This window comes from Pseudogemmobacter sp. TB195, from assembly GCF_058313095.1.
The window spans coordinates 223,093-269,249 of record NZ_JBZEGG010000002.1; the positions used below are offsets into that span (position 1 = coordinate 223,093).

At 64.2% G+C, this 46,157-nt stretch carries 38 protein-coding genes and 1 tRNA gene (1 of these 39 running past the window's edge); 10 read left to right on the plus strand and 29 right to left on the minus strand.

Annotation, left to right across the window (positions count from 1 at the left end; all coding sequences use genetic code 11):
• From AC4FS3_RS04095 to AC4FS3_RS04120, 6 genes are all read right to left on the minus strand, one after another.
• Positions 1-256, minus strand: partial view of a (2Fe-2S)-binding protein gene (locus tag AC4FS3_RS04095; protein ID WP_198835542.1) — the 5' portion only. The gene continues 2 nt to the left of window position 1, outside the view; 256 of the gene's 258 nt are visible here — the first part of the coding sequence; it begins with the start codon at positions 254-256; its stop codon straddles the left edge of the window (only 1 of its three bases is visible, at position 1).
• A gap of 18 nt (positions 257-274) precedes the next feature.
• Positions 275-1,540, minus strand: a complete 1,266-nt coding sequence (locus AC4FS3_RS04100) for an imelysin family protein (RefSeq protein ID WP_491019540.1) — start codon at positions 1,538-1,540, stop codon at positions 275-277.
• Between the two features lie 453 nt (positions 1,541-1,993).
• On the minus strand, positions 1,994-3,577 hold the full coding sequence (locus AC4FS3_RS04105; RefSeq protein ID WP_491019501.1) for an ABC-F family ATP-binding cassette domain-containing protein: 1,584 nt from the start codon (positions 3,575-3,577) through the stop codon (positions 1,994-1,996).
• 217 nt (positions 3,578-3,794) lie between these two features.
• On the minus strand, positions 3,795-4,349 hold the full coding sequence (locus AC4FS3_RS04110; protein ID WP_491019502.1) for a hypothetical protein: 555 nt from the start codon (positions 4,347-4,349) through the stop codon (positions 3,795-3,797).
• Between the two features lie 109 nt (positions 4,350-4,458).
• Complete coding sequence (locus AC4FS3_RS04115; protein WP_491019503.1) at positions 4,459-6,387, minus strand: acyl-CoA synthetase; 1,929 nt, start codon at positions 6,385-6,387, stop codon at positions 4,459-4,461.
• 158 nt (positions 6,388-6,545) lie between these two features.
• A complete protein-coding gene (locus AC4FS3_RS04120) occupies positions 6,546-8,360 on the minus strand; it encodes an ABC transporter transmembrane domain-containing protein (protein ID WP_491019504.1) in 1,815 nt (604 codons plus the stop codon).
• Positions 8,361-8,716: 356 nt separating this feature from the next.
• Here AC4FS3_RS04120 and AC4FS3_RS04125 point away from each other — a divergent pair, with 356 nt between their 5' ends.
• The 6 genes from AC4FS3_RS04125 to AC4FS3_RS04150 all read left to right on the plus strand — a co-directional run bounded on the left by AC4FS3_RS04125 (position 8,717) and on the right by AC4FS3_RS04150 (position 13,643).
• A complete protein-coding gene (locus AC4FS3_RS04125; RefSeq protein WP_491019505.1) occupies positions 8,717-9,595 on the plus strand; it encodes an alpha/beta fold hydrolase in 879 nt (292 codons plus the stop codon).
• Positions 9,592-10,551 carry a threonine ammonia-lyase gene (locus AC4FS3_RS04130; RefSeq protein WP_491019506.1) on the plus strand — a complete coding sequence of 320 codons (960 nt, stop codon included), beginning with the start codon at positions 9,592-9,594 and terminating at the stop codon, positions 10,549-10,551. Before AC4FS3_RS04125 ends, AC4FS3_RS04130 begins: the two co-directional genes overlap by 4 nt.
• 63 nt (positions 10,552-10,614) lie before the next feature.
• Positions 10,615-11,400, plus strand: a complete 786-nt coding sequence (pcaD, locus tag AC4FS3_RS04135) for a 3-oxoadipate enol-lactonase (protein ID WP_491019507.1) — start codon at positions 10,615-10,617, stop codon at positions 11,398-11,400.
• Positions 11,393-12,088 carry an alpha/beta fold hydrolase gene (locus AC4FS3_RS04140; protein WP_491019508.1) on the plus strand — a complete coding sequence of 232 codons (696 nt, stop codon included), beginning with the start codon at positions 11,393-11,395 and terminating at the stop codon, positions 12,086-12,088. Before pcaD ends, AC4FS3_RS04140 begins: the two co-directional genes overlap by 8 nt.
• Positions 12,089-12,220: 132 nt before the next feature.
• Positions 12,221-13,456: a mandelate racemase/muconate lactonizing enzyme family protein gene (locus tag AC4FS3_RS04145; protein WP_491019509.1), complete on the plus strand. Its 1,236-nt coding sequence runs from the start codon at positions 12,221-12,223 to the stop codon at positions 13,454-13,456.
• 112 nt (positions 13,457-13,568) lie between these two features.
• Positions 13,569-13,643: transfer RNA gene (locus AC4FS3_RS04150), tRNA-Gly, on the plus strand.
• A 164-nt stretch (positions 13,644-13,807) separates the two neighbouring features.
• Here the strand turns inward: AC4FS3_RS04150 and AC4FS3_RS04155 are convergent.
• From AC4FS3_RS04155 to AC4FS3_RS04165, 3 genes are all read right to left on the minus strand, one after another.
• Entirely contained in the window at positions 13,808-14,461 is a 654-nt protein-coding gene (locus AC4FS3_RS04155; RefSeq protein ID WP_491019541.1) for a methionine ABC transporter permease, read from the minus strand.
• A gap of 19 nt (positions 14,462-14,480) precedes the next feature.
• The gene (locus AC4FS3_RS04160) at positions 14,481-15,542 is read right to left on the minus strand and encodes a methionine ABC transporter ATP-binding protein (RefSeq protein WP_491019510.1); all 1,062 of its coding nucleotides are present in this window, start codon (positions 15,540-15,542) and stop codon (positions 14,481-14,483) included.
• Between the two features lie 76 nt (positions 15,543-15,618).
• Positions 15,619-16,428 (minus strand): MetQ/NlpA family ABC transporter substrate-binding protein, encoded by an 810-nt coding sequence (locus AC4FS3_RS04165; protein WP_491019511.1) that lies wholly within the window; start codon positions 16,426-16,428, stop codon positions 15,619-15,621.
• A gap of 278 nt (positions 16,429-16,706) precedes the next feature.
• On the opposite strand from AC4FS3_RS04165, the gene AC4FS3_RS04170 reads away from it, so the two are divergent.
• Complete coding sequence (locus AC4FS3_RS04170; RefSeq protein ID WP_491019512.1) at positions 16,707-17,060, plus strand: DMT family protein; 354 nt, start codon at positions 16,707-16,709, stop codon at positions 17,058-17,060.
• A 93-nt stretch (positions 17,061-17,153) separates the two neighbouring features.
• On the opposite strand, the gene AC4FS3_RS04175 is transcribed toward AC4FS3_RS04170, so the two are convergent.
• The 20 genes from AC4FS3_RS04175 to AC4FS3_RS04270 form a co-directional block, all read right to left on the minus strand.
• Positions 17,154-20,183: an Rne/Rng family ribonuclease gene (locus AC4FS3_RS04175; RefSeq protein WP_491019513.1), complete on the minus strand. Its 3,030-nt coding sequence runs from the start codon at positions 20,181-20,183 to the stop codon at positions 17,154-17,156.
• Positions 20,184-20,753: 570 nt separating this feature from the next.
• Positions 20,754-22,082 carry a sigma-54-dependent transcriptional regulator gene (locus AC4FS3_RS04180; RefSeq protein WP_092901798.1) on the minus strand — a complete coding sequence of 443 codons (1,329 nt, stop codon included), beginning with the start codon at positions 22,080-22,082 and terminating at the stop codon, positions 20,754-20,756.
• Positions 22,083-22,089: 7 nt separating this feature from the next.
• Positions 22,090-23,865 (minus strand): sensor histidine kinase, encoded by a 1,776-nt coding sequence (locus AC4FS3_RS04185; RefSeq protein WP_491019514.1) that lies wholly within the window; start codon positions 23,863-23,865, stop codon positions 22,090-22,092.
• Positions 23,866-23,911: 46 nt separating this feature from the next.
• Positions 23,912-24,580, minus strand: coding sequence for a phosphoribosylformylglycinamidine synthase subunit PurQ (purQ, locus tag AC4FS3_RS04190; RefSeq protein WP_491019515.1), 669 nt, complete (start codon positions 24,578-24,580; stop codon positions 23,912-23,914).
• Positions 24,581-24,939: 359 nt separating this feature from the next.
• Positions 24,940-26,583 carry a DNA repair protein RecN gene (recN, locus tag AC4FS3_RS04195; RefSeq protein WP_491019516.1) on the minus strand — a complete coding sequence of 548 codons (1,644 nt, stop codon included), beginning with the start codon at positions 26,581-26,583 and terminating at the stop codon, positions 24,940-24,942.
• A gap of 65 nt (positions 26,584-26,648) precedes the next feature.
• Entirely contained in the window at positions 26,649-27,509 is an 861-nt protein-coding gene (locus AC4FS3_RS04200) for an outer membrane protein assembly factor BamD (protein WP_198838888.1), read from the minus strand.
• A 247-nt stretch (positions 27,510-27,756) separates the two neighbouring features.
• Complete coding sequence (lpxC, locus tag AC4FS3_RS04205) at positions 27,757-28,701, minus strand: UDP-3-O-acyl-N-acetylglucosamine deacetylase (protein WP_491019517.1); 945 nt, start codon at positions 28,699-28,701, stop codon at positions 27,757-27,759.
• 243 nt (positions 28,702-28,944) lie between these two features.
• Positions 28,945-30,747 carry a cell division protein FtsZ gene (gene ftsZ / locus AC4FS3_RS04210; RefSeq protein WP_491019518.1) on the minus strand — a complete coding sequence of 601 codons (1,803 nt, stop codon included), beginning with the start codon at positions 30,745-30,747 and terminating at the stop codon, positions 28,945-28,947.
• 260 nt (positions 30,748-31,007) lie between these two features.
• Positions 31,008-32,342 carry a cell division protein FtsA gene (gene ftsA, locus AC4FS3_RS04215; protein WP_283178358.1) on the minus strand — a complete coding sequence of 445 codons (1,335 nt, stop codon included), beginning with the start codon at positions 32,340-32,342 and terminating at the stop codon, positions 31,008-31,010.
• Positions 32,339-33,304 carry a cell division protein FtsQ/DivIB gene (locus AC4FS3_RS04220; protein WP_491019519.1) on the minus strand — a complete coding sequence of 322 codons (966 nt, stop codon included), beginning with the start codon at positions 33,302-33,304 and terminating at the stop codon, positions 32,339-32,341. Before AC4FS3_RS04220 ends, ftsA begins: the two co-directional genes overlap by 4 nt.
• Positions 33,292-34,209 carry a D-alanine--D-alanine ligase gene (locus tag AC4FS3_RS04225; RefSeq protein WP_491019520.1) on the minus strand — a complete coding sequence of 306 codons (918 nt, stop codon included), beginning with the start codon at positions 34,207-34,209 and terminating at the stop codon, positions 33,292-33,294. The genes AC4FS3_RS04220 and AC4FS3_RS04225 overlap by 13 nt, the downstream gene beginning before the upstream one ends.
• 102 nt (positions 34,210-34,311) lie before the next feature.
• Complete coding sequence (gene murB / locus AC4FS3_RS04230) at positions 34,312-35,244, minus strand: UDP-N-acetylmuramate dehydrogenase (RefSeq protein ID WP_491019521.1); 933 nt, start codon at positions 35,242-35,244, stop codon at positions 34,312-34,314.
• 67 nt (positions 35,245-35,311) lie between these two features.
• Positions 35,312-35,689, minus strand: coding sequence for a hypothetical protein (locus tag AC4FS3_RS04235; RefSeq protein WP_491019522.1), 378 nt, complete (start codon positions 35,687-35,689; stop codon positions 35,312-35,314).
• A gap of 68 nt (positions 35,690-35,757) precedes the next feature.
• On the minus strand, positions 35,758-36,003 hold the full coding sequence (locus AC4FS3_RS04240; protein WP_491019523.1) for a DUF2484 family protein: 246 nt from the start codon (positions 36,001-36,003) through the stop codon (positions 35,758-35,760).
• Between the two features lie 67 nt (positions 36,004-36,070).
• Positions 36,071-36,427 carry a hypothetical protein gene (locus AC4FS3_RS04245; RefSeq protein WP_491019524.1) on the minus strand — a complete coding sequence of 119 codons (357 nt, stop codon included), beginning with the start codon at positions 36,425-36,427 and terminating at the stop codon, positions 36,071-36,073.
• Positions 36,411-37,838, minus strand: a complete 1,428-nt coding sequence (gene murC / locus AC4FS3_RS04250; RefSeq protein WP_198838896.1) for a UDP-N-acetylmuramate--L-alanine ligase — start codon at positions 37,836-37,838, stop codon at positions 36,411-36,413. The genes AC4FS3_RS04245 and murC overlap by 17 nt, the downstream gene beginning before the upstream one ends.
• Positions 37,835-38,926 carry a UDP-N-acetylglucosamine--N-acetylmuramyl-(pentapeptide) pyrophosphoryl-undecaprenol N-acetylglucosamine transferase gene (locus tag AC4FS3_RS04255; protein WP_491019525.1) on the minus strand — a complete coding sequence of 364 codons (1,092 nt, stop codon included), beginning with the start codon at positions 38,924-38,926 and terminating at the stop codon, positions 37,835-37,837. Before AC4FS3_RS04255 ends, murC begins: the two co-directional genes overlap by 4 nt.
• On the minus strand, positions 38,926-40,089 hold the full coding sequence (locus AC4FS3_RS04260; protein WP_283178365.1) for a peptidoglycan glycosyltransferase FtsW: 1,164 nt from the start codon (positions 40,087-40,089) through the stop codon (positions 38,926-38,928). Before AC4FS3_RS04260 ends, AC4FS3_RS04255 begins: the two co-directional genes overlap by 1 nt.
• Positions 40,090-40,297: 208 nt before the next feature.
• Complete coding sequence (locus tag AC4FS3_RS04265; protein ID WP_491019526.1) at positions 40,298-41,371, minus strand: glycosyltransferase family 2 protein; 1,074 nt, start codon at positions 41,369-41,371, stop codon at positions 40,298-40,300.
• Positions 41,372-41,432: 61 nt separating this feature from the next.
• Positions 41,433-41,996, minus strand: a complete 564-nt coding sequence (locus tag AC4FS3_RS04270) for a cytochrome b (RefSeq protein WP_491019527.1) — start codon at positions 41,994-41,996, stop codon at positions 41,433-41,435.
• Between the two features lie 222 nt (positions 41,997-42,218).
• Here AC4FS3_RS04270 and AC4FS3_RS04275 point away from each other — a divergent pair, with 222 nt between their 5' ends.
• From AC4FS3_RS04275 to AC4FS3_RS04285, 3 genes are all read left to right on the plus strand, one after another.
• A complete protein-coding gene (locus AC4FS3_RS04275; protein ID WP_491019528.1) occupies positions 42,219-43,937 on the plus strand; it encodes a (2,3-dihydroxybenzoyl)adenylate synthase in 1,719 nt (572 codons plus the stop codon).
• The gene (locus AC4FS3_RS04280; RefSeq protein WP_491019529.1) at positions 43,934-44,185 is read left to right on the plus strand and encodes a phosphopantetheine-binding protein; all 252 of its coding nucleotides are present in this window, start codon (positions 43,934-43,936) and stop codon (positions 44,183-44,185) included. The genes AC4FS3_RS04275 and AC4FS3_RS04280 overlap by 4 nt, the downstream gene beginning before the upstream one ends.
• A gap of 1 nt (position 44,186) precedes the next feature.
• A partial coding sequence (locus AC4FS3_RS04285) for a condensation domain-containing protein (RefSeq protein WP_491019530.1) occupies positions 44,187-46,157 on the plus strand: 1,971 nt, incomplete at its 3' end.

Genomic DNA, 46,157 nt, shown 5'->3' on the forward strand with positions numbered 1-46,157 from the left:
AGCCGAGGCGGCGCGCGCGCATCGGTTTCAGCATTGGAACTGCCGGTCTCGCCGGATCTCCGGCCACACCAAAGCTCTCGCAGCTGCGCATCGTATCAAGGAAGACCGGCATGCAACCGCCACAATCCGCCTTCTTACCAAGCGCGTGATAGACCTTGCCCGGAGTGATGATGGTCGAAGGATCCGCCGCCCGCATCCAGTCCACGGCGGCGCGGATCTCATGGTCGGAGATGCTCATGCAATGACAGACGATCATGGCGGCGGTTCTCTCAGCTTACTGGAAGACGGCGTTGGGGTTGTCGAGGCTGTCGGACCCCTCGAAATCGATCTTCGACAGGCCCAGCACGGAAACTGCGCGTTCGATCGAGGCGGTCTGGGTCACCAGCGCATTGACCGCGCCCATGATCAGTTTCTCGCCCTTTTCATTGCCGGCCTCCAGCATCTGGTCATAGGCGAAGCCCTCCTCGGCGGCGGTTTTGATCGCATTCAGCGCCGCGACCGAGCTGTCCAGTTCGGCCTTCAGCTGGGTATCGACGGCCGCATCCCTCGCTGCCACCAGTTCCGACACTGACGGGCCGGTCAGTTTCGTGCCATCAATGCGGGTATATTCGCCGAGATAGACATTCCTGATGCCCAGCCCATCATAATAATGGCTGTTATGGGTATTGTCGGAGAAGCAGTCATGCTCTTCTTCCGGATCCGAGAGCATCAGGCCAAGCTTCATCCGCTCACCCGCCAGTTCACCATATGACAGTGAGCCCATGCCGGTCAGGATCGCCATAAGCCCGGCCGACGGGTCCTGGACAACCGCTTTGCGCGCCTCGCCCTCAGCCCCCCAGTCACCGGTCATCTCTTCGAGATCCGAGACCAGAAGGTCGGAGGCCGCGATCAGATAGGCGGCGCGGCGGTCGCAATTGCCGCCGGTGCAGGCGTCACCCGTGGCATAATCGGTCCAGGGGCGGTTGCCCGCGCCCGGGCCGGTGCCGTTCAGATCCTGGCCCCAGAGCAGGAATTCAATTGCGTGATAGCCCGAGGCGACATTGGCCTCGATCCCGTCGGCCTCCTGCAACACATCTGCGATCAGCGCGGGCGTGATGGTGGTGGCGTCGATCTCATTGCCGGACAAAGTGAATTTCGGATTCGCGATCACATTCAGCGTGGCCAGCGGGTTCTCCTCGCTCTCGCCGTAGCTGGCGGCGTCGACATAATCGATCAGCCCCTCATCCAGCGGCCAGGCGTTCACCTTGCCTTCCCAGTCATCAACCAGCGCATTTCCGAAGCGGAAGGCCTCGGTCTGCTGATAGGGCACGCGCGCGGCAAGCCAGGCGCTGCGCGCCGCATCCAGCGTTTCCTGCGACGGCTGCGCCACCAAGTTGCCAAGTGATTCCCGCAGCACCCGCGCGGTGGCGAGGCTGTCGCCGTAAGAGGCTTCGGCTATATCGGCATAATGTGCCACCACGCCGGCAGGGTCTGCCGCGAGCGCCGGCGCCGCGAGCGTGGTGCTCAGCAAAGCCGCGAGAACAAGGCGGGAATTTTTCACAAGACGCGGATTTTTCAAGACTTAACTCCGGCGGGATGAGGGAAACCGGCCAGCATGTCAGCGCAGGGTGCGACACGTGGTGCCACGCAGAACGAGCGGGCGGACCTGGCAGGGAAGCTGAACGAACCGGTCATATGGCCTCGCGACGGCAAAGGGATGGATTGGAACCATTGCCTGGCTGCCGGAATGGATGACAAGTTTTATCAGAAAAGTAAAGCCGAGAGTTTTAGTTGGTTAGGATCCGCTGGCCTATCAGCCAGTCTGGCGCGACGGCCGCGTGACCTCCGATGCAACACGGTCTGGCACCCAAACCTGCGCCGCCCGAGCTTTGAACAGCAAACCCTGGGTCCCCCTGCCCGCCCCCCGGTTAAACGCTCTCTCAAGGCTCCGCTGAGAGACGCCAGCCGCCGGCTTCAGAGATCACCCGAGCGGCTGCGATGCGGGACGAAACGGTCATACCACAAGATGAATCGCTCTGTCCCAGGCGAGCGATTCAAGGAATTCCGTGTCGTGGCTGATCACCAACACCGCACCATCATAAGCGGCCAGCGCGGCCTCCAATGCGGCGATCCCGTCCAGATCGAGGTGATTGGTCGGTTCGTCCAGGATCAGCAACATCGGCGGCGGCGTTGCGCCAAGGGCGCAGGCCAGTCCGGCGCGAAGGCGCTCGCCGCCACTCAATTCGCGCGTATAACGCAAGGCATCCGAAGCACGGAACCCAAACCGGGCCAGTGCGGCATGGGCCTTATGGGTATCCGCCACGGGGTTCAGGTGCAGGAAGTTATCGCGAAGGCTGCGGGCGGGATCGAGCAATCCGACATGCTGATCCAGCAGCGCGAAGGGCACCATCACCTCCACCCGCCCGGATTGCGGTATGATCTGACTGGTGATGATCTTTAGCAGAGTGGTCTTACCGCTGCCATTCGGCCCGGCAATGACGATCCGTTCGGGGCCGGTGACGGTCAGCGACAGATCGCGGATCACAGGGCGGGCAGGGTCATATCCGCCGGTCACCCCGTCCAGTGTCAGCACCGTCTTGCCGGGGGCAAGGCCGGTCGGAGGAATGTCCATACGGAGCGGTTGCAGGATTTCGACCTTTTCGCGCGCGGCGGACATTGCCTCATCCGCCGCTTCGCGCCGGGCATCCCTCAGACGCGCGCCGGCGCCGCCCGAGGCTTCCGCCCGCCCCCTGGCGAAATCCAGCAGGATTTTTGGCTGTTCCCCTCTGGCGCGCGCCCGATGCCCGGCACTGTCCTTGCGCGCCTTACGCTCGGCCGCCTGCTGCGCGCGACGCGCAGCATCCGAGAGGGCTTTTTCCGCATCGGCAAGATCACGGGACGCAGCATTCAGCTCCGCATCCTTCCGCTGCCGGAAGGCACTGTAATTCCCGCCATATCGGGTTGCCCCAAGCGAGGTCAGTTCGACGATGGCGTCCATTTCTTCCAGAAGTTCGCGATCATGGCTGACGATAATCGCCCCGCCCGTCCATCCCCGAAGGAGGTCGATCACCGCCCTGCGCCCATCACGGTCAAGATTGTTGGTCGGCTCATCCAGAAACAGGAAATCCGGCTCTGCAAGGATCAGGGCGGCAAGGGCGGCGCGACTGCGCTGTCCACCGGAAAGTGTCGCAAGCGGTGTATGCGCCGCGGCGGAGAGGCCACAGCGCAAAAGCGCGGCCTCGATCCGGGCTGGCAATGTCCAGTCCGCATCCGCCAGTTCATCGGCCTGTGCAAGCCCCGCCTCGGCCCGGTCCAGCAAATCAAGCGCGGGCCGGATACCGAACAGATCGGCAATGGTGTCGTCAGGATGCTCCATCGCCTCCTGTCGCATCATCGCTTTGGCACCGGAAATCCGCACCTGACCGGAAGCGGGTGGTAAATCACCAGAAATCAGGCGCAGAAGCGTGCTCTTGCCGGAGCCATTGCGTCCAACGACGCCGGTCCGTTCGGGGCCGAAGGCCAGGCTGAGATCAGTGAAAAGCGGTGTTCCGTCAGGCGTGGACCAAGACAGATGGGACAGAAAAACGGATGCGGGCATGGGTCTGAAGTTCTCGTAGCGAAACCGGGAGGGTGGTGGCGGCGAGGTTCAGACGCATAGGGACAGCTTCTCCGGAAGGTATATGACTGACAGGTAAGGGTCGCACGGCAATTTTACAAGCCAGAGACAAAGGGGGCTTTCGGCGCAAACCGGACCGCCGCCCCTTCGGACCGGGACAGCAGCCTGCCTTGCTAGCGCCGCTCTCCCTGTAGCTGCATTACTGGAACGGGTTGGACGGTGCCGGTGGCGCGCTTTTGCCGGTGATCGCATCGCCGCATTCAAGCAGGGACGTGATCGAGGCTTTCGACCCCGCGAGCGAGTAATTCTGCACCTCTTTGCCGTCTTTTGAGCGCAGGAACAGCTTGTTGCCTCCGGCGATCTCCATCACGAAACTCACCGCCGCATCGCTGTCGGGCAGGTTGAAGCTTACCGAATTCTGCTTGAGGCTGGCGGCGGTCAGATCCCAGCCCTCGCGCTTGTCGATCTGGACCCGCAGATCCGCGACCTGGCCTTCGGTGCCGAAATCCCAGGAGGTGGAAAAGAACTGCAGCTGGATCATCGCATCCTGAAAAATCCAGATCGCAAAGCTTTCCTTGTCGTCGCCGACAACGGCACGACAGCCGACCTCACCATCATCCCAGCCATGGATATCCACCTTCCAGTGCTTGTGCTGGAACAGGATCTCGCTGGAATAGGCCAGCGCCGGCACAACCTGAGCCAGCGCAAGCAAAGCGGAAAGCGCGATACCGGAAACACCCCTGGCCAGTTTCATTCTGTGATGTCCTTCAACTGTCGTTCAACTGCCGTTCACAAGGGCGAGAGTGCTGCGAAAGCCGGGAATCATCAAATGAAAACTCCTGTCATAAAGCCGGGAAACCCCGTCAGTCGGCCCATTCCCAGGGGCTGGTAAAGCCGCCAAGCACCGCGTCGACCTGCGCCTCGGTAGCACCGTCCACTTTATCGACCCGGGCGACGAGGCCGCGTTTCTTGTCCTCGATCACCGATGTGACCCGCACCGCGAGCCCCGCCTTATCGAGGGCTGCGTTGAAACAGCGGATGATCGCCAGCCTTCGCAGATCGGGCTTAAAGACCTTGCCGACAGCGGTTTTCGGCAATTCGGGCAGGATCTCGATATATTTCGGCACTGCCGCGCGCTCGGAGATATGGCTTTCGGCATAAGTCATCAGCTCAGGCACCGTCACCGTGGCCCCTTTGACCAGCTCGACATAGGCTGCGGGCAATTCCCCCGCATGTAAGTCAGGCTGGCCGATGGCGCCGACAATGGCGACTGCCGGATGGCCGCTCAGCGCCTCTTCGATCACTGCCGGGTCGATATTATGGCCGCCCCGAATGATCAGATCCTTGGCGCGGCCGGTGATGAAGAGATAGCCGTCGCCGTCGATCCGGCCCAGATCGCCGGTGCGCAGGAACCGACCTTCGGCGAAGAGATCCCTGTTCTTGTCGTCCTCGGTATAGGTCGAGCCCTCATAGACCCCAGGCGAGCCGACGCAGATCTCGCCGACCTCATCGGTGCCGGCCTCGGTAAAGCCGCCCTCTCCGTCGCGATTCAGGATCCGAACATGGCTATAGGGAAAGATAAGCCCGACCGAGCCATTTTTCTTTACGCCTGCCGGTGGGTTCACCGCCACGAGACAGGTGCATTCGGTCAGGCCATAGCCCTCGACAATCTCGACGCCGGTTTCCTTTTTGAACCGGTTATACAGCTCTATCGGCAAGGGCGCCGACCCCGAGAACCCGGCGCGCAGGCTTGAGATATCGGCATTGACCGGGCGCTGCATCAGCGCGGCCAGGGCGGTCGGCACGGTGATCAGATAGGTGCAGCGGTAGCGCGCGATCAGCTTCCAGAGATTGTCGAAAACCCCCTCGCCCCGGTATCCGGCCGGCGTGGGGAACACGACCTGCGCGCCCGATGAGATCATCGACATCAGGATCGGATAGACGGCAAACACATGGAACAGGGGCAGCGGACACATGACCACATCGGTCTCGCGGAACAAAAGCGTGCCGCCGATCCAGCCGTTATAGATCATTCCCGAGACTTTGTGCTGCGCGACCTTGGGCATGCCCGTGGTACCGCCGGTGTGGAAATAGGCAGCAACACGGTCGGCGGGATTATCCGGGAAGGTCAGCCGGTCGCCGGGCTGACGCGCCAGCGCGGTGTGGAAGCTTTGCACATCCGCTGTATGCGCGACCGGGCTTTTCGGGCGGACCAGCGGCACGATGAATTTCTTCACCCCGGTCAGATAGGTGAGGAGATCAATTTCCAGCACATGTTTCACATTCGGGGCATGGCGCACGGCCTCGGCCACCTTTTGCGCGATATCGGTTTTGGGAAAGGCACGCAGCGTCACCACCACCTTCGCCTTCGTCTCACGCAGGATCGAGGAAATCTGCGACGGCTCCAGCAGCGGGTTGATCGGATTGGCGATCCCCGCAACCATGCCGCCCAAAAGCGTCACCGCCGTCTCGAGTGTATTGGGCAGCACATAGGCCACGACATCGCTCGGCCCGACCCCGAGCGCGCGAAAGAGATTCGCCGCCCGCGTCACCTGGTCATGCAGCCCGGCCCAGGTCAGGGTCGCATTTGCCGCACCGGGATCCGAGAGCAGCTGATAGCTGATTGCCGGACGCGCGCCATGGGCGGTTTTCACCCGGCTCAGCGCCTCATAGATGGTGCGGGGAACATCGCGGTCCGCCCAGGGCATCTCGGCTTCCAGCGCCCTGAAATCGTCTTTCGTGGCGTAGACCTTCTGCCCTGCAGCTGCAGCGCCTGTCGCGGTTCCTGCCATGCCGTTCTCCCCTTCTGCGCCCCGTCTCCCGCGCGGCTCATCACCGGAATGTGGCAACGGGGGCGAGGCTTGCCAACCTTTTTCGCCGCTTTTCAACGCAAGGTCAAAGCAACAGCCGGGTCAGGCATGGCGGAATACCTGACCTGCCACCTCACCTGTCAGGCCGCCAGCCCGTCGGTGAACTGCAGTTTTGCCAGCCGCGCATAAAGCCCGCCTTCGCGCACCAGCGCGTCATGCGTGCCTTCGGCCACGATCCGCCCCCCCTCGAAGACGAGGATCCGGTCAGCGCTTTTGACGGTGGCAAGGCGATGCGCCACAACCAGCGTGCTGCGCCCTTCCGACAGGCGGCTGAACGCGGTCTGGACCGCATGTTCCGATTCCGAATCCAGCGCGGAAGTCGCCTCATCCAGCAGCAGGACCGGCGCATCGCGCAGGATCGCCCGCGCGATGGAAATGCGCTGGCGCTGGCCGCCTGACAGCATCACGCCGCGCTCGCCCAGCCGGCTGTCATAGCCGCCGGGAAGCCCCATGATGAAATCATGCGCCTGCGCGGTGTGGGCCGCAGCCTCGACCTCGGCATCGGTCGCATCGGGGCGGCCAAAGCGGATATTGTCGCGCGCCGTCATCGCGAAGATCACCGGATCCTGCGGCACCAGCGCAATTTCACGGCGGAAATTTTCGCGCGACAGGCTGTCCAGCGCGATCCCGTCCAGCGTGATGCGCCCGGATTGCGGGTCATAGAACCGTTCGATCAGTTGCAAAACGGTGGATTTCCCGGCCCCTGAGGGGCCTACCAGCGCCACGGTCTCGCCCGGATTCACTGTGAAGGACACCCCGTCCAGCGCCAGCTGGCCCGGGCGTGTCGGATAAGAGAAGCCGACAGTCTCGAAGGCAATCGCACCTTTCACCGGGCGCGGCAGCGCCAGGGGCGTCGCAGGATCGCGGATCTCATCTTCGGTGTTCAAAAGCTCGACCAGCCGCTCGGTCGCGCCGGCGGCGCGCTGCAATTCGCCCCAGATTTCCGACAGCGAGCCGACCGAGCCCGCCACCAGCACCGCATAGATCACGAACTGGATCAGTTCTCCAACACTCATCGTACCGCCACGCACATCGCGCGCACCGATCCAGAGCACGCCGACAATCCCTGCGAATACAAGGAAAATCACGATCACCGTCATCACCGCGCGGGTGCCGATCCGGGTCTTTGCCGAAATGAAGCTCTCTTCCGTCACCCGGGCAAATCTGGCGCGCGTCGCCTCTTCATGGGTAAAGGCCTGGACGGTCTGAATGGCGCCAAGCGCCTCAGACGCCATGCCCGAGCTTTCCGCGATCCAGTCCTGGTTCTCGCGCGACAGCCGCCGCAGACGCCGCCCCATCACCACGATCGGCACCACCACGGCGGGCACGATCAGCAAGACCAGCCCGGTGAGCTTGGCCGAAGTCAGCAGCAGCATCGCCATGCCACCGATCAGCATCAGGAGATTGCGCAGCGCGACCGAAACCGACGAGCCGATCACCGACAGGATCAGCGTGGTATCGGTGGTGATGCGCGAAACCACCTCGCCGGTCATGGTCTTCTCGAAGAACGACGGCGAAAGGCAGGTCACCCGGGCAAACACCGCCTTGCGGATATCGGCGACAACCCGCTCTCCCAGCCGGGTCACGACATAGTAGCGCAGCCCCGTCCCCAGAGCGAGCAGCGCCGCGATCAGCAGAAAGGCCGAGAAATAAGTGTCCAGAAGTTCGAGGTGATTGCCAAAGCCATCAACCACCCGGCGCACCGCCAGCGGCAGCACAAGCGTGACCCCCGCCGTCAGCACCAGTGCAAACAGCGCCAGCAGCAGCATAAGACGGTAAGGCCGCAGGAAAGGTCGCAAGCCCCCAAGCGCCGAAACTTTGCGCGACGCACGCTCCTCGCCATTGGCGGCTGAGTTTGTGGCAGCCGCACGGGCATTTGCTGGCTTACGGGCCATGGGGGCTCCTGTGGCTGGTCGGGCGGTGTCAGGCCGGTGACCCCGGATCCCCGGGGCGGGCGCAAACCGCCCCGGCTGGGGTTTCGGCAAGGAGTGCGATGAGAAAATGGCGACAGGTGTAGCAACGGTTTGGGGGGATTTACGGCTGAACCCCCCGCGCGGCAAGCGGCGTGATGCCGCGCTTGCGGTTTTTGCGCGGCCCCGGGCCCGTGAAAGCCCGGCATTCCAGGTCAAACCCGAACCGCCCCCCTTCCCCCTGCGCCCCGCAGCGGGCAATCTGGGCCGAGGCCACCGGCCTCTGCCGCCCTATATCCCTGCCCCATCCGCAGCCAATGCAGACCCAGGAAGGAGATGCCATGCCAGACCAGGACAGGCTCAGTGCCGAAGATCCGACGGGCGAGACCCTGTTCTTCACCAGCCCCGACGGCGCCCGGCTGGCCTACTGCCTTGACGGGCCAGAGGATGGCCTGCCGGTCCTGTGCCTCGCCGGTCTGACCCGCACGAAAGAGGATTTCATCCCCGCGCTGCCGGCACTGGCAGGCTGCCGCGTGATCCGGATGGATTACCGCGGCCGCGGCGAGAGCGATTTCACCGGCGCCGCAACCTATACAATCGCGCAGGAAGGCGCCGATGCGCTGGCGCTGCTGGATCATCTGGGGGTCGGGCGCGCGGCGCTTCTTGGCACCTCGCGCGGCGGGCTGATCGGCATGGTGCTGGCCCAGCTGGTACGGGAGCGGCTGATCGGGCTTTGCCTCAACGATATCGGCCCCGAAATCGCGCCCGCAGGGCTGTCGGGCATCGCGGCCCGTATCGGCCGTACTCCCCAGGCCCGCAGCCTTGCCGAAGTGGCGCTGCAAATGGCCGCCAACAGCCCGGGCTTTACCGGGCTCAGCGCAACGGACTGGCTCGCTTACGCGGCGCGGCTGTTTCGCGAAGTGCCCGGCGGACTGGCCCTGCGCTACGACCCGGCGCTGCGCGACGCGTTTCTCGCGGGCTATGACCCGACCCAGCCGCTCCCCGATCTCTGGCCGCAATGGGAGGCAAGCCGGGGCCTGCCGGTCGCGCTGATCCGGGGCGCGAATTCCGACCTGCTTTCGCCTGCGACAGTTGCGCGGATGCTGCGGATCCGGCCCGATCTCGCTGTCACTGAAATCCCCGGGCGCGGCCATGTGCCCTTTCTCGATGAGCCAGAGGCGCTTGCCGCATTGACCGCCTGGACCGGAGCCCTTGCATGAACATCACCATGATCGAAACCGCAGCCACGCGCCTGCGGGGCCATGTGCTGCGCACGCCGCTGCTGAACGCGCCGCTCCTGGACCGGATCGCCGGCCGCCAGGTGTTTGTGAAAGCGGAATCGCTCCAGGTCACCGGCAGTTTCAAGGCGCGCGGCGGCTGGGCGGCGGTCTCGGCCTTGCCGCCAGGAACGCCGGGCGTGATCGCGATGTCCTCGGGCAATCACGCCCAGGGCGTGGCGCGCGCGGCCTCGGGCCATGGGATCGCGAGCGTGATCCTGATGCCCGAGGATGCGCCGCAGGTGAAGATCGCCAATACCCGCGCCTGGGGGGGCGAGGTCGTGCTTTATAACCGCGCGACCGAGGATCGCGATGCCATCGCCACCCGGATCGCGACAGAGCGCGGCTATGCCCTGATCCCGCCTTATGACCATGCCGAGGTGATCGCAGGTCAGGGTACCGTCGGGCTGGAGATCGCAGAACAGGCGCAGGAGGCCGGCCTGGCCCGCGCCGATGTGCTGGTGCCCTGCGGCGGCGGCGGGCTGTCCTCAGGTGTTGCGCTGGCTTTGGAGGCACGCGCGCCCGGACTGCGCCTGCGCACCGCCGAGCCCGAGGGCTTTGACGATATGGCGCGCTCGCTTGCCGCCGGCGAACGGCTGCGCAACCCTGCCCTGACCGGATCGGTCTGCGATGCGATCCTGACGCCCATACCCGGAAAAATGACCTTCCCGCTCCTCTCCGCCCTGGCCGGTCCGGGGCTTGTGGTCAGTGATTCAGAGGCGCTGGAGGCCGTGACGCTCGCCTTCCGCCATGTGCGTCTGGTGCTGGAACCCGGCGGCGCAGTGGCGCTTGCGGCGGCGCTCTTCCGCCCTGATCTGCCTGATCAGGTGATCTGTATCGCCTCGGGTGGCAATGTGTCAGAAGACCTGTTCCGCAAATGCCTCACAAAGGCCTCGTGACAAGATCGAACATTTTCTGCCGACGACCGCCGGATTTCCGGAAAATAATTACAGATATCGAACATGCCCCTCATCTACCTGCCCGATCTGCGTCTCAATGCCAGCCTCACCGGCCCCGAGGACGGCCCGCCTCTGGTGCTGCTCCACGCGCTTGGCCTCAGCAATGAGATCTGGCAACCGCTGATCGACCGCCTGCCCCGGCACCGCATTCTAAGTTTCGATCTGCGCGGCCATGGCGCCAGCGACTGCCCGCCCGCGCCCTATAAGATGGGCGCGCTGATCCAGGACACTGAACGGCTGATCGGGCATTTCGGTCTGAAAGACTGCGTGGTGATCGGCCTTTCGATCGGGGGCCTGATCGCCCAGGGCCTGGCGGTGAAACGGCTCGATCTCGTGCGGGGCCTCGTGCTGTCGAACACCGCCGCCCGTATCGGTATCGCCTCGCAATGGCAGGACCGTATCGCGCTGGTGCGCCGCGCAGGGCTCGCCGCCCTGCATGACGCCACGATGGAACGCTGGCTGGGCCGCAACTGGCGCGAAAGCCCGGCCCTTGCCGGTCTCAGCACCCGCTTCCTCGCGACATCCCCTGAGGGCTGGGCCGGCTGCGCCAGCGCCATTGCCGGCACCGATTTCTACGAGACCACCGCGACACTGCGGCTCCCGACCCTGGTGATCGCCGGCAGCCATGATGGCTCCACCCCCGTCGATCTGGTGCGCGAGACCGCCGATCTGATCCCCGGTCACCAGTTCCGTCTGATCCGGGGCGCCGGCCATATTCCCCTGGCCGAAAAGCCCGATGACTATGCCGATGCGATCCGCGATTTCCTGACCCGGATCGGGCATGGCTGACTTTCTGCTGGTCCACGGCTCGGGCTTTGGTGCCTGGTGCTGGCCCTGGCTGACCGAAGCCCTGGCCGGTTACGGCCACAGCGCCCGCGCAATCGACCTGCCGCGCGGCCCAGGGACCAGCCTCAGTGACCAGGCGCGGGCGATCTGCGACAGCCTCACCGGACCCACTCTCCTCGTCGGCCATTCCGCCGGCGGCTTTCCGATCACCGCCGCGGCCGAAACCGATCCGGCCAAAATCCAGGCCCTCATCTGGCTCTGCGCCTATATCCCCGGGAACGGCAGTTCCGTCGCCTCACGCCGCCGCAGCCAGAGCGAACAACCACTGCGCCCCGCCCTCAGAATCGATCACGGCACCGGCAGCTACAGCTTCGCCCCCGAAAGCCTGACGCCCCTGTTCTTCCACGACTGCCCGCCAGAGACCCAGGCTCTTGCCGCCCGCCATATGGCGCCCGAATCCATTGCACCGCAGGAAACTCCGATCCGTCTTACCACACGCTCACGGAACCTGCCGCGCTTCGCCATCACCTGCGAAGACGACCGCGCCATCCCACCCGCCTTCCAGCACACCATGGCCGGTGCTGTCCCGCCCGATCACCGTTTCTCCCTCGCCTGCGGTCATGCCCCCTTCTTCGCCAGACCGAAAGAGACCGCCGACCTCCTGCACCGGATCACCGCCCTCATCCCCTGATCCCGACGCCCCCTCGTCGCAAACCATCAAACCTCCTGAAGAAATCCCTGCTACCTTCCTCCTGATCCAGATACTCCACGGGGGTACGGGGGTGTAAACCCGCCGGCGCTCCCCAACCAGGAGACACCAGTGATGATCCTGCAAGACCTGGAAATTTTCGTCGTCGCCCCGCCCGCCCCCGGCTGGGGCGGCCGCTACTGGATCTTTCCGAAACTCACCACGCGCTGCGGCATCACCGGATATGGCGAATGCTACGCCTCGAGCGTCGGTCCCAAAGCGATGAAGGCCGTCATCGAAGACGTCTTCACCCGCCATATGCAGGGCGAAAACCCCGAAAATATCGAGCTGATGTATCGCCGCGCCTATTCCTCGGGCTTCACACAGCGCCCCGATCTCACCGTCATGGGCGCCTTTTCAGGGCTTGAGATCGCCTGCTGGGACATTATCGGCAAGGCGCGCAACCGCCCGGTCTGGGCGCTGAATGGCGGGCGGATGAATGATCGCCTGCGCTCTTACACCTATATCTACCCCGGTCCAGGCCAGGACCCGACCGAATTCTGGGCCAGCCCAGACCAGCAGGCCGAGGCGGCTTTGCACTATGTCGACCAGGGCTTCACCGCGCTGAAATTCGACCCCGCCGGCCCCTACACTATCCGCGGCGGCCACCAACCGGCACTCAGCGACATCTCGCGCTCGGTCGCCTTTTGCAAAACCATCCGCGAAGCGGTCGGCGACCGCGCTGACCTGCTGTTCGGAACCCATGGCCAGTTCACCACCGAAGGCGCCATCCGCCTTGGCCGCGAGCTCGAGCCCTGGAACCCGCTCTGGTATGAAGAACCGATCCCGCCCGACAATCTTCTGGAATTCGCCGAGGTCGCGAAACAGGTCCGCATTCCGCTTGCCACCGGCGAGCGGCTGACCACCAAGACCGAATTCGCCACGCTTTTGCGTGCCGGCGGTGTGCGGATCCTGCAACCGGCGCTTGGCCGGCTTGGCGGCATATCCGAGGGCCGCAAAGTCGCGGCCATTGCCGAGGTCTATAATGCCGAAATCGCGCCGCATCTCTATGCCGGGCCTGTGGAATGGGCTGCGAATATCCATCTTGGCGTCACCATTCCCAATCTTTTGCTGGTCGAGACCATCGAGACCGGCGGCGCCTTCCATCAGCGCCTGATCAAAAACACCATCCGCTGGGAAAATGGCTATATCCTGCCCCCCGAAGGCCCCGGCCTCGGCATTGATTTCGACGAGGATCTTGCCCGCGCCCATCCCTATAGCGGCGAGAAACTTCATCTCCAGATGCAGGAGGCGCCCTGTTCCTATCAGGCCGAGAACCGGTTCGAAGGCGGCGCGCCCTCCGAGGTTTAACCTGCCTTCGCAACGGCTTAGCCACTGTTTTTGCGCAAGGTAACAGATTTTTACATTTCCCCTCTTGCGCCCTGGCGCAGGCGGGGTTAGATCACCGCCATCCGGACCGGTTGCGGGCGTAGCTCAGGGGTAGAGCATAACCTTGCCAAGGTTAGGGTCGGGCGTTCGAATCGCCTCGCCCGCTCCAGTCCAGGATCATCCCTTAAGATGTGATGTGAGAAAGCGGCCAAAGGCCGCTGTTTTCATTTATATATCCGCGCCATGTCAATCTGACGCACCGGTCATCTGCAGTCATCTGCAAGCGCCATTGCTGATGCGCTGTGCAAAGCGCATCAGCCTGTATGCTTTCACTCAGCGGTGGTCGATGCGCCGTGCCAGCGCATCTCCGGCCCATTGCATGATCGACACCATCACAATCAGGATGATCACGACTGCGACCATAATCACCGTCTCGAACCGCTGATAACCATAGCGGATCGCGATATCGCCAAGCCCGCCGGCCCCCACCGCCCCCGCCATCGCAGAGGCGCCGATCAGCGTCACCATGGTCACAGTAAAGCCCGAAACGATACCCGGCAGCGCCTCGGGGATCAGCACATCGCGCAGGATCGTCATCCGCGTCGCCCCCATCGCGCGGGCGGCGTCGATCAAAGCGCGGTCGACCTCGCGCAGGGACACTTCGGCCACACGTGCGAAATAGGGCGCCGCCGCCAGCGTCAGCGGCACAATCGCCGCGCTGATCCCGATGGCCGTGCCCACGATCAGCCGCGTCAGCGGGATCGCCGCCACCAGCAGGATGATGAACGGCACCGACCGCAGCGCATTGACCAGCCAGCCAAGGCTCCGGTTGATCAGCAGGTTCTGAAAGATACCGCCCTTGTCGGTCGTCACGAGGATCAGGGCCAGCGGCAGGCCGATCACGAAAGACAGCGCGCCAGAGACGCCGGTCATCACCACCGTCTCCCACATCCCCTTGACCAGAAGGTCGAACATCGGCCGCGTCATCGCCCAGCCCAGCAGCGTCTCAAACAGTTGCGGGGACATAGCCGAGCACCTCAATTGCGGTCGTTTCCGGTTTCAGCTTTGCCACCACTGCGGCCAGCTTGTCCTGATCATTGGTCCCAAGTGCGAGAAAAAGCCTGCCATAAGGCTCGCCCTGAACATCATTCAAGCCGCCATGCAGCAGCCGCGCGGGCTGTCCCGTGATCGCCTCGACCCCGGCCAGAAGCGGGCGGCGGGCATCGGGCCCGTAGACATCAACGCGGATCAGCGCCTGATCCCCTTCGGGCGCGATCTGCGCCACCAGATCCGCCGGCAAGACCGGCGAGAGGCCACGCAAAAGGCTGCGGGTGGTGTCGGTCTGAGGACTGGCGAGCACCCTGGCCACCGGGCCTTCCTCGACGATCCGGCCCGCATCCAGCACGAGGACACGATGGGCGATCTGACGCACCACCTCCATCTCATGGGTGATCATCAGGATCGTCAGGCCGAGCTGGCGGTTCACATCTTTCAAAAGCGTCAGGATCTGTTGCGTGGTCTCGGGGTCGAGCGCCGAGGTCGCCTCATCCGACAAAAGCAAAAGCGGCTCGGGCGCCAGGGCCCGCGCGATGCCGATCCGCTGTTTCTGCCCGCCCGAAAGCTGCGCCGGATAGGTATTCGCCTTCTCGGCAAGCCCGACCAGATCCAGCAATTCCATAACCCGTTTCATCCGGGCGGCGCGGGCCACGCCGGCGATCTTCAGGGGCAGCGCGACATTCTCGGCCACGGTCTTCGCGGATAACAGATTGAAATGCTGGAAAATCATCCCGATCCGGCGGCGCACCGGGTTCAGCGCCTGTTCCGACAGCGTCGAGATATCGGTGCCGTCGATCACAACGCGCCCCGCCTGCGGCCGGTCAAGCCCGTTCAGGCAGCGGATCAGCGTCGACTTCCCCGCGCCGGAGCGCCCGATCAGCCCGACGATCTCGCCCCGTGCCAGCGTCAGCGATATATCATCCAGCGCCGGCCGGTCATTGAACCGCCTGACCACATGATCCAGCTGCACCGCCGGTACATCCGCGCCGGCCACTTTCCCCGCCTGCCCCATCGGCACCGCTCCTTCAATCAGTCAGGGCGCCCGGAGCTGATCCGGGCGCCCTGATCGGTGTCACTTAACCCAAATCTTACCAGGCGGGAACTGCCGCGCCTTTGTAAGCATCGGCATAAGCCGCTTTGACCGCGTCGGACTGGAAGGCTTCGCGCAGTTTCGCAACCCATTCCGCATCTTTGTCAGCGGTGCGGATCGCGATGAAATTGGTATAGGGGTTGTTCACACCCGATTCCTCGGCGATCCGGTTGTCGAGCAGGTCAGCCTTGGCCGCCCAGTCGGTATTGACCACCGCCGCGTCAAGGTCATCAATCGCGCGCCCGACCACACCGGCATCCAGCTCGCGCAGGTCGAGGTTTTTCGGGTTCTCGGTCACATCGATCACCGTCGCCAGAATACCGGCTTCCGGGTTGACCTTGATCAGGCCCAGCTGCTCCAGCACCTTGAGCGCGCGGCCGCCATTCGACGGGTCATTCGGCACGCCGATCACTGCGCCGTCCGGCAGCTCTGCCAGCGAGGCATGTTTCTTCGAATAGACGCCGATCGGGAAGATCGCGGTGTCGATCTCCGGGATGATCTCATAGCCATGTGCGGCGATCTGCGCTTCGAGATAGGGCAGATGCTGGAAGGCATTGGCGTCGATCTCATTGCGGGCCAGCGCCTCATTCGGCTGGGTGTAATCGTTGAAGATCACCGTCGAGATATCGAGGCCCAGCGGCTTCGCCTGTTCCGCGACCACGGCCCAGACCGCTTCATCCTCGCCCCCCATGATCCCGACCTTCAGCGCGGCATTGTCCGCGAAAGCCGCCGGAGAAAGCGCGGGGGACATAAGAGCGGCAGCGGCAAGCGTAAGGGCCGCACGGCGGGACAGGGAAAAGAACGACATGGGGTCAGCCTTCAGAAAATGAAACACGGCGCGAAAAGCCCGCCGCGAGCTGAACGGAATATCATTCCTGCCGCAAAAAGGTGCAACCCCTGCGAAGAGAACATTGTTTTGATCTGAGCCGCATTCGCAAGACAGAGTTGTCGCTTTCCCGCTTGCCGCAGGAGTTTTCGCCAGCCCGCGATTTTGCCCGCCGAAGGCCCGCGCGAATCCCCCCTTCCGATGCCGCGGGCCGCGCAATAGGCTCAGGCGGAACCTCCTCCGCATCTCCGGTGTCAGACATGCTCAATCTTCCCGTTCCCCTGGTGACGGTCCTTTTGCTGATCGCCTCGAATATCTTCATGACCTACGCCTGGTATGGCCATCTGAAAGACGGCGCCTCAATGCCGATGTTCAAGGTCGTGCTGATCTCCTGGGGCGTCGCCTTCTTTGAATATTGCCTGATGGTTCCGGCGAACCGCATTGGCTACACCTATTTCAACGCAGCCCAGCTCAAGACCATCCAGGAGGTGATTACCCTCGCGGTTTTTGCGGCGTTTTCGGTGCTCTATCTCAAGGAATCCCTTGGCTGGAACCATCTGATCGGCTTCAGCCTGATCGCTCTTGGCGCGTTCTTCATCTTCCAGAAATGGTGACGCCCCCCCCCCGCAGATAAAGACTTCATGGCAAAGACCGGGCGGCAAAGAAAAAGGGGGCCTCGCGGCCCCCTTTTTTAATCTCTGCGCGGATCAGCGGCCCTGCGACCACCAGCCCTTTTTGCGCGGGCGGTCATCATCGCCATCCGCGTCATCGGCCAGACCGGACTGACCCGCATCAGCGACCGGGGCCTCACCCGCATCCGCCACACCGGCAATGCCAGGATCTGCTGCCATCCTCGCCGGGACCGGCGCCGGAGAAGCCTCAGCCGGGCCACCTGCGGGCGCCTCGGGCGCGGCTTTCGCCGGTGCGGCCTCAACCGCTGCAACCTGAGCCCCCGCAACGTCAACCACTGCGACCTCGGCCTCATCGGCTTTCTTCGACCGCGAACGGCTGCTTGCGGCTTTCGGCTTCGCCGCTCCGCGGCTGCGCGCGGGCTTCTTCGCGGCGGCCGGCTCAGAAGCGACAGCCTCAGGCGCGGCTTCTTCCCCGACAACCGCTGTGCTGGCTTTCGCCCGGCTGCGGCGCTTTGGTGCCGGGGCGGTGGCAGGAGCCTCTGCCTCAGACGCCACAGCTTCGCCAGCCACGACCGGATCAGTCACAGCGGTTTCAGCCACAACCGTGTCGGACACAGCCTTATCAGCCACACCCACCACAGTCTCTGCCGCATCGGCCGCCGCTGCAGCTGCCTTTGCCGCCGCAGATTTCGACCGCGACCGCGTCGCCCGCTTCGGTTTCGCCAGTGCTTCGGCTTCCGGCGCCACTGCCTCGCTCACGTCACCGGCTGCAACCTCTGCATCGGTGCCGTCTGCGTCATCCTCATCTGCACCTTCTTCATCCGACTCGTCGCCCGCATCAGAGCTGCCCTCGGCGCCCTGACCATCACGGCCACCCCGACGACGGCGACGACGACGGCGCTTCTTCTTGCCGCCCCCTTCTCCGCCTTCCGCCGCAGGCTCGGCCCGGACTGGCGCCGCAACCGCAACTGCCTCTTCCGCGACCTCTTCTTCCTCGTCCAGGATCTCGTCGACCAGATCCTCATCTTCTTCCTCGACCAGATCGCCCATCAACCCGGCATGGCCAGAGATGACCTGGCTCGGCTCGGGCAGGCTGCGGGTCGCGGTCTTGAACTTCTCCAGCTCGAAATCGGGCGAGACGAGCGCCGGATCGGCCTCCATCCGCACCGCCATACCGTAGCGGGATTCGATCAGCCCGATATGTTCGCGCTTATGGTTAAAGAGGTAGTTGACGATGCCAATCGGCGCCTTCAGCAGCACCTCTTTCGAGCGCTTGCGCGTGCCCTCTTCTTCCAGCGCGCGCAGGATGGTCAGGGCCATGCTGTCATCCGAACGGATCAGCCCGGTGCCATGGCAATGCGAGCAGGGCTGCGTGGTCGATTCCAGCATCCCCGGACGCAGCCGCTGGCGCGACATTTCCATCAGGCCAAAGCCCGAGATCCGGCCAACCTGGATCCGCGCACGGTCGGTTTTCAGCCGGTCTTTCAGCCGCTTCTCGACCGAGGCGTTGTTGCGACGCTCTTCCATGTCGATGAAGTCGATCACGATCAGCCCGGCCAGATCGCGCAGACGCAGCTGGCGGGCGACCTCGTCACAGGCCTCAAGGTTGGTCTTGAGCGCGGTATCCTCGATGGATCCCTCTTTCGTCGCGCGGCCCGAGTTCACGTCGATGGCGACCAGCGCCTCGGTGATGCCGATGACGATGTAGCCGCCGGATTTCAGCTGCACGACCGGATTGAACATGCCGCCGAGATAGCTCTCGACCTGGAAGCGCGCGAAAAGCGGCATCGGCTCGTTATAGAGCTTCACCTGTTTCGCATGCGCCGGCATGATCATCCGCATGAAGTCTTTGGCGGAACGGTAGCCAGCCTCACCCTCAACCAGCACCTCGTCGATCTCGCGGCTATAGAGATCGCGGATGGTGCGCTTGATCAGATCGCCTTCCTCATAGATCGCGGCGGGCGCAACCGAGCGCAAAGTCAGATCGCGGATCTGTTCCCAGAGCCGCATCAGATATTCATAATCGCGCCGGATTTCCGGCTTGGTGCGCTTGGCCCCGGCGGTGCGGATGATCAGGCCCGCGCCTTCCGGCACCTCCAGCTCGCCCGCGATTTCCTTCAGCTTCTTACGGTCGGCCGCCTGGGTGATCTTGCGCGAGATGCCACCGCCACGCGCAGTATTCGGCATCAGCACGCAGTAACGCCCTGCAAGCGAGAGATAGGTGGTCAGAGCAGCACCCTTGTTGCCGCGCTCTTCCTTGACGACCTGGACCAGCATGATCTGCCGGACCTTGACCACTTCCTGGATCTTGTATTTGCGCAGGCGCGACCGGCGCGGGGCGGCGATCTCTTCCGAGACATCCTCTTCCGCAATGGTCTCGATCTCATCTGCACTGGCAGCGGCGTGATGGTCATGATCGCCATGATCATGGTCGCTGTGATCATGATCTTCATGACCATCCGCAGCCGCGTCATCGCCACGGGCCTCGTCGCCCGCATCGTCTTCGCCCGCATCAGCTTCACCGGCATCACTTTCACCGGCATCACCTTCACCGGCAGCCTGTTCGACCGCAGCCTGTTCGGACGGCGCGACACCATCGGTCCCGGTCGAGGCCAGGCCCTCAGCAACCGCAAGAGCGGAAGCGCCCTCCTCGCCCTCACCGGCCGAGAGATCGATCACATCCATCTCGCTGTGCGAGGCCGCAGCCTCACCTGCCACCGGCGCCGAAACGCTGGGATCGGCGGGCGCGCGTTCAGCCCGCGGTGCCGGCTTGCGGCGGCGGGCACGACGATTGTCCTCTTCCTCTTCCTCACGCGCCATAGCGCGTTCTTCGGCGAGGAGCGCCTGGCGGTCCGCAACCGGGATCTGATAGTAATCCGGATGGATCTCGGCAAAAGCGAGGAAGCCGTGGCGGTTTCCACCATAATCCACAAAGGCCGCCTGGAGCGAAGGCTCCACCCGCGTCACCTTGGCGAGGTAGATATTCCCCGCGAGCTGGCGCTTGTTTATTGTTTCAAAGTCAAATTCTTCAACTTTGTTTCCGTCCACCACAACAACCCGGGTCTCCTCGGGATGGGTGGCGTCGATAAGCATCTTCTTAGCCATGTTTTTCCATTGCGCCCCGGTGGCATAAAGACCCCCGGCGGCCCTGAGACAGGGCCGGAGAGCAGATCATACGGTTCGGGGCGGCTTGTCTGAGCGCGGACGGCGGGCGCGAACGGGCTCAGCCGGCAACAGGTGCCGGTATCGCCAATCGTTACACTGCTCACGCGCCTCATCGCGGTTACGTCCTGGGGGTTCAGGCCCCCACCTTACTGGCCAGACAGGCACTTCATGGGGAAGCGCTGGTCCATCTGGCAATGTGCACAGCCTTACGGCCGATCCGGCTCCCGGTCATGAGGCGGCGCGGAACGCCGCGCCATGCCCCGCAAAGGGGAGAGAATTTCTTTGACCGTTACAAAACGGCCATAGCGGGCAACTTACGATCAAAGCTGACTGAAGGGCAATGAAAATCTCTCGCCCGGCATATGACACCTGCCCAAAGAGAGGGGGCAGAGCCCCCGTCGCGCGTGCCTGGCGCCTCCCCCAGGGGTATTTAAATCAAGAGGAAGTTTGCATTCCCCAGATCCAAATACCTCCGCCAGAGGCATCCGCAGCCGGTAAAGCGCGCGGCGTTCAGGTATAATCCGAACGCTGCAGGTTATACTTCGCCATTTTCTCATTCAGCGTGCGGCGCGGCAGGCACAGCTCTTCCATCACGGCCACGATCGAGCCCTTATGGCGGCGCATCGTATTGTCGATCAGCATCCGCTCAAACGCTTCAACATATTCCTTCAGCGGCTTGCCTTCGGTGGTCATCGCCGGCCCCGAGGCTTCGTTATCGGCCATCAGCAGGGATGCAATCGAGCCGGAGCCGCGACGGTTCTGCAAGACCGCGCGTTCCGCGATATTCACCAGCTGGCGCACATTGCCCGGCCAGGGCGCCTGCAACAGCTGCGCGGCCTCCTGCGCGGTGACCTGGGGCGCGTCGCAGCCATATTCTTCGGAAAACTGCTCCGAAAGCCGGGTGAAGAGCTGAAGGATATCCTCGCCGCGCGCCCGCAAAGGCGGCAATACGATGGTCATTGCGCCCAGCCGGTAGAAGAGATCGGGGCGCAAAGCCTGTTCCAGCGTCAGATCCTGCGCCTGCTGGTTGCGGATCGCGATGATGCGGGTTTCGGGCGGCAGGCCCTGATCATTGATAAAGGTCAGAAGCCGCGCCTGCAGCCCCTGGCTCAGTGCCTCGATATCTTCCAGCAGCAATGTGCCGCCCCGTGCCTCTTCGACCAGCGGGATCGCGCCATCCTCGCCCGGACCAAAGAGTTTGGCGGAAAGCTGATCCTCGGACCAGGCCGCGCAGGAGATCGTCACGAATTTCTTCGACGCGCGCGGCCCCACCGCATGCAGCGCATGGGCGACAAGGGTTTTGCCGGTGCCGGTTTCGCCATCGATCAGCACATGGCTGTCGGCCTGGCCGAGATCGAGAATGTCTTCGCGCAGCCGCTCCATCGCGGGCGAGGTGCCGACCAGCTTTTGCATGATCGTGGTGCCATCGGCCAGCTCGCGGCGCAGCGCCCGGCTGTCCAGCGTCATCCGCCGCGCATGGGTCGCCTTCTTCGCCAGTTCCGTCATCCGGTCCGGGTTGAACGGCTTTTCCAGGAAATCGAAGGCGCCGACCCGCATCGCCTCCACCGCCATCGGCACATCGCCGTGCCCGGTGATCATGATCACCGGCAGGCCGGAATCGAGGCTCATCAGTTTCTTCAGAAACGCCATCCCATCCATGCCGGGCATCTTTATATCCGACACCACAACGCCGGAAAAATCCGCGCCGATGGATTTCAGCGCATCTTCCGCCGAAGGATAGGTCTCGGTGTCAAAGCCCGAGAGCGCCAGCCACTGGCTGATCGAGGCGCGCATATCCGCCTCGTCATCCACGATCGCCACTTTCATCGCGCGTGCCATATTGACCTCATTCTGCTGCTTGTCTTGCGTCGCCAAGGATCGGGAGCTGCATCTCGAAGACAGCGCCTCCCTGCGCCCCATCCTGCGCTTCGCCATTATGGGCGGTCAGCCGGCCGCCCAGATCGGTCACAATCCCGGACGAGATCGCGAGGCCCAGCCCTACGCCCTCACCGGGTTTCTTCGTCGTGTAGAAAGGCTCGAACAGATTATCGAGATCGATGATCCCCGGCCCATTGTCGCGCACCGTCAGTGTCGCCGTCTCGCCTGCGGCGAGCAGCAGTTCGATCTGCGGCTTTTCGACTTCGCGCAGCGCGTCGAGCGCGTTGCGCAGCAGATTGATGATCACCTGTTCCAGCCGGATCCGGTCCGCCATCACCATGACCGGCTGACGCGGCATGCCGCGCACGATCTTGACGACACGGCTTTTCAGCTGCGGCTCCATCATCGCCAGCGCGGAAGACACACAGGCGCGCAGGTCCACCGGCTCGAAAGCCTCGCCGCCTTTGCGGGCATAGGATTTCAGCTGGCGGGTGATCGATCCCATCCGGTCGATCAGATCATCGATCCGCTGGAACGACGACAGCGCCTCTTCCGGCCGTTTGCGCTGCAACAAAAGCCGCGCGCCCGCGAGATAGGTCTTCATCGCGGCCAGAGGCTGGTTCAGCTCATGGCTGACAGCCGCAGACATTTCGCCCAGAACCGCCAGTTTCGACGATTGCTCCAGCGTCTGTTCGGCAACCTGGAGGTTCGCCTCGACCTTTTCGCGCTCGGCGATCTCGCGCTGCAACCGCACATTCAGTGCCCGAAGTTCCGCCGATTCGCGGGCCAGCGACCAGGAGCGCGACCAGGCGCGGCGCGTCAGGAAGTAGAACGCAATCGACATCAGGATCGCGAAGCCCATGATCTCAAGCGCGAGAATGCCGTTCACCCTTTCGCGGACCTGGGTGTAATCGGTGAAGGTCACGATGCGCCAGCCGCGGAACGGAATACGCGCCTCGGTCTTCATCACCGGATCGCCCTGCATCCAGGCGTCGGTGCGCGGCCGCGCCCAGTCAGTCGAGGCCTGGATCGCGCGTTCAAGCGCGCTGAGCGGCTCGCCGCGCGCCATGGCCTCATTCAGCGGGCGGCCGCGCCAGGAGGGCACCGTGGTCAGAATGACGGTGCCTTCGGAATTCGTGACCACCACCGCATCATTCAGCCCCGACCAGGCGCGCTCATATTTCAGGAGATCGACCGAGACGACAATGACGCCGAGGATCTTGCCATCCGAGCGGATCGCCCGGCTGTAGCTGAAATCATAGCCGCCCGATTCACGCGGGCTTGAGGTAAAGATCGTCTCATTGGTGCGTTGCGCATCAACGAAATAGCCTTCCTGACGGAAGTTCGACCCCAGGATATTGCGGTTGGTCGCCCCAACCACGCGGCCATCGATATCGAGAAGCCGGATCGCCGCCACACCGATTTCAGCCTGGAGCGCGATCAGTTTCGCAGAGGTACGCGAGAAGTTCCCGTCTTTCAGTGCCGCGATCAGATCGGGGTCGCGCGCCAGCAGCAAAGGCACCACCGAGGTGCGCTGCAGTTCCGAGACAAGGTTGCCGGAATAAAGTGCGAGGCGCACATCGGAACGGTTGCGGTTGGTTTCGGTAAACCGCTCGGTCAGCCAGCGATTCGAGACCAGCACCACGCCAATGGCCGCCACAACCAGCGCCAGAATGACAAGCTTTACCCGCCAGGGAAGACCCTGTGGCTTGTCATTCGGCTGTGTGCTCTCGCTGCGAAACATTCCGGTAAAATAGGCTCCGCGCGGGGTTGCCTCAAGGCGATGGGGGTCAGGCCAGCGCCAACCCGCCCATGAGCGAGGCGAAAAGCGCCGCGCCGTCTTTCGACCCGTGCAGCGGCTCGAAAGCGCGTTCAGGATGCGGCATCATGCCCAGCACGCGGCGGTTCTCTGACAGGACACCGGCGATATCGCCCATCGAGCCATTCGGATTGTCGCCATAGGTAAAGGCGATACGGTCCTCGGCCTTCAGCGCCGCCAGCGTCGCGTCATCCACGGTGTAATTGCCGTCGTGATGCGCGATCGGGACCCGGATTTCATCGCCTTTCCGGTAATTTGCGGTAAAGGCCGACTGTGTGGTCGCGACCTTCAGAGTGATGGTGCGGCAGATATATTGCAGGCCCTTGTTGCGCATCAGCACGCCGGGCAAAAGCCGCATCTCGGTCAGGATCTGGAAACCGTTGCAGATGCCGATGGCGTAACCGCCGCGCTCGGTATGGGTTTTGACCGCCGCCGAGATCGGCGATTGCGCCGCGATGGCGCCGCAGCGCAGGTAATCGCCGTATGAGAACCCACCCGGGACGCCGACAATATCGGTGCCCGCCGGAAGATCGCTGTCCTTGTGCCAGACGCTGGTGACATCGAAGCCGGCCTTTTCAAAAGCAACGGCAAGGTCACGGTCGCAATTCGAGCCAGGGAAGGTGATGACGGCGGCTTTCATGGGCGCACTCCGATGGGCACAGGGTTGGCGGCGGTGCCCTTCCTTACTGCGAGCCCGGGCCTTACTGCAAGCCCGCGCCTTACCGGAGCCCCATGCCTCACTGCAAGCCGGTGGCAGGTTCCGGCCTCAGGGCCGGGCTCAGCCCTTGCGGCGCAACCGGCGCTCGAAAGCCTCTTGCGACGGAAAGATCACCGGCAGGCGCCAGGCGGTCAGAATGGATTTGAGGGCAGTCATGTTTTGGCTCCGAAGGATATAGGCCTCCCGGCTCCAAGATAGCAGCGCGGCCCTGCAGCGAGAACCCTCAGCCCGGCAAAGCCGTTGGTTGCGGGCTGCATGTCTGACGTTGCGTCAGAAGAAGGTCAGGCGCTGATCAGGCTGCGCGCGGCCTCGCGGGCGGCGTCGGAAATGGTATCACCCGAGATCATGCGGGCGATTTCTTCGACGCGCTCGATGTCGGAGAGCGCCACCACGGTCGAGAGGGTGACATTGTTTTCGACCCGCTTTTCCACCCGCCAGTGATGTGCGCCAAGGGCCGCGACCTGGGGTGAATGGGTAACGACCAGCACCTGGGCTTCCTCTGCCAGCGCGCGCAGGCGCCGGCCGACCGCATCGGCGGTGGCACCGCCGACACCGCGGTCGATCTCGTCAAAGATCAGCGTGAGGCCGGTGGCGCCGCCGGTCAGGCAGACTTTCAGCGCGAGGAGGAAGCGCGACAGCTCGCCCCCGGAGGCAATTTTGTTCAGGGGGCCGGGCGGTGCACCCGGGTTGGTTGCCACGGTAAAGGTGACCTGATCCTGGCCGTCGGGGCCAGGATCTGCGCTGGTGATCACGCTGCGAAACACCGCGCGCTCCATCTTCAAAGGTGCGAGCTCGGCGGCCATCGCGGCATCGAGCCGCTCGGCCGCCCGCTGCCGCAGGCCTGTGATCCGGACAGCCTCGGCCTGATAATCTGCATCAGCTTTGGCCAGCGCAGCAGCGAGGCGGCCCAGACCGGCCTCGCCCGCATCAAGCGCCGCGAGACGGGCGGAGAGATCGGCACTGTGACGCGCGAGCTCATCCGCCGGGATGCCATATTTGCGCGAGGCCGCGCGGATCGCGAAGAGCCGCTCTTCCGCAGATTCGAGCGCCGCCGGGTCGAAATCCAGCGCCTGAAGCGCAGCCTCCACCCCGGATTGCGCCTCGGAAAGCTCGATCATCGCGCGGGACAATGCGGCCAGCGCCTCGTCAAGACGGCCCGCCGCCTTGTCCGCCGCTGTTTCCAGCCAGCGGGTGGCATCGCGCATCCGGCCCTCGGCGCCCTCTTCCGACAGTGCCCCAAGGGCCTTGGCGACATCTTCGCGGATACGCCCCGCAGCCTGCATCAGCCGCCGTTTCGCATCCAGTGCCGCTTCTTCGCCCGGTTCGGGCGCGAGCTTTTCCAGCTCGGCCACCGCATGGCGCAGAAAATCCTCTTCGGTCTTGGCCCGTGCAATCTGCGCCTCAGCCGCCGCGATCGCCTCGCGCGCGCTGCGGCGTGCCGTCCAGAGACCACGCAACGCCCCGAGATCAACGCTGCCAAAGAGATCAAGCAAAGCCCGGTGCCCGCGCGGGTTCAGAAGCCCCCGGTCGTCATGCTGGCCGTGCAGTTCCACCAGCGTTTCCGACAGGCCCCGAAGCACCTCGGCCGAGACGCGGCGGTCATTGGCCCAGGCCTGGCGGCGACCATCGGCATGGGCCAGACGACGGAGAATAAGCTCGCCCTCGGTTTCCACGCCGGCCTCTTCGAGGATCGCATGGGCCGGATGCCCGGCGGGCAGATCGAAAATGGCCGTGACCTCGCCCCGGTCGGCGCCCTGCCGCACCAGATCGGCGCGGCCCTTCCAGCCCAGCACCATGCCAAGCGCATCAAGCAGGATCGACTTGCCCGCCCCGGTCTCGCCGGTCAGCACATTGAGCCCAGCGCCGAGATCCAGCGTGAGGCGGTCAATGATCAGAATGTCGCGAATGTCGAGCGAGATCAGCATGAGAGGATCAGCATTTGAGGACTGGCCTTGATCGGAGGGGACGCATCACGCCCCCTGCCCGACCGTTACAGCCATTCACCGCGGACCATCTGACGATAAGCCTTCGACAGCCAGCTGTCTCCCTTGACCTCGGGCGAGAGGCCTTTGCCTTTCAGCAGATCATAGCCGTCCTGGTAGAAGGGCGAGGACTGGTAGTTATAGCCGAGTATCGCACCGGCGGTCTGTGCCTCGGCTTCGAACCCAAGCGCCAGATAGCATTCGATCAGACGATAGAGCGCCTCGGCGGTATGGGTCGTGGTCTGGTAATCCTGCACCACGGTGCGGAAGCGGTTCAGCGCGGCGGTGTAGTGACGGCGCTTGAGATAATAGCGCCCGATCTCCATTTCCTTCGCCGCGAGATGGTCGAAGGCGAGATCGAATTTCATGATCGCCGAAGTGCTGTATTCGCTGTCCGGATAGCGTTCGATCACATCGCGCAAGGAGACCAGCGCCTGATAGGTCAGGCCCTGGTCGCGGCCGACATCCTCGATCTGATCATAATAGCTGAGCGCCATCAGATAGGCCGCATAGGGCGCATCTTCATCATCTGGGTAGAAATCGAGGAAGCGTTGCGCCGCGGCGCGGGCCTCTTCGTATTTCTTCGTCTTGTGATTGACGAAAGCCTGCATGATCAGGGCGCGTCGGGCGAATTCCGAATAGGGATAAAGCCGTTCAACTTCCTGGAAATACATCAGGGAATCACCGGCACGGCGGGCTGTTTCCAGCTCCAGCTCGCCCTTGCGGTAGATTTCCTCGGCATTGAGGGCCTCGAGCGACTCGGTCTTTGAGGCTTTGCCGCCACCGCAGGCCGAAAGCGACACCGTGAGCAGCAAGACTGCCCCGATCTTCAGCGCCGGAATGCCTGATCCCGGTCCCTTGCCTGCCATCTTCCGCTTATCCAAACCTGACTTCCTTGCCCGGATCCGCCACGTCGCGACCGGGATACACCCCTGCCCCAGACCGATGGACCCGGTTTACCCGGGGCTCATCCTGGCGATTTGCCTGTGTCCTAGCACAGAAAAATCGGTTGCGCAAAATGCCTTTCTTATCCGCCATAAAGCCGCCTGCCCGCGAGGGCGAGAGCCGGCCAACCGCCAGTCTGCAAGGCCGGTCCGGTCACTCTATCGCCCGCAATCAGGCCGCGCGGCGGCGTGAGGACGGCAGATCGCCGCGATGAACGCCGATTCCAGGCAGTTTCCCGCCGATGCCGCTGCTGCATTCCTCAATCCGGAAATTGGCCGGGTCGGCGAACAGCGCGCGCAAGAGGCGGTTGGTCAGCGCGTGACCTGCACGAATGCCGGTGTAGCGCCCGAGAATCGGACCGCCGGCAAGCGACAGATCGCCCACAGCATCGAGCATCTTATGGCGCACCGGCTCGTCCTCATGGCGCAGACCGCCGGGCGAAACCACACGGTCACCGTCAAACACAACGGCATTGTCCAGCGTGCCACCAAGCGCGAGGCCACGCTCACGCATCGCATCGACATCGGCCTGACGGCAGAAGGTGCGGCTGTCGGACAATTCGCGCACGAAGGCGCCGTTCGACATGCGCAGATGGCGCTCCTGGGTGCCGATGGCGGCCTCGGCAAATTCGATGCGGAAGTCGATTTCCAGCATATCGGCGGGCTCGAGACGGGCAATCGCCTCGCCCTCGCGCACTTCGACCGGTTTCAGCACGCGGATGGCGCGGATTTCCGAGGCCTGCTCGCGGATGCCGGCAGCAAGGAAGCCCTGCACAAAGGGTTCCGCCGAGCCGTCAAGGATCGGCACTTCGCCGCCGTCGATCTCGATCAGCGCGTTATGGATCGCGCAGCCGGCAAGGGCCGCGGTCAGATGTTCGATGGTCGAGACCGAAACCCCATCGGCATTCTCGACAAAGGTGCAAAGCCGCGATGGCGTCACCGCCGACCAGATCGCCGGGATATCGGCGCGCAGCCCGCTGGTTCCGGCCAGAATATCGGTGCGGCGGAACCAGATGCCGTGATCGGCCGGAGCCGGGCGCACCGTCATGCGCGCAGACTGCCCGGTGTGGAGACCCACGCCGCTGAAGCTGACTGCCGTGTTCAGTGTGTTTTGCACCCTGGTGCCTCTTTCTCTCGCCGCCTGGTCCTGCATCAGGACAATCAGAACGGGTCCGCCGCATTCCCGGGCCCTGGGATAAACCCCACGCCTTCGTTAAGATTAGTTAGTAAATGGTGAGCGGGATCACAATTCACCTTTTGCAACGGTTTGTGACACTGTTTGCGACTGCGGCAAGGCGATGATTTCAAAAGAAAAAGGGCCGGTTTCCCGGCCCCTTTGTAACATAGGATTCTGCTCGCTTCAGTTGGCCTGTCTTCTGAGGAACGCAGGAATCTCGATCTTGTCCTGATCGTTGCCGGTCTCGCCTTCGTCATCATAGGCGGTGACCGGAGGTTGTTGGCGATGCGACTGGGCCGGGCTGCGCTCGGCCTGGGTGCCACCTTCAAGATGGCCGGCCATGCGGTTGATCAGCGAGCCGATGCCAAAGCGCGGGCGCGCGGCCTGCGCAGGTTCCTGGGCAAGCGGCTGCGATTGCGGCTGCGCCTGACGCGGGTTTTTCTGCACCGCATTGGCCAGACGGGCCAGCGCGGCCGGGGTCGGCGTGCCGGGCACATGCGGACGCGGCGCGACGAAGGACCCGGCTTCGGCTTCGATCGAGGCAGGCGTCGGACGGGCCGAGGTCATACCGGCCTGGCCGGCGGCCGGGCGCGGACGATAGACCGGCGGCGGCACGTCATTCACGTGGCCATGGTGATCGTCGTTCTCATAGCGCGGCTCGAAATCATGGCCATGGGTCTCGCCGGCGCCGAAAAGATCTTCGGTATGCGCGCTACGCGGCGCCGCAACAGGCTGGGCGGGCGCATAGGCCGGAGCAGGCGCGTAACCCTGGGGCGGTGCCGGAGCATAGGCCGCAGGCTGCGGAGCCGGCTGATGCGCAACGGGTTGCGGTGCGGCCGGGGCGTGCGACATCGGTTGCTGCGCGGCGGGCTGCCAGTTCTGCTGCGGTGCGGCGGCGGCGGACGGCACGAAGGCCACATCCGGCACATCGCTGTGACCGGCGCCATGGCCCGGCTGCAGTTGCAGCGGCTGCGCCATCGGGCGACGCGTCAGGGGTTGTTCGGGCTTCAGCTGCTGGCCCGCGTCGATGCCGGTGGCCACGACCGAGACGCGGATGCGCCCTTCCATCGTATTGTCCAGCGTCGAACCGACGATGATATTGGCTTCCGGATCGACTTTCTCGCGGATGATATTCGCGGCTTCGTCCAGTTCGAACAGGGTCAGATCATGGCCGCCGGTGATCGAGATCAGCACGCCTTTGGCGCCATTGAGGCTGATTTCATCGAGGAGCGGGTTGGCAATCGCCTTTTCGGCTGCCTGAACAGCGCGGTCATCGCCATCAGCCTCACCCGTCCCCATCATCGCCTTGCCCATCTCATCCATCACCGAACGGACATCGGCGAAGTCGAGATTGATGATGCCCGGGCGGACCATCAGATCGGTCACACCTTTGACGCCCTGATAGAGAACATCATCGGCCATCGCGAAGGCTTCGGTAAAGGTGGTACGGTCATTCGCCAGACGGAACAGGTTCTGGTTCGGAATGATGATCAGCGTATCGACGACCTTTTGCAGCGCCTCGATACCCTCTTCGGCCTGACGCATGCGCTTGCCGCCTTCAAACGAGAAGGGCTTGGTCACGACACCGACGGTCAGAACGCCCAGCTCACGCGCGGCCTGCGCGATGATCGGCGCGGCGCCCGTGCCGGTGCCGCCGCCCATGCCGGCGGTGATGAAGCACATATGCGCGCCGGCCAGATGGTCGACAATCTCTTCGATGGTTTCTTCGGCGGCGGCAGCCCCAACCGACGGACGCGCCCCTGCGCCAAGCCCCTCGGTCACCTTCAGACCCATCTGGATCCGGGCATGCGCCATGGACTGCTGAAGCGCCTGGGCATCGGTATTCGCCACGACGAATTCGACGCCTTCAAGCTGCTTGTCGATCATATTATTGACCGCATTACCGCCTGCCCCGCCCACACCAAACACGGTAATGCGCGGCTTCAGCTCTTCCCGCTGGTTCGCCATCGTCAGATTGAGTGCCATGGTTCCGCCTGTCCGTTTTTTCCCAGGTCAACATCAAGGTTATCGCCCGTAAACCTTAATGAGCCGTTTTTGTGATCGTTACGCGCGAGGTATTCTTTTCAGCTCTGCCTCACCCGTCCCGGGGCGAGACACACCGATTTGCCTCCGAGTCTATCGACATCGGCCAGGGAGGTCACGGAAAAAATAACTTACTCCCACAAAATATGGGGTATTCGCCGCCCCGATCGGCGGGATTTCGCGAGTGACGCTGTATCCTGGGGTTACCAGTTGTCCTTGAACCATCTGAATGCCCTGCGCAAAGATCTCGCCGGATAGCGTTCGGCGGGAACTTCAAAATCCCACCACTCATCCTGAGGATGTGCCGCAAAGAGACAGAGCCCCACCGCCGAGGCAAAAGCCGGCCCGGTCGCAGCCTGCGGCAGACCCTGGACCCGCAAGGGGCGGCCCAGCCGGACGCGCTGCCCGAGGATCCGGTTCGCGAGCATATCGAGCCCCGGGATCTGGCTGCCGCCCCCCGTCAGCACGATCTGCTGCGACGGAAGATGGTCAAAGCCTGCCGCATCCAGCACCGTGCGCGCCTCTTCCAGGATCTCTTCGACGCGGGGGCGCATGATGCCGATCAGTTCGGTGCGGGAAATGCGGCGGCGGTCTTTCTCCCAGTCGCCGCTTTCGCCGCCGAGTTCAATCATCTCACGGTCGTCCATGCCGGTCGCAAAGAGGCCGCCATGCCGGGTCTTGATCTTCTCGGCATCCGCCGTCGGAATATAGAGCCCTTTGGAAATATCCGCCGTGACGTGATCGCCGCCCATCCGCACAGAATCGGCATAGATCATGTGTTTTTTCATGAAGATCGAGACGCCGGTCGCACCGCCACCCAGGTCAATACAGGCAGCGCCCAGCTCCTGCTCGTCCTCAACAAGGCTCGAGATTGCCGAGACATAGGCCGAAGACGCGATCCCCGCCAGTTCAAGATCACAGCGCTGAATGCAGTAAAGCAGGTTCTGAATTGCGGAATCTTCCACCGACAGAAGGTGCATGTCACAAGCCAGGCGGTTGCCGATCTGGCCGCGCGGATCGGCAAGACCCGAACGGTGATCCAGCGCGAAATTCACCGGCTGCGCATGCAGCACCTCGCGTCCCGGCCCGATATCGGGCACATCGCAGGAGGCGAGCACGCGGGCGATGTCATGTTCAGTGACGACATTGTCTTCAAGATCGATCTCGCCCGCCAGCCCATAAGAGCGCGGCTCGGCGCCCGAGAAACAGGCGATCACGTGGTCGACACGGACATTCGCCATTTTCTGCGCCGCCTGGACGGCGGTGCGGATGGCGCGCTCGGTCTCGTTCATCACCGAAATCTCGCCGAACCGCACCCCGCGCGAGCGGGTGGTGGCGGCGCCGATGATGCGGAATTTCGACTGGCCGGCCATCGGGCCGACGCCCTCGACCTCGCGCAGACGGGCTTCGCCGTCGAATTTCAGGATGAGGCAGGCAATTTTCGAAGTGCCCACATCAAGAATGGCAATCACGCCCCGCTGCATGGCAGCCCGGCGCATGTTCCGCATGACGCGTTGGGTCTGGTAGAGGTCGGTCACAATTCGGTCTCCACGGTTTCGGGCAGGGGCTGAAGGCCTTTGGCGCGACGAAGCTCGTTCATCGCATAGGTGGTGAGGCGCAGGGTCGGACGGTTCGGCAGCCGCAGATCGACCGCCGCCAGATCGCGGGCGAGCATGTCCTGGGCCTGATCCAGGGCCAGCAGACGTTCCAGCGCGCGCACCGGACGGTCTTCGGGCAGAAGAATGCGCTGGCCGCGATCCAGCACGATGTCCCAGCGGCGCTCGCCCATCCGGACAAGGCCCCGGATCCGGGGCGCAATCGGCCCGGCGGCGGCAAGGATCTCCAGCGCCTCAGGGGCTGCGGCATCCGCCCCCTCGCCCGCGATCAGCGACAGGTCGTCGCGGTCGGCCCGTTCAAAAAGGCCTGCGACGCGGTGACCGGTCTCGTCAACCAGCGAGAGCCCCGAGGCCTGACGCCAGACGAGGACAGGCTGGCGTTCGGTGATCAGGACCGAAAGCACGCCCCCCGACCGCACCCGCAATTCGGCCCCCTTGACGGCGTCCAGTTCTTCCACCCGGGCACGGGCGGCTTCGAGATCCAGGTCAAACGAGCTTTGCGGCAGGTTCAGATCCAGCCGCGCGCGCACGGCATCCGCCAGCTCGACCGAGGAACCCTCGATCGAGACCAGCGTCACCATGAATTCCGGACGGCTCTGGAATTTCTCGCGCAGGTCGGTGAAGACCTGGACCACGCTGTTGCGGCGCTCTTCGCCCGACATATAGACGCCGGCCATCGCCGCCACTGCAAGCACCGGCAGCCCGACCCGCAGGAAAGCGCGCAGGTAAGGCGTCAGCATCACCCGCTGCATCCGATAGGCCCAGAGCGAGGGCGACGGATCATGCGCGACCTTCTGGCGCGTCAGCGGCGGCTCGGCGCGACCAAACCCCGGCTGGCGGCCATGGCGCGCAGGGCGCAGGCGAAAGGGGATCAGCGATCGCATGACGCATCCTCGACCAGCCAGGAGCAGAGCTCGGGGAAGGAAATCCCCTGATACGCCGCCTGTTCGGGCGCGAGCGAGGTCGGTGTCATGCCAGGCTGGGTATTGACCTCCAGCAGGATCAGCCCCGCAAGGCCGCGGCTTTCATCCCAGCGGTAATCGGCGCGCGACAGGCCACGACAGCCAAGCGCCCGATGCGCCTTCACTGCAATGTCGAGGCAGGCGTCAGAGATTTCTTGCGGCAGATCCGCAGGGATCACATGGCGTGAGCCACCCGCCTTGTATTTCGCATCGTAATCATACCAGCCATCGGTGACGATATCAGTCACACCAAGTGCGCGGTCCCCCATCACGGCAACCGTCATCTCACGGCCCGGCACATAGGTCTCGACCATCACCATCTCGGGCATGGTCTCTGCGAGGCGCGGCGCATTCGAGCCGGGATGGACCAGATAGACCCCGACCGAGGAACCCTCATTGTTCGGCTTCACAACATAGGGCGGCGGCAGAACATGATCGGCCTCGACCTCGTCGCGCGACGCGATCACGCTTTCAACCACTGGCAGGCCGGCGGCGCGAAACACTTCTTTCGAGCGGGTCTTGTCCATCGCCAGCGACGAGGCCAGCAGGCCGGAATGGGTATAGGGGATGCGCAGCCATTCAAGAATGCCCTGGACGCAGCCATCCTCACCCCAGCGGCCATGAAGCGCATTGAACACGGCATCCGGGCGCAGCTCGGTCAGGCGCGCGGCCAGATCGCGGCCGGCATCGACCTCGATCACCTCATAACCCGCCTCACGCAGCGCCGTCGCACATTCCGCACCCGAGGAGAGGGAAACCTCTCTCTCGGCAGACATGCCACCTTTCAGAACCGCCACGCGGGGAAATCTGCCCGATCCCGCCGCCATTTACTGCCTCTCGGGGTCTTGTTGACCCCTTTTTGTTATTCCCGGCTTTATCGCCGCTTTATCACCCGGATCCCATCCCTGGATCCAGGGCCTTGACTCTTGTCAGCGACCTGGCTCGCCAACCCGCATGATTTCCCATTCTAGCGTGATCCCGCTGGATTGGAACACCTTTTTTCGCACTTCTTCCCCAAGTGATTCGAGATCCGTGGCCGTAGCGCCACCGGTATTGATCATGAAATTGGCATGCATCGGCGACATCTGCGCCGCGCCGACCGATGCGCCGCGCATTCCGGCGTCATCAATCAGCTTCCATGCCTTCAGCTCATGGCTGTCATCCGCCCGGCCCGTCGAGGAAAACCCGGCCGGATTGCGGAAGGTCGAGCCTGCCGTGCGCTCTTTCGTGGGCTGCGAAGCGTCGCGTTTCGCGAGTTGCTCTGCCATGCGCGCGGCCAGCGCCCCGGGGTCGCCTTCGGGTGCGCGGAAGGTGGCCGAGATCAGCACGGCGCCCTCCGGCAGGTCCGACTGGCGGTAGCGCAGGTTCAGCACCGCCGCTGGCAGAATCTTTGTCTCGCCCTGGCGGGTGATGATCTTCACCTCCTCCAGGTGATCGGCGACATATAGCCCGTAACAGCCCGCATTCATCCTGACCGCGCCGCCGATACTGCCGGGAATGGTGCGCAGGAAGGTCAGATCCCGCCCGGCCTCAGCAGCCTTTTTCGCGACATGCGCGTCAAGCGCTGCGGCACCGGCAATCACCCGGTCGCCGTCGATTTCAATCCCGTTGAACCCGCGTCCGAGCCGGATCACCACAGCACGCAGCCCGCCATCGCGCACGATCAGGTTCGACCCCACCCCCATCGGGAAGACCGCGATCTCCGGGGGCAATGCGCGCAGAAATTCGGCCAGATCCGCCTCATCCGCCGGCTGGAAGAACCAGTCCGCCGGGCCGCCAACCCGAAGCCAGGTCAGATCGGCAAGCGGGCGATCAGCGGTCAGCGGGCCGCGCGGGGTGGGAAGTGCCAGAGCATGTGTCATGGGCCTCAGCTATCCGCGAAGCCCGGCTTTGTGCAAGGGGGGGCCATGGATCAGCGCCGCCTGCAGATCACCCCTGGCGGCGTTTTGCCCGGATCTGCAGGACTTTCAGCACCAGCACTGTGAACACGACCAGTCCAGGCACCACCAGGGGCAGCCATGGCAGGATCTGGACAAGCACGCCCTCTCCGGTGCCGCTGCCGCCCCTGCCCCCGACGCCTTCACCGCCCATGAGCCAGACGAGCGGGGCCAGCAGCACAAGTATCCAGATCGCGAAGAAGTCGAAGATATTGCGCGCCTCGAGCGCTGCAATCGCCGGCGGCAGCACCACGATACAGAGGATCAGGATCAGCCGCAGCGCAATGCCAGAGGCCTCCCCTCTGACAAAGGGGATCACCACCAGCAACAGCATCGCGACTGAGACCGGGATAACATAGGAGAACGGCATGACGGACCCCGGGCTGGACACCGGCCGCAATATTGCCCGGAGCTTTGTCCGGAATATGGCTTACCGGCTCAGCCCGTTCTGCGCATCGAGCGCCAGAACCAGATCAGCGGCCAGCGCATCACACTCGCCCCCCCGATCAGGAAGACAAGGCCCCAGACCGGGCCGTTGCTCCATGTCACCCAGCCCAGCAGCGGGATGCCGATCACCACCAGCATGATTGCCGCGCCGATATGCCTGTCGCGGGTGGGGAACATGGCGATCACATTGGCCAGAACCAGCCAGAGACAGGCCAGGATCAGAGAAAGGTCAATCATGGCAGCCCCGTGCGTTTGGGCGCGTTGCAAGGCGCCTTCGGTGTCAACAATGTTACAGTCAGGCCCGTCACAGGCTATCGGCCAGTGTGAGCGCAAGAATACAGAGGTGAAGGACCGCGCAACCGATCCCCACCGGCATGGAATAGGCGGCGATCACGCCGATGATCAGCCCGACCCCCGGCCCGGCCGCCAGCCCGACCGCGACCAGCATCTCACCGAGACCGGCCAGATAACTGCCACTCGCAATGGTCGAGAGATAGAAAAACAGCCCCACAAACCCCGCCACGACCAGCAGGGCCAGAAGAACCGCCAGCTTCCACCCGCGCCTCCAGGCCACCCACGCCCCTGCCGCGCTCAGCCAGGTGGCGGCGAAGAAGGCAAGGAGCAAGAGGGCCACATCCACCCGTTCAGGCCGCCTGACCAAGCAGTTTCGCCGGCAGCCCGTTCGCCCAGGCCGAGATGGTCCCGGCGCCAAGGCAGACAAAGATATCGCCCGGCCGCGCCTGTTCGCGGAAGAGCCGGGCAAGATCCGCCTCGTCGATCACCGCGCGGGCATGACGATGGCCATGCGCGATCAGCCCGGCCACGAGATCATCGCGGCTCGCGCCAGGGATCGGGTCTTCGCCCGCCGCATAGACCTCGGCGATGCCAACCACATCGGCCTCGTTGAAACAGGTGCAGAAATCATCGAACAGGTTCGAAAGCCGCGAATAGCGATGCGGCTGATGCACCGCGATCACCCGCGCGCCCGGGGTACCCGACACCGCCTGGCGGGCCGCTTTCAGCACGGCGGCAATCTCGACCGGGTGATGGCCGTAATCGTCGATGATCGGCACGCCGCTCACCTCGCCCACCCGGGTAAAGCGGCGGTTGACCCCGGCAAAGCCCGCCAGCGCCGCGCGGATTTCTTCTTTCTTCATGCCCAGATGGCGGGCGACAGCCACCGCCGAAAGCGCATTCGACACATTGTGGTCGCCCGGCATCGGCAGCTCGCAGCCTTCGATAACCGAGCCTTCGCCCTCGTTTTGCAGCTGGATATCGAAGCAGGACATGCCCTTTTCGAACCTGAGATTCACTGCCCGCACATCGGCCTGGGCGTTGAAGCCAAAGCTGATCACCCGGCGGTCGGCGACGCGGCCGACCAGCGCCTGCACTTCGGGATGGTCGGTGCAGCAGACCGCCACGCCGTAAAACGGGATATTCGAGACGAAATCGAGGAAGCCCTTGCGCAAAGCCTCGATGGTGCCCCAGTGCTCCATATGTTCGGGGTCGATATTGGTCACGATGGCGATGGTCGCGGGCAGCCGGTTGAAAGAGCCGTCAGACTCGTCGGCCTCGACCACCATCCATTCGCCCGCACCGGCCCGCGCGTTCGACCCGTAAGCATGGATCACGCCGCCATTGATCACGGTCGGATCAAAGCCGCCTTTGTCGAGCAAAGTCGCGACCATCGTCGTCGTGGTCGTCTTGCCATGGGTGCCCGCCACCGCGATGTTTGACCTCAGGCGCATCAGCTCGGCCAGCATCTCGGCGCGGCGCACCACGGGAAGCTTGCGGCGGCGCGCCTCTTCCAGTTCCGGGTTGCCGCGTTTGATCGCCGAGGAAATCACCACGACCGAGACGTCTTCGCCGATATTCTCGGCCCGCTGCCCCTCATGGAATTCAGCACCAAGGGCCACCAGCCGGTCAGTGATTTTCGACGCCTTGCTGTCCGAGCCCTGCACCCGGTAGCCCAAAGTCAGCAGGACTTCGGCGATGCCCGACATGCCGATGCCGCCGATGCCGACGAAATGGATCGGCCCGAGCTCCAGCGGGAGTTTGGTTGCGGCATTCATCTTTTATCTCCTGCGAGCTCTTCGACCAGCGCCACCAGAGTTTCGGTCGCATCCGGGCGGCCACAGCTCAGCGCATTGGCGGCCATCTGCCGCGCGCCCCGGGGATTTCCGAGGACGGCGGCGACTTGCGCGCTCAGGCTGGCGGGGTCAAGCAGTTTCTCGGGGATCAGCACCGCTGCCCCTGCGTCAACCAGGCCGCGCGCATTGGCGGTCTGGTGATCGCCCGTCGCGGCAGCAAAGGGGATCAGCACCGAAGGGCGCCCGATCACCGAAATATCCGCCACCGACGAGGCGCCGGACCGCGAGATCACCAGCTGCGCCTCGGAAAGCCTGCGGGGAATATCGTCGAAGAACGGCCTGATCTCGGCGCGGATCCCGGCCTCGTTATAGCCGGCCTGCGCCCGTTCGGCATCCTCGGCCCGGGCCTGATGCGCCACGCGCAGATTGTCGCGCAGGCGCTCGGGCAGCAAAGCGAGTGCCGCCGGCACCACATCCGAAAGGATGCGCGCGCCCTGGCTGCCACCGATTACCAGAAGGCTCATCGGGTAGTCACCCGGTTCGATATAGGGGGCGCCGGCGCGTTCCAGGACGCTCGCGCGCACCGGATTGCCGACAGGCTGGCCCTCGACCCCCTCAGGCAAAGCGGTCGGCCAGGTGCCGCAGGCGACAAGGTCAACGCGTTTGGCAAAAAGCTGGTTCACCCGCCCCAGCACGCCGTTTTGTTCATGGATCATCCGGGGCCGGCGCAAGAGGAACGCCGCCGACAGCGCAGGTATGGTCGGATAGCCGCCAAAGCCCACCACAATGGCGGGCTTGTCGGACAGCATTTTCACCGCCGCCCCGATCACCCCGCCCGCGATGCGGAAGGGCGCTGCCAGTTTCGCCACCGCGCCGCCGCGCGCGAAAGTGGCCGAAGACACTTTCTCGACAACCACCGCTTTGGGAAATCCGCCGGCATAGCGCGCGCCACGCTCATCGGTCGAGAGCTTCACCCGCCAGCCGCGTGCCAGCATGGCCTCGGCCAGGGCCTGGGCGGGGAACATATGTCCGCCGGTGCCCCCGGCCGCGATCAGCAGCAAAGGCGCCATCAGCGCCTCCGCCCGAAGAGTTCCGCCATCCGGTCGCGCGGCCTCGTGCGGGTCAGTGCCAGAAGCATCCCCACCGTGATCCCGGCGGCGATGATCGAAGAGCCCCCGTAAGATACGAAGGGCAGCGTCATGCCCTTTGCGGGCAACAGACGAACGGCAACGCCCATATTGATCATGGCCTGGACGCCGAAGATGCAGGCAAGGCCCGATCCGGCAAGGCGGGTGAAAGTGTCGCGTTCGGCGGTCAGCCGCACCAGCGAGCGCACCACGACGATCCCGAACAGCGCGAGGATCACGAGGACGAGCACAAGGCCGTATTCCTCGGCCGCGACCGCAATGATGAAATCGGTATGCGCATCGGGCAGCGACCATTTCACCTGGCCCTCACCGACGCCGACGCCAAAGAAACCGCCTTCCTGGATCGCGTTTGCCGCATAGCCAAGCTGGGTGCGCGGGTCGACATCCGGGGACAGGAACCCGTCGATGCGGCGGGCAAAGTGTTCAGACGCGCCATAGGCGGTAAAGCCGCCGAATGCGACAATGCCGATCACGCTTGCAATCAGCACCATCGGCGCTCCGGCGATGAAATAGATCACGCCCCAGGAGAAAACGATCAGCGCGGACTGCCCGAAATCGGGCTGCATGGCCAGAAAACCAACCACAAGCCCAAGGATCCCGAAGGAAATCAGCTTGCCGGGTGGCCCGTTGATATCCTGGGCCGCCGCCATCATCCAGGCGGTGACGATCACGAAACCGGGCTTGAGAAATTCAGAGGGTTGCAGCGAAAAGCCGCCCAGCGACAGCCAGCGAATGGCGCCCTTGCCGTGATCCTGGCCGACGAGAGGCAGCGCCATGACAAGCACCAGCGCGATCACGAAACCAAGGATCCCAAGCCGCCGCACCACCGCAGGCGACATGGTCGAAATCGCCAGCATCACCACGAGCGCGATACAACCGAAAATCGCCTGACGCTGCACATAGAAGAACTGGTTCAGCTCGTTCCGGCTTGCAAGCGGCACCGAGGCCGCAAGGCCCAGCAGCAGCCCGATCCCGAACAGCATGAAAACCGAACACATGGTCCAGCGATCAACCGTACGCCACCAGCGCGGCAGCACAGGCTCGCGTACAGCAACGGGTGAGGAACCATAGACCATCTCAGTCATGGGGAGCCGCCTCGATAAATCGGTAAACCGAATTTCTGCCTCTGGCCCGGGTGTCCCCCCGGGTCCGTAATGTGAAACTCTACCGACAAAGAGGCCGGAAGGCCAGCGAAAATCGGGCCGGATTGTGGCAGCATCTGCCGGGGTTTACCGGCGAGGCGGGATCCTCCGGCGCCCTCTCTAAGGTCGCTTCAGTCCGGCCCGTTTGACGTCAGGCCGCTTCGTCAGGGTTGCTCGCCAGACGCTGATATTGCTGCAGGAGACGCAGATCGCCCGCGGGGCCAAGGGCCTGGCTGCCGGCCGCATGCAGGCAGGCCGCCCAGAGCCGATAGCTCCCGGCCTGCCGGATCAGCTGGTCGAAGCGCGCGCGATGCCAGGCGACCGCCGCTTCATGTAAAGGGGCCACCCCCGGAAGCGCCATCAGCGCGGCGACCTCTTCAGCCAGCGGAGCGGCAAGCGCGAGAGCTGCGGTATTCTCGTGATTGTTGAAATTGCGCTCGACCCAGTAATGCAGGTCGATCTCTTTCTGGCTGCGATTGGGCAGGCCGCGATCTGACTTCACCACAAAAGCCGCCGCCGAGCGCAGCGAATAGTGGTGCATTTCGGCAAGGTCACGATAGCCGGTCAGCGGGATCAGGGACAGGCGGCCATCCTGGCTCAGGACGGGAGATAACGCGCGGCCGCTGCCATCAACCCAGGCTGCCGGCCCCTGCCCTGCGCGGCGCTGTGGACGATGCACCCCCGGGCGCTGGAACGCCGCTGGCCGGAACAGGCTCTTGAACAATGTTGCCGCAACCGGATGCATCATATCGGGCGGCGCCGATCGGAGGAACTGCGCCGTCACCGGCCGCTCTTCGAACCCTGCGATACCGCCCGCACCGAACAGACGCCAGGCCAGGGCCACCGCCTCCGCCCCCTCGGGCAATGCCGCGATCAGATCGGCAAAGCGGCCATTGCCGCAATGGATCACCGGGAATTCATCGACATCCGAGATCAGCATCCAGTCGGCGGCCTTGCGCTCCGGCCCGGCCCAGATCGCCTTGAGCGCGCGCCATTGCACGCTGGCAGCTTTGCCTTTCGCAGAGGCCAGCGCGGCCATCGGCGGCTGCGGCAGATGGCGCAGCACGCCTGCCTCGGCCAGGGCGTCCAGCAGCCGGTCGGTCCCATCGCGACAGTCATTCGAGGCGATCAGAAAATCGCTCGCCCCGAGCAGCCGGTGCCAGGCGAGCCATTCAATCAGATAGGGCCCTTCATCGCGGACCGAGGTGGCACAGAGAATACGCATCTTTCATGCGTCGCGCAGATCCGGCGGCGGGGCAAGCCCTACTCGCCCGGGCCGCGCGCCCTCAGCCGTCACGCAGGGCCTTTTTGCCGGCCATTTTCGCCAGCGTGCCGTCTTTCCACATCGCCTCATGCAGGCCGACCATCGCGATATGGCCGATCAGCAGCGCGCCAAAGACCCAGCCCAGTTCGCCATGCACCGCATCCCCGAAAGTGACCATCCAGGCAATGGGCTCTTCGCGGGTCGGAAACAGCGGGAAGCCAAAGGGCGAAAAGCCGCGCCCCGAGCCGAAAGCCCGCGCCAGCGCCGCCAGCGGCACGATCAGCATCACCAGGTAAAGGATGCCATGCCCGGCTTTGGCCGCGATGCCGATGAACCCGCGCCCATGATCGGGCCGACGCCCGGCATTCGCGAAAGCCCAGGCCACCCGGATCACGATCAGCACGAAAACCGCAGTTCCAACCGGCCCATGCGAGCCGACAATGGCGCTTTCCCTAGGCGAGACGCCAAATCCCACCTTGAGGATCATCGTCATGAACTGCCACAGCACCAGGGCCGCGATCGACCAGTGCAGCGCACGGGTCACTTTGCCATAGGCGCGGGGCGTGTCTCGCAGGGGGAGCCTCATCCGGGTCATGCTCGTTATCTGTTTCACCTGGTCTCGCAGCGCGGGTGTTCCGTTCAGGGTTCTGGCCGCGCCTTTCTTACCGCCTAAGGGATAATGCTGCACCTGCCAACCGCCAGAGGTAAAGTTGACTATTTTTCCAGGTGGCTTTATCCCGGCGCCACGAGCGTCATCCCGGCCCGCCGGACATGCCGCAAAACGCCGTCACTGTTCCGCAGGTGCGCCATGACCGAAGCCCCCCGTCCTGATGTGGCCCGTCCTGATGTGGCCCTGCCAGATGTCGCCACTCCCGAAGTTGCCGCGCCACACCAGACCTGGCCCGCAGATCTTGCCGCCCGCTACCGCGAGAAAGGGTATTGGCGCGGCGAAAGCTTTGGCGATCTGTTGCGCCGGCTCGCGGCTGAACACGGGCCACGGATCGCCGTGGTCGGAGGGGAAACCCGGCTCAGCTATGCGGATCTGCTGACCGCCGCCGAGCAGGCGGCACGGGGCTACCTGGCGCTTGGCCTGCGGCCTGGTGAGCGCGTGGTGGTGCAGCTTCCGAATATCGCGGGCTTCTTTCCTTCGGTCTTTGGCCTGTTTCTGGCCGGGCTTATCCCGGTCTATGCCCTGCCCGCGCATCGTCGGACGGAGATCTCGCATTTCATCGCCCGCTCGGATGCGAAAGCGCTGGTGATCGCCGACAGCTGGGAGGGGTTTGATTACCGCGCCCTCGCCCGTGAGCTGCGCGAAGAGGCCGCAGGCCTCGAGGTCATTGTGATCGGCGAAGCGCAGGAATTCACCAGCTTCGCAGATCTTGGCGCATCAGGTGAGGGCGCATCAGATCAGGACGCAGGCGCGCTGCCTGAGACCGATCCGTCCCGGGTCGCCTTCATGCAGATTTCTGGTGGCACCACGGGGCTTTCGAAACTGATCCCGCGCACCCATGACGATTATATCTACAGCTTCCGCGAAAGCGCGGTGATCTGCGGGCTGACCCCAGACAGCGTCTATCTCTGCGCCCTGCCGGTCGCGCATAATTTCCCGATGTCATCGCCGGGCGTGTTCGGGGCGCTGTCAGTGGGCGCGAAAGTGGTGCTCAGTCCAAACCCCGCGCCCGCCACCGCCTTCCCACTGATCGAGGCCGAGCGGGTCACCATCACCGGCCTTGTGCCGCCGCTGGCGCTTTTGTGGATGCAGGCGGCCCCCGGAAGCACGCATGACCTTTCCAGCCTCGAAGTGCTGGGCGTGGGCGGCGCGAAATTCATCCCCGAAGCGGCGGCGCGGGTGCGCCCCACGCTGGGCTGCACGCTGCAACAGGTGTTCGGCATGGCCGAGGGGCTGGTGAATTATACCCGCCTTGATGACCCGGAAGAGATCATCATCTCGACGCAGGGCCGCCCGATCAGCGAGGATGACGAGGTGCTGGTTCTGGATGATGAAGGCCAGCCGGTCGCCCCGGGCGAGGCGGGCTACCTCCACACCCGTGGCCCCTATACGATCCGCGCCTATCACAACGAACCGGCAGCCAATGCCCGCAGCTTTACCCCTGACGGGTTCTACCGCACCGGCGATATAGTGAAGCAGCTGCCCGGTGGCTATCTGGTCGTCCAGGGCCGCGCCGGCGACCATATCAACCGCGCCGGCGAAAAGATCTCGGCCGAAGAGATCGAAGATCACCTGCTGGCCCACCCGGCGGTGTTTGACGCAGTTGTGGTCTCGATCCCGGATGCTTTCTTAGGCGAGCGCAGCTGCGCCTTTATCGTGATGAACCCGGGCGCCGATCAGCCCAAGCCCGCCGCCGTGAAGGCCTTTGTCCGCGACCGCGGCATTGCCGCTTTCAAAGTGCCCGATGAGGTGGTTTTCGTGACGGAATTCGCCACCACCGCCGTTGGAAAGATCAGCCGCAACAAACTGCGCGCCGAGCTGCGCGCGCGCTATCTGGAAGAAGAAGCCGCAAAATGACTGTTTCCGGTGAGACTGTGACCCTTGAAAAGATGCGGGCCGACATCGCGCGGCTGATCGACCTTGAGCCCGAAGAGATCGGCAATGACGATCACCTGCCCGATCTGGGGCTCGATTCACTCCGGCTGATGCGGCTGGTCAGCGCCTGGGAACAGGCCGGGCTGAAGGTAGATTTCGCGGTCTTTGCCGAAAGTGCTACGCTCGGCGAATGGTGGGAGGCGATCTCGCACCTGCGGGCGGCTGGCTGAGATGACCCGGGATGTTCAGGAGACGCGCCCTCTGACCGAGGCGCAGGAGGGGCTCTGGTATTTCCAGGCGCTTGACCTGGCCAATCCGATCCTGAACACCGGGCAATATCTGGAACTGACCGGTGCGGTCGATCTGGCGGCCTTGCGCGAGGCCGTGGCGCGGACGGTGCAGGAGACCGAGGCGCTGCATCTGCGCTTTCGCGCCGGAGCGCAGGGGCCGGAACAATGGCTTGTCCCGGGCGAGATCGCTCTGGGCGAGGTCGATCTGACCGCATATCCCGATGCGGTGGCTGCGGCGCTGGCCCAGATGCAGGCCGATACCGCCCGCCCCACGGATCTGGCGGCAGAGCCTGTGGCGGCTTTCACCCTCTTCCTGCTGCCCGACCGGGTGTTTCTATACGAGCGCATCCATCACCTTGCGACCGATGGCTATGGGATGGTGCTGGTCTCGAACCGGATCGGCGAGCATTACGGCCATCTGACCGGCGCGGGGCCAGCGCCGCTGGCTTTCCCGCCGCTGATCCGCGCCGATGACGAGGATGCGGCCTATCGCACCGGCCCGCGCCGGGCGGTGGACGCGGCCTGGTGGAAGGCAGAGATGTCCGGCGCGCCGGTGGTGACAAGCCCGGGCACGCTTGCGGGTGAACGCGCCGTCAGCGCCCATGATTTCCGCCGCGAAAGCCTCTGGCTGCCGGGCACGCTGACCAGACGGCTGGCGGCGTTTTCCGAGGAACATGACCTCGGCTGGCCCGATGTGCTGACCGCTTTGACCGGCGCCTGTCTCGCGCGTTGGTCGGGGGTGGATGGTGGCGGGGGCGAGGCGGTGATCGGCATGCCCTTCATGGCGCGGATGGGACGAAAGATCGCCCGCCTGCCCTGTATGGCGATGAACGTCCTGCCGCACCGGATCCGCCCTGAGGAAGAGGCCCCGTTGGCGGAATGGCTTGCAAGCGAGGCGAGGCGGATGCGCGAGGCGCGCAAACACGGGCTTTACCGCTCGGAACAGCTGCGCCGCGACCTGGGGCTGATTGGCGGGGTAAGGCGGCTGCATGGGCCTCTGGTCAATGTGCAGCCCTTTGACCGGCCTCCGGTTTTCCCGGGGCTGGACTGCAGGCTGCATATTCTGGGCGCAGGCGCGGTCGAGGATCTGACCTTTACCTTCCGGGGCGATCCCGATGCGGGGATCCTTTTTGAGACCGACAGCAATCCAGGCCTTTACAGTCCAGATGAGACACAGGGTCATGCATTGCGGCTGGTGGCCTTCCTGGAAGGAGCACTTGCGGCAGAGCGGCTGCGGGATGTGCCCTCGGCCAGCCCGGCAGAGATCGCGGCGCAGGACGCAAGATCGGCAGCAAGCCGTTGTGATCTGCCGGACGCCACGCTGACCGACCTGATTGTTGCACAGATGCAGGCGACACCAGAGGCGCCGGCGCTGCGTTTCGGTGCGACAGGGCTGAGCTACGCCCAGCTTGATGTGGCGAGTGCCGCGCTGGCGGCTAAGTTGCGCGCGCGGGGCGCCGGGCCGGAACGGATCGTGGCCGTGGCGATCGAACGGTCGCTGGAACTCTCAGTGGCGCTGATCGCGATCCTGCGGGCCGGGGCGGCCTGGCTGCCGCTCGACCCGGATCACCCGCCAGAGCGCCTGGCCCGCATCATCGCCATGGCACAACCGGTGCTGGTCATGACCAGCGATGCAATCGCGCCGCTGCTGCCGCAGGATGCCCCGCTTTTCCGGCCTGTGGACTGGCCTGCAGACCGTGCCACAGACTGGCATGAAATCTGGCCCGCAGATTTGCCCCGAAATCAGACGGCCGGCCCGATCCTGAATCCCGGCTCAGGCCCGGGCGACAGCGGTGCGACAGCGGTGAAGCATCCCGGCTCTGCCGGGATGCTTCCGGGGGGGGGCAGGGGGGGGGGGGGGGGGGGGGGGGGGGGGGGGGGGGGGGGGGGGGGGGGGGGGGGGGGGGGGGGG

Excerpts from the sequence above, each read along its gene's own strand:
- AC4FS3_RS04105 (WP_491019501.1), bottom strand. The coding sequence starts at position 3,577 with ATGCCCGCATCCGTTTTTCTGTCCCATCTGTCTTGGTCCACGCCTGAC.
- AC4FS3_RS04110 (WP_491019502.1), bottom strand. The coding sequence starts at position 4,349 with ATGAAACTGGCCAGGGGTGTTTCCGGTATCGCGCTTTCCGCTTTGCTT.
- AC4FS3_RS04115 (WP_491019503.1), bottom strand. The coding sequence starts at position 6,387 with ATGGCAGGAACCGCGACAGGCGCTGCAGCTGCAGGGCAGAAGGTCTAC.
- AC4FS3_RS04120 (WP_491019504.1), bottom strand. The coding sequence starts at position 8,360 with ATGGCCCGTAAGCCAGCAAATGCCCGTGCGGCTGCCACAAACTCAGCC.
- AC4FS3_RS04125 (WP_491019505.1), top strand. The coding sequence starts at position 8,717 with ATGCCAGACCAGGACAGGCTCAGTGCCGAAGATCCGACGGGCGAGACC.
- AC4FS3_RS04130 (WP_491019506.1), top strand. The coding sequence starts at position 9,592 with ATGAACATCACCATGATCGAAACCGCAGCCACGCGCCTGCGGGGCCAT.
- pcaD (WP_491019507.1), top strand. The coding sequence starts at position 10,615 with ATGCCCCTCATCTACCTGCCCGATCTGCGTCTCAATGCCAGCCTCACC.
- AC4FS3_RS04140 (WP_491019508.1), top strand. The coding sequence starts at position 11,393 with ATGGCTGACTTTCTGCTGGTCCACGGCTCGGGCTTTGGTGCCTGGTGC.
- AC4FS3_RS04145 (WP_491019509.1), top strand. The coding sequence starts at position 12,221 with ATGATCCTGCAAGACCTGGAAATTTTCGTCGTCGCCCCGCCCGCCCCC.
- AC4FS3_RS04155 (WP_491019541.1), bottom strand. The coding sequence starts at position 14,461 with ATGACGCGGCCGATGTTCGACCTTCTGGTCAAGGGGATGTGGGAGACG.
- AC4FS3_RS04160 (WP_491019510.1), bottom strand. The coding sequence starts at position 15,542 with ATGGGGCAGGCGGGGAAAGTGGCCGGCGCGGATGTACCGGCGGTGCAG.
- AC4FS3_RS04165 (WP_491019511.1), bottom strand. The coding sequence starts at position 16,428 with ATGTCGTTCTTTTCCCTGTCCCGCCGTGCGGCCCTTACGCTTGCCGCT.
- AC4FS3_RS04170 (WP_491019512.1), top strand. The coding sequence starts at position 16,707 with ATGCTCAATCTTCCCGTTCCCCTGGTGACGGTCCTTTTGCTGATCGCC.
- AC4FS3_RS04175 (WP_491019513.1), bottom strand. The coding sequence starts at position 20,183 with ATGGCTAAGAAGATGCTTATCGACGCCACCCATCCCGAGGAGACCCGG.
- AC4FS3_RS04180 (WP_092901798.1), bottom strand. The coding sequence starts at position 22,082 with ATGGCACGCGCGATGAAAGTGGCGATCGTGGATGACGAGGCGGATATG.
- AC4FS3_RS04185 (WP_491019514.1), bottom strand. The coding sequence starts at position 23,865 with ATGTTTCGCAGCGAGAGCACACAGCCGAATGACAAGCCACAGGGTCTT.
- purQ (WP_491019515.1), bottom strand. The coding sequence starts at position 24,580 with ATGAAAGCCGCCGTCATCACCTTCCCTGGCTCGAATTGCGACCGTGAC.
- recN (WP_491019516.1), bottom strand. The coding sequence starts at position 26,583 with ATGCTGATCTCGCTCGACATTCGCGACATTCTGATCATTGACCGCCTC.
- AC4FS3_RS04200 (WP_198838888.1), bottom strand. The coding sequence starts at position 27,509 with ATGGCAGGCAAGGGACCGGGATCAGGCATTCCGGCGCTGAAGATCGGG.
- ftsZ (WP_491019518.1), bottom strand. The coding sequence starts at position 30,747 with ATGGCACTCAATCTGACGATGGCGAACCAGCGGGAAGAGCTGAAGCCG.
- AC4FS3_RS04220 (WP_491019519.1), bottom strand. The coding sequence starts at position 33,304 with ATGCGATCGCTGATCCCCTTTCGCCTGCGCCCTGCGCGCCATGGCCGC.
- AC4FS3_RS04225 (WP_491019520.1), bottom strand. The coding sequence starts at position 34,209 with ATGGCGGCGGGATCGGGCAGATTTCCCCGCGTGGCGGTTCTGAAAGGT.
- murB (WP_491019521.1), bottom strand. The coding sequence starts at position 35,244 with ATGACACATGCTCTGGCACTTCCCACCCCGCGCGGCCCGCTGACCGCT.
- AC4FS3_RS04235 (WP_491019522.1), bottom strand. The coding sequence starts at position 35,689 with ATGCCGTTCTCCTATGTTATCCCGGTCTCAGTCGCGATGCTGTTGCTG.
- AC4FS3_RS04240 (WP_491019523.1), bottom strand. The coding sequence starts at position 36,003 with ATGATTGACCTTTCTCTGATCCTGGCCTGTCTCTGGCTGGTTCTGGCC.
- murC (WP_198838896.1), bottom strand. The coding sequence starts at position 37,838 with ATGAATGCCGCAACCAAACTCCCGCTGGAGCTCGGGCCGATCCATTTC.
- AC4FS3_RS04255 (WP_491019525.1), bottom strand. The coding sequence starts at position 38,926 with ATGGCGCCTTTGCTGCTGATCGCGGCCGGGGGCACCGGCGGACATATG.
- AC4FS3_RS04260 (WP_283178365.1), bottom strand. The coding sequence starts at position 40,089 with ATGACTGAGATGGTCTATGGTTCCTCACCCGTTGCTGTACGCGAGCCT.
- AC4FS3_RS04265 (WP_491019526.1), bottom strand. The coding sequence starts at position 41,371 with ATGCGTATTCTCTGTGCCACCTCGGTCCGCGATGAAGGGCCCTATCTG.
- AC4FS3_RS04270 (WP_491019527.1), bottom strand. The coding sequence starts at position 41,996 with ATGAGGCTCCCCCTGCGAGACACGCCCCGCGCCTATGGCAAAGTGACC.
- AC4FS3_RS04275 (WP_491019528.1), top strand. The coding sequence starts at position 42,219 with ATGACCGAAGCCCCCCGTCCTGATGTGGCCCGTCCTGATGTGGCCCTG.
- AC4FS3_RS04280 (WP_491019529.1), top strand. The coding sequence starts at position 43,934 with ATGACTGTTTCCGGTGAGACTGTGACCCTTGAAAAGATGCGGGCCGAC.